Source organism: Micromonospora sp. NPDC051196, assembly GCF_040682415.1.
Classification (GTDB): Bacteria; Actinomycetota; Actinomycetes; order Mycobacteriales; family Micromonosporaceae; genus Micromonospora.
This window is the reverse complement of the sequence record NZ_JBFBAY010000008.1, coordinates 229,353-283,850: the sequence shown is the minus strand read 5'-3', so window position 1 is coordinate 283,850 and position 54,498 is coordinate 229,353. Positions and strand designations below refer to the sequence as shown.

The 54,498-nt window shown below is 71.5% G+C and carries 68 protein-coding genes (1 of these 68 cut by a window edge); 49 read left to right on the top strand and 19 right to left on the bottom strand.

Translation table 11 applies throughout. The features are described from left to right. The 4 genes in view from AB0M35_RS18285 to AB0M35_RS18270 are tightly spaced (at most 40 nt apart) and all read left to right on the top strand, a layout consistent with a single transcriptional unit that may run on beyond the window. Positions 1-98, top strand: the end of a protein-coding gene (locus AB0M35_RS18285) for a DUF742 domain-containing protein (protein ID WP_363746682.1). Its footprint begins 379 nt before the window's first position; the window shows 98 of its 477 coding nt (coding positions 380-477); its start codon lies off the left edge, out of view; the stop codon is at positions 96-98. Further along, the gene (locus tag AB0M35_RS18280; RefSeq protein ID WP_363746680.1) at positions 76-822 is read left to right on the top strand and encodes an ATP/GTP-binding protein; all 747 of its coding nucleotides are present in this window, start codon (positions 76-78) and stop codon (positions 820-822) included. Before AB0M35_RS18285 ends, AB0M35_RS18280 begins: the two co-directional genes overlap by 23 nt. Positions 823-862: 40 nt before the next feature. Then, positions 863-1,369, top strand: a complete 507-nt coding sequence (locus AB0M35_RS18275) for a hypothetical protein (protein WP_363746678.1) — start codon at positions 863-865, stop codon at positions 1,367-1,369. Between the two features lie 37 nt (positions 1,370-1,406). Next, complete coding sequence (locus AB0M35_RS18270) at positions 1,407-3,686, top strand: AAA family ATPase (RefSeq protein ID WP_363746676.1); 2,280 nt, start codon at positions 1,407-1,409, stop codon at positions 3,684-3,686. Positions 3,687-3,697: 11 nt separating this feature from the next. On the opposite strand, the gene AB0M35_RS18265 is transcribed toward AB0M35_RS18270, so the two are convergent. The 6 genes from AB0M35_RS18265 to AB0M35_RS18240 all read right to left on the bottom strand — a co-directional run bounded on the left by AB0M35_RS18265 (position 3,698) and on the right by AB0M35_RS18240 (position 8,957). After that, complete coding sequence (locus AB0M35_RS18265; protein WP_363746674.1) at positions 3,698-4,207, bottom strand: GNAT family N-acetyltransferase; 510 nt, start codon at positions 4,205-4,207, stop codon at positions 3,698-3,700. Between the two features lie 102 nt (positions 4,208-4,309). Beyond that, positions 4,310-5,239, bottom strand: coding sequence for a hypothetical protein (locus AB0M35_RS18260; RefSeq protein WP_363746672.1), 930 nt, complete (start codon positions 5,237-5,239; stop codon positions 4,310-4,312). Between the two features lie 120 nt (positions 5,240-5,359). Next, entirely contained in the window at positions 5,360-5,746 is a 387-nt protein-coding gene (locus AB0M35_RS18255) for a DUF3263 domain-containing protein (RefSeq protein WP_363746670.1), read from the bottom strand. 250 nt (positions 5,747-5,996) lie between these two features. Then, positions 5,997-7,010, bottom strand: a complete 1,014-nt coding sequence (locus AB0M35_RS18250) for an ABC transporter permease subunit (RefSeq protein ID WP_363746668.1) — start codon at positions 7,008-7,010, stop codon at positions 5,997-5,999. Further along, on the bottom strand, positions 7,007-8,017 hold the full coding sequence (locus AB0M35_RS18245; RefSeq protein ID WP_363746666.1) for an ATP-binding cassette domain-containing protein: 1,011 nt from the start codon (positions 8,015-8,017) through the stop codon (positions 7,007-7,009). Before AB0M35_RS18245 ends, AB0M35_RS18250 begins: the two co-directional genes overlap by 4 nt. Before the next feature lie 154 nt (positions 8,018-8,171). Continuing rightward, positions 8,172-8,957 carry a DeoR/GlpR family DNA-binding transcription regulator gene (locus AB0M35_RS18240; RefSeq protein ID WP_363746664.1) on the bottom strand — a complete coding sequence of 262 codons (786 nt, stop codon included), beginning with the start codon at positions 8,955-8,957 and terminating at the stop codon, positions 8,172-8,174. 190 nt (positions 8,958-9,147) lie between these two features. Between AB0M35_RS18240 and AB0M35_RS18235 the strand changes: the two genes are divergently transcribed. Genes AB0M35_RS18235 through nagA form a run of 3 tightly spaced genes read left to right on the top strand, consistent with a single transcriptional unit; the run spans position 9,148 to position 12,193 of the window. Next, positions 9,148-10,077 (top strand): sugar isomerase, encoded by a 930-nt coding sequence (locus AB0M35_RS18235; protein WP_363746662.1) that lies wholly within the window; start codon positions 9,148-9,150, stop codon positions 10,075-10,077. Then, the gene (locus tag AB0M35_RS18230) at positions 10,074-11,087 is read left to right on the top strand and encodes an ROK family protein (RefSeq protein WP_363746661.1); all 1,014 of its coding nucleotides are present in this window, start codon (positions 10,074-10,076) and stop codon (positions 11,085-11,087) included. The genes AB0M35_RS18235 and AB0M35_RS18230 overlap by 4 nt, the downstream gene beginning before the upstream one ends. Continuing rightward, positions 11,084-12,193: an N-acetylglucosamine-6-phosphate deacetylase gene (gene nagA / locus AB0M35_RS18225; RefSeq protein WP_363746659.1), complete on the top strand. Its 1,110-nt coding sequence runs from the start codon at positions 11,084-11,086 to the stop codon at positions 12,191-12,193. Before AB0M35_RS18230 ends, nagA begins: the two co-directional genes overlap by 4 nt. 7 nt (positions 12,194-12,200) lie before the next feature. On the opposite strand, the gene AB0M35_RS18220 is transcribed toward nagA, so the two are convergent. Beyond that, complete coding sequence (locus AB0M35_RS18220) at positions 12,201-13,412, bottom strand: DUF4032 domain-containing protein (RefSeq protein ID WP_363746657.1); 1,212 nt, start codon at positions 13,410-13,412, stop codon at positions 12,201-12,203. Between the two features lie 113 nt (positions 13,413-13,525). Between AB0M35_RS18220 and AB0M35_RS18215 the strand changes: the two genes are divergently transcribed. Together AB0M35_RS18215 and AB0M35_RS18210 are read left to right on the top strand one after the other, a co-directional pair. Next, complete coding sequence (locus tag AB0M35_RS18215) at positions 13,526-14,293, top strand: phosphatase PAP2 family protein (RefSeq protein WP_363746655.1); 768 nt, start codon at positions 13,526-13,528, stop codon at positions 14,291-14,293. Between the two features lie 9 nt (positions 14,294-14,302). Further along, positions 14,303-15,535 (top strand): APC family permease, encoded by a 1,233-nt coding sequence (locus AB0M35_RS18210; RefSeq protein WP_363746653.1) that lies wholly within the window; start codon positions 14,303-14,305, stop codon positions 15,533-15,535. A gap of 123 nt (positions 15,536-15,658) precedes the next feature. Here the strand turns inward: AB0M35_RS18210 and AB0M35_RS18205 are convergent, their stop codons facing one another. After that, the gene (locus AB0M35_RS18205) at positions 15,659-17,461 is read right to left on the bottom strand and encodes an NAD-binding protein (RefSeq protein WP_363746651.1); all 1,803 of its coding nucleotides are present in this window, start codon (positions 17,459-17,461) and stop codon (positions 15,659-15,661) included. A 94-nt stretch (positions 17,462-17,555) separates the two neighbouring features. Between AB0M35_RS18205 and AB0M35_RS18200 the strand changes: the two genes are divergently transcribed. The 3 genes from AB0M35_RS18200 (at position 17,556) to AB0M35_RS18190 (ending at position 20,404) form a co-directional block, all read left to right on the top strand. Continuing rightward, on the top strand, positions 17,556-18,038 hold the full coding sequence (locus tag AB0M35_RS18200; RefSeq protein ID WP_363746649.1) for an MSMEG_6728 family protein: 483 nt from the start codon (positions 17,556-17,558) through the stop codon (positions 18,036-18,038). Positions 18,039-18,151: 113 nt separating this feature from the next. After that, positions 18,152-19,678, top strand: coding sequence for an FAD-dependent oxidoreductase (locus AB0M35_RS18195; RefSeq protein ID WP_363746647.1), 1,527 nt, complete (start codon positions 18,152-18,154; stop codon positions 19,676-19,678). Positions 19,679-19,960: 282 nt separating this feature from the next. Beyond that, on the top strand, positions 19,961-20,404 hold the full coding sequence (locus AB0M35_RS18190) for an HNH endonuclease (RefSeq protein WP_363746645.1): 444 nt from the start codon (positions 19,961-19,963) through the stop codon (positions 20,402-20,404). A 72-nt stretch (positions 20,405-20,476) separates the two neighbouring features. Here the strand turns inward: AB0M35_RS18190 and AB0M35_RS18185 are convergent, their stop codons facing one another. Next, the gene (locus tag AB0M35_RS18185) at positions 20,477-21,244 is read right to left on the bottom strand and encodes an enoyl-CoA hydratase/isomerase family protein (RefSeq protein ID WP_363746643.1); all 768 of its coding nucleotides are present in this window, start codon (positions 21,242-21,244) and stop codon (positions 20,477-20,479) included. 282 nt (positions 21,245-21,526) lie between these two features. Beyond that, complete coding sequence (locus tag AB0M35_RS18180; RefSeq protein WP_363746641.1) at positions 21,527-22,024, bottom strand: helix-turn-helix domain-containing protein; 498 nt, start codon at positions 22,022-22,024, stop codon at positions 21,527-21,529. Between the two features lie 166 nt (positions 22,025-22,190). On the opposite strand from AB0M35_RS18180, the gene AB0M35_RS18175 reads away from it, so the two are divergent. From AB0M35_RS18175 to AB0M35_RS18020, 32 genes are all read left to right on the top strand, one after another. Further along, a complete protein-coding gene (locus tag AB0M35_RS18175; RefSeq protein WP_363746639.1) occupies positions 22,191-22,448 on the top strand; it encodes a helix-turn-helix transcriptional regulator in 258 nt (85 codons plus the stop codon). Continuing rightward, positions 22,448-22,738 (top strand): hypothetical protein, encoded by a 291-nt coding sequence (locus tag AB0M35_RS18170; RefSeq protein ID WP_363746637.1) that lies wholly within the window; start codon positions 22,448-22,450, stop codon positions 22,736-22,738. Before AB0M35_RS18175 ends, AB0M35_RS18170 begins: the two co-directional genes overlap by 1 nt. A 79-nt stretch (positions 22,739-22,817) precedes the next feature. Then, positions 22,818-23,159, top strand: coding sequence for a hypothetical protein (locus AB0M35_RS18165; RefSeq protein WP_363746635.1), 342 nt, complete (start codon positions 22,818-22,820; stop codon positions 23,157-23,159). After that, positions 23,156-23,764 (top strand): GGDEF domain-containing protein, encoded by a 609-nt coding sequence (locus AB0M35_RS18160; protein WP_363746633.1) that lies wholly within the window; start codon positions 23,156-23,158, stop codon positions 23,762-23,764. Before AB0M35_RS18165 ends, AB0M35_RS18160 begins: the two co-directional genes overlap by 4 nt. Continuing rightward, positions 23,761-24,246 (top strand): hypothetical protein, encoded by a 486-nt coding sequence (locus AB0M35_RS18155; RefSeq protein ID WP_363746632.1) that lies wholly within the window; start codon positions 23,761-23,763, stop codon positions 24,244-24,246. The genes AB0M35_RS18160 and AB0M35_RS18155 overlap by 4 nt, the downstream gene beginning before the upstream one ends. Continuing rightward, positions 24,243-24,563: a hypothetical protein gene (locus tag AB0M35_RS18150; RefSeq protein WP_363746630.1), complete on the top strand. Its 321-nt coding sequence runs from the start codon at positions 24,243-24,245 to the stop codon at positions 24,561-24,563. The genes AB0M35_RS18155 and AB0M35_RS18150 overlap by 4 nt, the downstream gene beginning before the upstream one ends. Positions 24,564-24,721: 158 nt before the next feature. Continuing rightward, positions 24,722-25,045, top strand: a complete 324-nt coding sequence (locus tag AB0M35_RS18145) for a hypothetical protein (protein ID WP_363746628.1) — start codon at positions 24,722-24,724, stop codon at positions 25,043-25,045. Beyond that, complete coding sequence (locus tag AB0M35_RS18140; protein ID WP_363746626.1) at positions 25,038-25,250, top strand: hypothetical protein; 213 nt, start codon at positions 25,038-25,040, stop codon at positions 25,248-25,250. Before AB0M35_RS18145 ends, AB0M35_RS18140 begins: the two co-directional genes overlap by 8 nt. Next, positions 25,247-25,465: a hypothetical protein gene (locus tag AB0M35_RS18135; protein WP_363746624.1), complete on the top strand. Its 219-nt coding sequence runs from the start codon at positions 25,247-25,249 to the stop codon at positions 25,463-25,465. Before AB0M35_RS18140 ends, AB0M35_RS18135 begins: the two co-directional genes overlap by 4 nt. Continuing rightward, entirely contained in the window at positions 25,458-25,637 is a 180-nt protein-coding gene (locus AB0M35_RS18130) for a hypothetical protein (RefSeq protein WP_363746622.1), read from the top strand. Before AB0M35_RS18135 ends, AB0M35_RS18130 begins: the two co-directional genes overlap by 8 nt. A gap of 128 nt (positions 25,638-25,765) precedes the next feature. After that, positions 25,766-26,923: a hypothetical protein gene (locus tag AB0M35_RS18125; RefSeq protein WP_363746620.1), complete on the top strand. Its 1,158-nt coding sequence runs from the start codon at positions 25,766-25,768 to the stop codon at positions 26,921-26,923. A gap of 272 nt (positions 26,924-27,195) precedes the next feature. Beyond that, positions 27,196-27,717: a hypothetical protein gene (locus AB0M35_RS18120; protein WP_363746618.1), complete on the top strand. Its 522-nt coding sequence runs from the start codon at positions 27,196-27,198 to the stop codon at positions 27,715-27,717. Between the two features lie 105 nt (positions 27,718-27,822). After that, entirely contained in the window at positions 27,823-28,887 is a 1,065-nt protein-coding gene (locus tag AB0M35_RS18115) for a hypothetical protein (RefSeq protein WP_363746616.1), read from the top strand. Beyond that, entirely contained in the window at positions 28,874-29,683 is an 810-nt protein-coding gene (locus tag AB0M35_RS18110; protein ID WP_363746614.1) for a hypothetical protein, read from the top strand. Before AB0M35_RS18115 ends, AB0M35_RS18110 begins: the two co-directional genes overlap by 14 nt. A gap of 557 nt (positions 29,684-30,240) precedes the next feature. After that, positions 30,241-30,744, top strand: coding sequence for a hypothetical protein (locus AB0M35_RS18105; RefSeq protein ID WP_363746612.1), 504 nt, complete (start codon positions 30,241-30,243; stop codon positions 30,742-30,744). Next, positions 30,725-32,353, top strand: coding sequence for a hypothetical protein (locus tag AB0M35_RS18100; RefSeq protein WP_363746610.1), 1,629 nt, complete (start codon positions 30,725-30,727; stop codon positions 32,351-32,353). The genes AB0M35_RS18105 and AB0M35_RS18100 overlap by 20 nt, the downstream gene beginning before the upstream one ends. Before the next feature lie 10 nt (positions 32,354-32,363). Further along, positions 32,364-32,555, top strand: a complete 192-nt coding sequence (locus AB0M35_RS18095; protein ID WP_363746608.1) for a hypothetical protein — start codon at positions 32,364-32,366, stop codon at positions 32,553-32,555. Beyond that, positions 32,552-33,721 (top strand): phage portal protein, encoded by a 1,170-nt coding sequence (locus AB0M35_RS18090; RefSeq protein WP_363746607.1) that lies wholly within the window; start codon positions 32,552-32,554, stop codon positions 33,719-33,721. Before AB0M35_RS18095 ends, AB0M35_RS18090 begins: the two co-directional genes overlap by 4 nt. Next, a complete protein-coding gene (locus tag AB0M35_RS18085; RefSeq protein WP_363746605.1) occupies positions 33,718-34,398 on the top strand; it encodes an HK97 family phage prohead protease in 681 nt (226 codons plus the stop codon). The genes AB0M35_RS18090 and AB0M35_RS18085 overlap by 4 nt, the downstream gene beginning before the upstream one ends. 249 nt (positions 34,399-34,647) lie before the next feature. After that, complete coding sequence (locus AB0M35_RS18080; protein WP_363746603.1) at positions 34,648-36,036, top strand: hypothetical protein; 1,389 nt, start codon at positions 34,648-34,650, stop codon at positions 36,034-36,036. 87 nt (positions 36,037-36,123) lie between these two features. Continuing rightward, positions 36,124-36,366, top strand: a complete 243-nt coding sequence (locus AB0M35_RS18075) for a hypothetical protein (protein ID WP_363746601.1) — start codon at positions 36,124-36,126, stop codon at positions 36,364-36,366. A gap of 37 nt (positions 36,367-36,403) precedes the next feature. Continuing rightward, positions 36,404-36,988: a phage gp6-like head-tail connector protein gene (locus AB0M35_RS18070; protein WP_363746600.1), complete on the top strand. Its 585-nt coding sequence runs from the start codon at positions 36,404-36,406 to the stop codon at positions 36,986-36,988. Continuing rightward, a complete protein-coding gene (locus AB0M35_RS18065) occupies positions 36,988-37,344 on the top strand; it encodes a hypothetical protein (RefSeq protein WP_363746598.1) in 357 nt (118 codons plus the stop codon). The genes AB0M35_RS18070 and AB0M35_RS18065 overlap by 1 nt, the downstream gene beginning before the upstream one ends. After that, positions 37,345-37,761: a hypothetical protein gene (locus tag AB0M35_RS18060; protein WP_363746597.1), complete on the top strand. Its 417-nt coding sequence runs from the start codon at positions 37,345-37,347 to the stop codon at positions 37,759-37,761. It abuts the gene before it with no gap. Next, positions 37,761-38,105: a hypothetical protein gene (locus tag AB0M35_RS18055; protein WP_363746596.1), complete on the top strand. Its 345-nt coding sequence runs from the start codon at positions 37,761-37,763 to the stop codon at positions 38,103-38,105. The genes AB0M35_RS18060 and AB0M35_RS18055 overlap by 1 nt, the downstream gene beginning before the upstream one ends. 9 nt (positions 38,106-38,114) lie before the next feature. After that, positions 38,115-38,402 carry a hypothetical protein gene (locus tag AB0M35_RS18050; protein ID WP_363746594.1) on the top strand — a complete coding sequence of 96 codons (288 nt, stop codon included), beginning with the start codon at positions 38,115-38,117 and terminating at the stop codon, positions 38,400-38,402. 191 nt (positions 38,403-38,593) lie between these two features. Further along, a complete protein-coding gene (locus AB0M35_RS18045) occupies positions 38,594-39,007 on the top strand; it encodes a hypothetical protein (protein WP_363746592.1) in 414 nt (137 codons plus the stop codon). Next, positions 39,007-41,931, top strand: a complete 2,925-nt coding sequence (locus tag AB0M35_RS18040) for a hypothetical protein (RefSeq protein ID WP_363746590.1) — start codon at positions 39,007-39,009, stop codon at positions 41,929-41,931. The genes AB0M35_RS18045 and AB0M35_RS18040 overlap by 1 nt, the downstream gene beginning before the upstream one ends. A 2-nt stretch (positions 41,932-41,933) precedes the next feature. Further along, on the top strand, positions 41,934-43,949 hold the full coding sequence (locus AB0M35_RS18035; protein WP_363746588.1) for a poly-gamma-glutamate hydrolase family protein: 2,016 nt from the start codon (positions 41,934-41,936) through the stop codon (positions 43,947-43,949). Next, positions 43,946-45,067 (top strand): DUF5047 domain-containing protein, encoded by a 1,122-nt coding sequence (locus tag AB0M35_RS18030; RefSeq protein ID WP_363746586.1) that lies wholly within the window; start codon positions 43,946-43,948, stop codon positions 45,065-45,067. The genes AB0M35_RS18035 and AB0M35_RS18030 overlap by 4 nt, the downstream gene beginning before the upstream one ends. Further along, positions 45,067-45,789: a hypothetical protein gene (locus AB0M35_RS18025; RefSeq protein ID WP_363746584.1), complete on the top strand. Its 723-nt coding sequence runs from the start codon at positions 45,067-45,069 to the stop codon at positions 45,787-45,789. The genes AB0M35_RS18030 and AB0M35_RS18025 overlap by 1 nt, the downstream gene beginning before the upstream one ends. A gap of 10 nt (positions 45,790-45,799) precedes the next feature. Beyond that, a complete protein-coding gene (locus tag AB0M35_RS18020) occupies positions 45,800-46,585 on the top strand; it encodes a hypothetical protein (RefSeq protein WP_363746583.1) in 786 nt (261 codons plus the stop codon). Here the strand turns inward: AB0M35_RS18020 and AB0M35_RS18015 are convergent. Next, positions 46,576-47,142 (bottom strand): hypothetical protein, encoded by a 567-nt coding sequence (locus AB0M35_RS18015; RefSeq protein WP_363746581.1) that lies wholly within the window; start codon positions 47,140-47,142, stop codon positions 46,576-46,578. The genes AB0M35_RS18020 and AB0M35_RS18015 overlap by 10 nt on opposite strands. A 72-nt stretch (positions 47,143-47,214) precedes the next feature. Here AB0M35_RS18015 and AB0M35_RS18010 point away from each other — a divergent pair, with 72 nt between their 5' ends. From AB0M35_RS18010 to AB0M35_RS17995, 4 genes are read left to right on the top strand one after another with little or no spacing between them, the layout of a single operon-like run. Beyond that, positions 47,215-47,907: a peptidoglycan-binding domain-containing protein gene (locus AB0M35_RS18010; protein WP_363746579.1), complete on the top strand. Its 693-nt coding sequence runs from the start codon at positions 47,215-47,217 to the stop codon at positions 47,905-47,907. Then, positions 47,904-48,287: a hypothetical protein gene (locus tag AB0M35_RS18005; RefSeq protein WP_363746577.1), complete on the top strand. Its 384-nt coding sequence runs from the start codon at positions 47,904-47,906 to the stop codon at positions 48,285-48,287. Before AB0M35_RS18010 ends, AB0M35_RS18005 begins: the two co-directional genes overlap by 4 nt. A 9-nt stretch (positions 48,288-48,296) precedes the next feature. After that, entirely contained in the window at positions 48,297-48,611 is a 315-nt protein-coding gene (locus AB0M35_RS18000; RefSeq protein ID WP_363746575.1) for a hypothetical protein, read from the top strand. Positions 48,612-48,623: 12 nt separating this feature from the next. Next, on the top strand, positions 48,624-48,863 hold the full coding sequence (locus AB0M35_RS17995) for a hypothetical protein (RefSeq protein ID WP_363746573.1): 240 nt from the start codon (positions 48,624-48,626) through the stop codon (positions 48,861-48,863). 98 nt (positions 48,864-48,961) lie between these two features. On the opposite strand, the gene AB0M35_RS17990 is transcribed toward AB0M35_RS17995, so the two are convergent. The 7 genes from AB0M35_RS17990 to AB0M35_RS17960 all read right to left on the bottom strand — a co-directional run bounded on the left by AB0M35_RS17990 (position 48,962) and on the right by AB0M35_RS17960 (position 53,584). Continuing rightward, on the bottom strand, positions 48,962-49,477 hold the full coding sequence (locus AB0M35_RS17990; protein ID WP_363746571.1) for a hypothetical protein: 516 nt from the start codon (positions 49,475-49,477) through the stop codon (positions 48,962-48,964). 574 nt (positions 49,478-50,051) lie between these two features. After that, positions 50,052-50,624: a hypothetical protein gene (locus AB0M35_RS17985; RefSeq protein WP_363746569.1), complete on the bottom strand. Its 573-nt coding sequence runs from the start codon at positions 50,622-50,624 to the stop codon at positions 50,052-50,054. A 138-nt stretch (positions 50,625-50,762) separates the two neighbouring features. Beyond that, the gene (locus AB0M35_RS17980; protein ID WP_363746567.1) at positions 50,763-51,257 is read right to left on the bottom strand and encodes a hypothetical protein; all 495 of its coding nucleotides are present in this window, start codon (positions 51,255-51,257) and stop codon (positions 50,763-50,765) included. Next, positions 51,257-51,766, bottom strand: coding sequence for a hypothetical protein (locus AB0M35_RS17975; RefSeq protein WP_363746565.1), 510 nt, complete (start codon positions 51,764-51,766; stop codon positions 51,257-51,259). Before AB0M35_RS17975 ends, AB0M35_RS17980 begins: the two co-directional genes overlap by 1 nt. A gap of 11 nt (positions 51,767-51,777) precedes the next feature. Further along, entirely contained in the window at positions 51,778-52,014 is a 237-nt protein-coding gene (locus AB0M35_RS17970; protein WP_363746563.1) for a hypothetical protein, read from the bottom strand. Continuing rightward, a complete protein-coding gene (locus AB0M35_RS17965; protein ID WP_363746562.1) occupies positions 52,011-52,361 on the bottom strand; it encodes a hypothetical protein in 351 nt (116 codons plus the stop codon). The genes AB0M35_RS17970 and AB0M35_RS17965 overlap by 4 nt, the downstream gene beginning before the upstream one ends. Before the next feature lie 71 nt (positions 52,362-52,432). Next, complete coding sequence (locus AB0M35_RS17960; RefSeq protein ID WP_363746560.1) at positions 52,433-53,584, bottom strand: helix-turn-helix domain-containing protein; 1,152 nt, start codon at positions 53,582-53,584, stop codon at positions 52,433-52,435. Between the two features lie 57 nt (positions 53,585-53,641). Between AB0M35_RS17960 and AB0M35_RS17955 the strand changes: the two genes are divergently transcribed. After that, a complete protein-coding gene (locus AB0M35_RS17955) occupies positions 53,642-53,938 on the top strand; it encodes a helix-turn-helix domain-containing protein (RefSeq protein WP_363746558.1) in 297 nt (98 codons plus the stop codon). A gap of 58 nt (positions 53,939-53,996) precedes the next feature. Here AB0M35_RS17955 and AB0M35_RS17950 read toward each other — a convergent pair whose 3' ends face one another. Then, positions 53,997-54,188, bottom strand: a complete 192-nt coding sequence (locus AB0M35_RS17950; protein ID WP_363746556.1) for a hypothetical protein — start codon at positions 54,186-54,188, stop codon at positions 53,997-53,999. Between the last annotated feature and the right edge of the window lie 310 nt (positions 54,189-54,498).

Here is a 54,498-nt window from a genome sequence, read left to right as displayed (position 1 = left end):
CCGCCGGCCATCTGGACGTGCACGTCACCGACACCGACGACGCCCTCGACCCCGACGTCATCCTGCGAGTGATTGATGGACTCCGTGCAATCTCCTGACTGGCCGGTCGCCCCGCAGGGCGCGCTCGCCGCCAACAGCGCCACGGCCCGCTACGGCGGTTCGGCACCCGTCCCGCCGTCGGTGGGACGGGCCACACCGCCACCACCCCGGCCGGCAGCGTCGCCGTACCATTCGCCGACGACCGGCACGCCGCCGCGTACCGCGCCGCCGATCCCGGTCAAGATCCTGATCGCGGGTGGTTTCGGGGTCGGCAAGACCACCACGGTGGCGTCGATATCGGAGATCGATCCGTTGACCACCGAGGCGGAGATGACGATCGCCGGGATCGGGGTCGACGATCCCGGGCAACGCTTCGACAAGACCACCACCACCGTGGCGATGGACTTCGGCTGCGTCACCATCGACCGCAGCCTCAAGCTGTACCTGTTCGGCACGCCCGGTCAGGCCCGCTTCGGCTTCATGTGGGACGACCTGGCGCGCGGCGCACTCGGCGCGCTGGTGGTGGTCGACAGCGCCCGGCTGGACGACTGCTATCCGGCGATCGACTTCTTCGAGCGCGCCGCACTGCCCTTCGTGGTCGGGGTGAACGCCTTCGACGGCCGACTGGCACACGACCTCGGTGCTATTCGTTGGGCCCTGGCGATCGGCGAACATGTACCTCTGGTGCAGTTCGACGCCCGGGATCGACTCTCGGTGCGGGACGCCCTGCTGGTCGTCCTGGACCGGGCGCTGGACCGGGCCACCCGGGACAAACGGGCCTGAGCCGACCGGCTCGGAGCCCCTCGTGGAAGGGGTGAGGCGGATGAGAGGCGGGCTGGACGAGACCCTGGCCCGGATGCGTCGGCGCGAGGAGGCGCTGCGCCGCCGGTCCACGGAACCTGCCGACCGGGCCGACGACGAATCCGGGTCCGCAGCGCTGGACGCGGCCCAGTCGTCGGGTGCCGGCGGACGAAACGCGGGGCCCGGCTGGGACACGCCCCGGGAGCCGGCCGGAACGCCGCCCCGACACGTCCTGCACGACGTCGCCGAGGCGCTGCGGGCCGCCGTCGAGGCCCATCCGGGCACGGCGGTCACCGCCCGCGTCGATCACGACGGGCAGGCGTACGCCCTGCGGGTGGCCTGGACCGGCCAGGAGGTGACGGTGACCGGGCAGCCCGTGGCGCCACCACCGGCCTGGCCGATGTCGGCGAACACCGTCGCCGGCTGGCCCGCCGGCCAGGAGAGTCTGACCGGCGACCCGGCGGCCCGGCTGGCCGAGCTGATCCGCCGCGACCCGTCCCTGCTCAACAGTGAGGATCCACCGGCCTGACCGAACGCGGGATGATCGGGCCGTTTAGGGTCGGGCGATGGGCGAACCCGAGTTGACCCTGACCGCGAGCCTGCGGCCAGCCGCGCTGGATGCCCGGCGCGGCATCGTCCGGTTGCACCCCGAGGTGCTCACCGCGCTGGCCCTGCGGCCCGGCGACCCGGTTCAGCTGAACGGCCGGCGGGTGACCGCCGGCATCGTCGCCCCGGCCGAACCGACCGCCAGCGCCACCCTGCTGTACGCCGACGACCTGATGTTGGGCAACCTCGGCGTGCGCGACGGTGGGCAGGTACGGGTGAGCGCCACCCCGGTCACCGCAGCGGCCCGGGTGCTGCTCGCCGGGCCGGCGGAGGTCGTCGCGGTGATCTCCCCGGAGATGCTGCGGTTGGCACTGTTGGGCAAGGTGGTCACCACCGGAGACGACGTGTCGCTGCTGCCCCAGGACGTCCTGCCCGACGCCTCGACGCGCAGCCTGGTCGAGGCGGCCCGGCGCAGCCTCTCCACCCGGGTCGGCTACGCCTGGACCAGCACGCTGCTGCGGGTCGTCGCCACCGAACCCGAGGTGGGCGCCCTGGTCACCATGGACACCACGGTCGGTTGGGAGCACGGGGCCGCCACCCACGGCGTCGCCGGCCCGATCGCCGGCCGCGCCGCCTCCCTGGCCGGCACCGGTCCTGGCGGCGGCATCGCAGCAGGCCACACCGGCACCGACCGGTTGACCACCACCACCGGCGCCGGCAGGGCGGCCGAGGCCGAGCACGTCCCGTCGGTGGACGAGCTGCCCGGCCTGCGCTCCCAGGCGGAGGAGTTGACGCAACTGCTCGACCTCGGCTTCCACCACCGCGAGGTGCTGAGCCGGTTGGGGACCGCGGTGGCGCTCGGGGTGTTCGTCAGCGGTCCGGCCGGCTCGGGTAAGTCGGCGCTGGTCCACGCGGTCGCCGCCCAGGTCGGTGCCCGGGTGCATCCGCTCTGGGCGCCAGAGATCGCGGCGCTGAGCAACTCCTCGGCTGCGGCACGGCTACGGGCGATCACCGCCGAGGTGGTCGCCGACGGGCCGGCGGTACTGCTGGTCACCGACGTGGAGGCGCTCGCCCCGGCGGAGACACCGGGCCCGGTGGCGACCGTGTTCCGCCAGTGCCTCGCCCAGGTCGTCCGGGCCGGCGCGGCCGTGGTCTGCACCACCAGCCGGCCGGAGGCCGTGGATCCGGCGCTACGCGCCCCGGACCTGCTCTCGGTGCGGATCGACGTACCCCTGCCCGACGCCGCCCTGCGCCGGGAACAGTTGACCGTGCTGACCCGCCCGGTCCCGCTCGCCGACGACGTACGGCTGGACGAGGTGGCGGGACGTACTCCCGGTTTCGTCGCCGCCGACCTGGCCGCGCTGGTCCGCGAGGCCGGGGTCCGCGCGGCGCTGCGTCAGAAGTCGGCGGAGAACCCGACGGTACGGATGGCCGACTTCAGCGCCGCGCTGGAGGTGGTCCGGCCGACCAGCATGGCCGCGTCGACCCTGGAACTGGCCCGGGTCACCCTCGACGATGTCGGTGACCTTATCGAGGTCAAGCAGCAGTTGACCGAGTCGGTGCTCTGGCCGCTGACCTACCCGGACACGTTCGCCCGGCTCGGCGTGCAGCCACCCCGTGGGGTCCTGCTCTACGGGCCGCCGGGCTGCGGCAAGACCTACCTGGTTACCGCGCTGGCCGGCTCCGGCCGGGCGAACGTGCTCTCGGTCAAGGGCGCGGAACTGCTGTCGAAGTGGGTCGGCGAGAGCGAACGGGCCGTACGCGAACTCTTCCGCCGGGCCCGGGAGGCCGCACCGACGCTGGTCTTCCTCGACGAGGTGGACGCCCTCGCCCCGGTACGCGGCCAGGCAACCGACGGCGGCACCACCGACCGGGTGGTCGCCGCGCTGCTCACCGAACTGGACGGGGTGGAGGCGCTGCGCAACGTCGTGGTGGTCGGCGCGACCAACCGACCCGACCTGGTCGACCCGGCGTTGCTGCGCCCGGGGCGGCTGGAACGGCTGGTCTACGTGCCGCCACCGGACGCCGAGGCGCGCTCGGAGATCCTCCGCGCCGCCGCGCGCAACGTGCCGCTCGCCGAGGACGTCGACCTTGGCGCGCTCGGCGCGGAGTTGGACGCCTTCTCGGCTGCCGACTGTGCCGCGCTGGTCCGCGAGGCGGCACTGGCCGCGATGCGCGAGTCGCTGGCCGCCGCCACGGTCACCGCCGCGCACGTCGAGACCGCCCGCAGCCGGGTACGTCCCTCCCTGGACCCGGCCCAGGTGGCGTGGCTGGCCGCGTACGCCGAACAGCGCGGCTGAACGGCTGAGCCCTAGAGGGCCGGCGGCGTCGCGTCGAGGTGGATCTCGGCGTGCACCCGGTCGTCGTTCTCGCGCAGCTTCGCGCCGCACTTCTCCAGCACCGACAGCGCCCCACGATTCTCCGGTGACGTGTCGGCGACCACGATCCGCATGCCGGCCGCGGCGGCCAGGTTCAGCAACTCGCGCAATGCCGCCGCGCCGATGCCCTGACCCCGGGCGGACCGGCCGAGCCACATGCCCACCTCGACGGCGTCGGGCTCGTCCCGCCGGGTCATCCGGATCATCCCGACCACCTCACCGCTGGCCAGGATCGCGTACATGGCGGTGCGGGTGGCCGCGTCGAGACCACCGAAGTTGGCCCGGTGGTACTCCCGGAACGCCTCCCGCCGGGCGTGCGACCACCCGGCCGGCGCCGCCACCGGGGGCATCACGTCGGCCGGCTCCGCCTCGGCAACCGCTACGGAGAGCAACGGCTCGATGTTCTGCTCGTCCACCGGCTCCAACCGGACCGCACCCGTCACCTGCCGGAGTCTTCCGCTCTCGACAGCGGAAGTCCACCCGGTTGGCGACGAGGTGAACCTCTGGTGCGAAGGGATGGGCCGGTTGGCCGAAGCGATACTGCCTCACGCTCCGCTGTCGTACGGCCGGTTGAACTCACACAGAACGGCGGAGGCGTCGTCGGCCCGTTTGTGCCGGCGCAACCGGTCGGGATGGTCCTGCTCGGCGGCCCGCACCCGGGCGATCAGCCCGGCCGGCCCCTCGGCGGCCACCACGTCGAGCAGGCCACCCCAGTCGAACAGCCCGAACTCCTCCACGGCGACGGACGCCCCGTCACTGAGCAGCACCGCACGGCGCAGCGCCGACGGCCCGCGCAACGGCAGGCTGCCGACCACCGCGTGGTACGCCGCATCCGGGTCGGCCGCCGCGACCCAGTAACCCTGCGTACGGTTCATCCGCTCCCGCTGCACCGACACGGCGTGCCGCAACCGGGTGGCCCGGTCGGTCGACTCGGGTAGTACGGCGGCGGTGCCGCGCAGGCCGGCCGCTGCGGCGGCCAGGCGGTCGTCGACGATCACATCGACCCGGTCGCCACTGTCGAGCACCAGCGGGCTGTCGCAGAGCACCAGGTAGTCCACCTGATCCCCACCGTCACGCAGCAGGCAGACCGTGCTGGCCGGGGTACCCGGATGATCGAGATCGCACTGGTCACCGTGGTCGGCCCGGACCGCCAGGATCGCCGCCGCCAGGTTGCTCACCAGCGTCGCCGCCGGCCGGGCCGCCTCGGCCAGGCCGAGCCGGGCCGCCAGGTGCCGGACATACCACTGCGGCCCGTGTACGCAGCCGGTGTCGAAGCCCTCCGGCACGGTCGCCCCGTCCAGCACCCCGACCAGCGGCCCGAACTGGAACACCACGTCCTCGTTGACCGCGCGGTCGGGTGCCGGAACGGACGCGGAGCGTACCCGCATGGTCGGTGCCGACCCGACGGCCATGCCCCGCCGACGCTCGTCGGCGGTCGCCTCGGGCGGCCCGGTGCCGCTTCCCGGGTGCGTCACCTGCACACCGCTCCGCCTCGGTCCGGCGGGGTCGCCTCGGGTCATCACCGCCACCTCCGCGCCCCGGCTACCCGCCCGGCGCCCCGACATGCCCCCGGCTCGGCTCCGCAATCGGTGGGTTCAGCGGCGGCGGTTGCGGGCCCGGGAAGCGCGTAGTCGCCGTAGCCGACCGACCAGCACCGGGTCGGCGGCAAGGGCCGCCGGATTGTCCAGCAGCGCGTTCAGCAACTGGTAGTAGCGGGTGGCGGAGAGCCCGAAGCGATCCCGGATCGCCTGCTCCTTGGCACCGGCGTGCCGCCACCACTGCCGCTCGAACGCGAGAATCTCCCGCTCACGCTCCGTAAGGGCACCGGCCGGCTCGGCTGCGACTGCATCGGGGGCGGTCGGCGCGGACTCGTCTTCGGGCGCCGATCGCGGCGGCGGCACCGCCACGGGATCCGGGCCGGCGCTGGTCGGCACCCGGGCGTCGGGGCTCTGCGCTGTCGGGGTGGCGTCGGCGGGCGGCATGGGGCTCCTCACGGGGGCGGCCGGCACGGGCGACGCCAACCGGGTTTCCCAGCCTAACCACAGGTCACAGCCGACGCACCAGGAGCGCGGCGCCAACGGCAGCCACTCGCCGTACCGGCCCGCGCCGACGGACGGCGGCGCTGGCGGGGCGGACGGCGGCACCGACGCCGGCGGTCGGCGGGAAGCGGCACCGCCCGTGGGCGCGATCCGGGGAGAGATCGCGCCCACGGGTCCCCTCAGGTGATGTCCGTCAGGTGATGTCCCGCCGACGCAGCGTCCAGAGCGCCGCGCCGAGGAACAGTGCCACCGCGACCGTGAACAGGATCGACGAGTGCTGCCAGGTGATGTCCAGGGTGGCCGGGTTGCACTCACCGGTGTAGGAGGCGTTGCAGGACCGCCAGTCCTCAAGCGTCAGCGTCTTGGTCATCCAGGCGTACACGTACGTGGGCAACAGCCATGCCTCGCCGAACCGGACCTGGGCCAGGTCCAGCAGGATGGCGAGCCCGGCCTGGCCGACCACCATGACCGCGACCGCCCCGCCCAGTGCCATCGCGGTGTGCCGGCCGAGCGAGGCCAGGGCGAAGCCCACGGTTGCCGCGACCAGCACCAACACGACTCCGCGCAGCCCGGTGAGCAGGAACGACTGCCAGACACCGGAGGTCATCCCGTCCGTTGTCCCGCGCCAGCTGGCGATCAGCCAGAGAATGCCGAACCACGCCACGGAGGCGGACAGCGCCACGGCGAGCATCCCGGTGAGCAACGCTCCCAGCTTCGTCAACAGGACGCTCAGCCGCTTCGGTCGCCACAGCAGCAGGTTCATCATCCCGCCGGTGTTCCACTCGGCACCGATGAAGGAGGCACCCACCACGAAGCCGACCATGGCCAGGATGCCCGCGAGAGTGACGAGCATGTCCGGGACGTTGGCCTTGAAGACGAAGGTCGACGGGAGGTACCACTCGTCCTGGATGTCCTCCCGTGCCGGTGGGGCGATCGCCGCGCAGTCGGCCGGGTAATAATCGACGTCCTCGCCCGCCGCCTTGGCCCGCTCGCAGTTGACGCGCTCCTGCTCGGCCCACCGCACCTGCTCGGCATGGCTGCTGTCGGCGGCTCGCCTGGCCTCGGCCCACTGTTCGGTGCCGATCTTCTCGTTGGTGACGAGCAGACCCACCACCACGAGGGCCAGGATCAGCAGGCCACCCGCGGTCATCCAGCGGGTGAAGCGCCGCTTGGTCAGCCGGCGCAGTTCGGTACGGAAGAGACTCACGCGCCCCAACCTCCCCCGGTGGGCGCGGACGGTGCCGCCCCATCGACTCGTACGGACTGGTCGACCTGCCGGTGCTGGCCGGGTACCGGCGCGGTGTTGGTCAGTTCGAGGAAGACGCTCTCCAGGTCGACCGTGACCGGGGCGAGTTCGCTGACGTAGAGGCCCTGTTCGGCCAGGAGCCGGGTGATCGTGGCCGGCTTGTCCACCCCGGCGACCATCAAATGGTCCGGGTTCGCGGTCACCCGGTAACCGTTGCCGTGCAGCGCGTTGGCGGCGACCGGCAGGTCGGTGACGGCTTCCAGCCGGACCCGGACCCCGCCCGAGGAGTGCTGCGCCAGCACCTCGTCGACCGGGCCGAAGGCGACCCGACGGCCCAGCGAGATGATGGTGACCGAGTCGCAGATCAGCTGGATCTCACCGAGGATGTGGCTGGAGAGCACCACGGTCATCCCCGACTCGGCGAGGTTGCGCACCAGCGTACGCATCTCCCGGATGCCGCCCGGGTCGAGGCCGTTGGCCGGCTCGTCCAGGATCAGCAGCTTCGGGTTCTTCAGCAGGGCCGAGGCGACGGCGAGGCGCTGCTTCATGCCGAGCGAGTATGTCTTGACCCGCTCGCCGGCCCGGTCGCGCAGGCCGACCAGTTCCAACACCTCGTCGACCCGCTGCGCCGGCACCTCGCCGGCACTGGCCAGCAGGGAGAGCGTGTCGCGGGCGCTGAAGTGCGGGAAGAACTGCGGGCTCTCCACGATCGCACCGACCTGACGGGCGATCTGGGGCAGCGCCGCCGGCACCTCTTGGCCGAGGATCGACATCCGGCCACCGTCGGACCGGATGAGACCAAGCAGCGTACGCAGCGTGGTGGTCTTCCCCGACCCGTTGGGGCCGAGGAAGCCGTGCACCTGGCCCGCCTCGACCCGCATGTCGAAGCCGTCCAGGGCGTTGCGGGTGCCGCGTCGTCGACTCCGGTACGTCTTTCGTAGACCTTCGATTTCCAGGACAGCTGGCAAGCTGCACCTCCCCCGTCTGGTAGTTGGGCGACGACGACACCATACGCGGTATGCAGCCGAAGGCAATACCCGGTATGCAGCGCCACGCCGAAGCCCTGTTAAAAGGGGGCCCGTGCTCTACCGGAGGCGTTAACCGGGGGCCCTTCCTTACACCTCAGGCGCAGATGACGTGGACGCCGGCGGCGCGGAAGGCGTCGACCACCTCGGGCGTGGCGCCCGAGTCGGTGACCAGCGTCTCGACCCGGTCGACCGGGCAGATCCGGGCGAAGGCGTGACCGCCCAACTTGGACGAATCGGCGATGATCACCACTCGCTTGGCCCGGGCGACCATCAGGTTGTTCATCGCCGCCTCACCCTCGTGATGGGCGGCGGCACCGAGCTGCGGGTCGATGGCGTCCACGCCGAGCAGTGCCACGTCCAGCGTCACCTCACGCAGCAGCGCCCCACCCAGCGGCCCCACCAGCTCGAACGACTTGGGTCGCACCACCCCGCCGGCGACCACGACCTTCATCCGGGAACGGACCAGCAACTCGTTGGCAATGTTGAGGGCGTTGGTGACCACGGTCAGTTGGGCACCCTCCGCACTGGTGTTGAGGTCCGGCCGGACGGCCAGCGCCCGGGCCACCTCGGTGCTGGTGGTGCCACCGTTGAGACCGACCACCGTGCCCGGCGCGACCAGCGCTGCGGCGGCGGCGCCTATGCGCTGCTTCTCGGCGGAGTGCTTGGCCGTCTTGTAGCGCAGCGGCAGGTCGTAGGAGACCCCGTTGGCGACCGCGCCACCCCGAGTACGGGTGATCATCTGCTGCTGGGCGAGCTGATCGAAGTCCCGCCGGATGGTCGCCTGGGAGACGTCCAGGCGGTCAGCGGCCTCCTCGACGGTGACCCGACCGGAGTCGGTCAGCATTTCGAGCAGGGCGTTCCATCTCGCGTAACGGTCCACCCCGGGACCTCCGTGTCTGCACGAACGGTGATTGGTTGCGTGCACACTAGTGCTCGAAACTACGATGAGGCAAAACCTCAAGTTGCTCGATCAATCCTGCGGTTGCTATTTCCATCGAGTTTCGCGCAGAATAACGCGCGAAAGACGGGTCAAACGAGCCGTATTGCGCAGCCCGCTGCGAGGAGTTCTCATGGCGTACGTCAACGCGGAGATCGCAAGCCAGCCGGACTGCTGGCGCCAGGCAGCCGACCTCGCCCCCACGGTCCTCGATCGGCTACCCCACAGCGGGGAACGGGTCGCCGTCGTCGGCTGCGGCACGTCGTGGTTCATGGCGATGGCGTACGCGGCCCGCCGCGAGGCCACCGGCCACGGCGAGACGGACGCCTTCCAGGCCAGCGAGTTCCCGACCGGCCGCCGCTACGACCGGCTGCTGGCGATCACCCGCTCCGGCACCACCACGGAGGTGCTCGACCTGCTCGCCACGCTGCGCGGGCGGATCCCGACCACCGTGCTGGTCGGTGACCCCACCTCTCCGGCGATGACCCTCGCCGACACCGCCGTCACCCTGCCGTTCGCCGACGAACGGTCGGTGGTGCAGACCCGCTTCGCCACCACCGCACTGGCGCTGCTGCGTGCGCAACTCGGCGACAACATCGACGCCCTGGTCGCCGACGCGGAGGTCGCCGTCCGCGCCCCGCTGCCGATCGACCCCAGCCTGATCGAGCAGGTCACCTTCCTGGGCCGTGGTTGGACGATCGGGCTGGCCCAGGAAGCGGCGCTGAAGTGCCGTGAGGCGGCCACCTTCTGGGCCGAGGCGTACCCGGCGATGGACTACCGGCACGGACCGATCTCGGTAGCCGCCCCCGGCCGGCTGGTCTGGGCGTTCGGTGAACTGCCCGACGGGCTGCCCGAGGACGTCGCCGCCACCGGTGCAGCCTTCGCGCACAGCCGCACCCACGGGGTCCGTACCGTGCTGGGCCGCTGGGCCGCCGGACGCAACCCGGTGGACCCGATGGCCGACCTGATCCTGGCGCAGCGCTTCGCCGTCGCACTGGCGACAAGTCGCGGGCTCGACCCCGACGCGCCCCGGCACCTGAGCCGGTCCGTGGTGCTCGCGTGAGCGTGCGCGACGGCAATGTCGTCGTCGCGCTGGACGTGGGCGGCACCGGGATGAAGTGCGCGCTGATCCGTCCGGACGGCGTCGTCGTGCACGCCGAACGGCACCCCACCGAGGCCGGACGCGGGGCCGAGGCCGTGGTCGACACGATCCTGACCGTGGCCGACGGACTGGCCGGCAAGGCGCGAGCGGCGCAACTCACCCCGACCGCGCTCGGCATCGTGGTGCCGGGCATCGTCGACGAGACCCGGGGCGTCGCCGTCTGGTCGGCGAACGTCGGTTTCCGGGACGTACCGCTGCGGGAACTGGCGGCCGACCGGCTCGGCCTGCCCACGGCGCTCGGCCACGACGTACGCGCCGGCGGTCTCGCCGAGGCGCGTCTCGGCGCCGGCCGCGACGCCGGGCACGTGCTGTTCGTGGCGATCGGCACCGGCATCGCCGCCGCCCACGTGGTCTCCGGAGCGGCGGCCACCGGCGCGCACGGCGCCGCCGGGGAACTCGGCCACATCCTGGTCCGCCCGGGCGGCCCGCCCTGTGGCTGCGGCCGGTCGGGCTGCCTGGAGGCGATCGCCTCCGCCTCGGCCGTCGCCCGCCGCTACACCGAACTCGCTGCCACCGAGCCGGCCGGGACCGCAACGGCCGAGGTCACCGGCACCACATCGGACGACGGGTCCGGCACCGGGCCGACGCCAGGACCGACCATGGTCACCGCCGCTGCGGTGGCCGCCCGGGCGGCGGCAGGTGAGGAGTTGGCCACCCGGGTCTGGCGGGAGGTCGTCGAAGCGCTGGCCGATGGCCTCGCGACCGGACAGGCGCTGTTCGACGTGGAGACGATCGTGCTGGGCGGCGGCCTCGCCCAGGCCGGTGCCGGGTTGTTCGATCCGCTGCGTACCGCGCTGCGCGATCGCCTGACCTTTCACCGGGAACCACGACTCGTCCCGGCCGCTCTCGGCGACGAGGCCGGTTGCCTCGGTGCCGCCCTGCTCGCCCTCGACCAGTTGGAGAACTCATGACCGTACGGGTGAACGGCAAGGTGGTGACCCCGAACGGGGTGATCCGACAGGGCTGCGTCGAGGTCCGAGGCGACCGGATCAGCGCGGTCGCCGAGTACCCGTCGGTGCGCGACGGGCACTGGATCGTCCCGGGCTTCGTGGACATCCACACCCACGGCGGGGGCGGCCACACCTTCACCACCGGCGACGTGGACTCCGCCCGCGCCGCCGCCGCGTTCCACCTGGGCCACGGCACGACCAGCCTGCTGGCCAGCCTGGTCAGCGCGCCTTTCGAGCTGATGCACTCGGCCACCACGGCCTTCGCACCGCTGGTCCGCCAGGGGGTGCTGGCCGGCATCCACTTCGAGGGGCCGTACCTGTCCGCCGCCCGCTGCGGCGCGCAGAACCCGGAGTTCCTCCGCGACCCGTCCATCGACGAGCTGACCGAGTTGGTCAAGCTGGGCGACGGGGCGGTGCGGATGGTCACCATCGCGCCGGAGCGGGCCGGGGCACTGGCGGCCATCGAACTGCTCACCGGGCACGGCGTGGTGGCTGCGGTCGGCCACACCGACGCGACGTACGAGCAGACCCGCGCCGCCATCGCGGCGGGCGCGAGCGTCGGCACGCACGTGTTCAACGGCATGCGTCCGGTGCACCACCGGGAGCCGGGGCCGGTCGTGGCGCTGCTGAGCGCGCCGAACGTCATCTGTGAGCTGGTCGCCGACGGTGTGCACCTGCATGAAGGGACCCTCACCTTCGCCACCTCGACCGCCGGGCCGGAACGCTGCGCGCTGATCACCGACGCGATGGCCGCCGCCGGTATGCCCGACGGCGAGTACGAACTCGGTGGCCAGGCGGTGACCGTCACCGACGGGGTGGCCCGGCTGGCCGGCGACGGCGCGATCGCCGGCAGCACCCTCACCATGGACGCGGCCCTGCGGCACGCGGTGGCCGCCGGTATCCCGGTGCCCGACGCGGTACGCATGGTCTCCACCACCCCGGCGCTCGCCATCGGCCTCGGCGACGAGGTCGGCGCGCTCCAGCCCGGTCTGCGCGCCGACCTGGTGGTGCTCGACGAGGACCTGAAGGTCGTCCGGGTGATGCGTGGCGGTGCCTGGGTGGAGTGACCCCGCATCAGCGCGGCGCCGGGATCTCCACGCCGAGGACCGCCTGCTCGTCGGGGCGGTGGACCAGTTCATCGGTCAGGAACGACTGCACCGCGTGGCGCATCCCGACGTCCCGGCCGGCCTGCTCGGAGAGCAGCCACTTGTGCTCGATGATCTGGGCGAACAACTCCTGCGGCTCCAACTTGCGCCGTAGGTGTGCGGGAACCGCCCGGACCACCGGCTCGAACACCTCGGTCAGCCAGCGGTGGGCGGCCTGCTGCTCGTCGGTCAGGTCGCTCTCCGCGCGGTACGCGTCGAGGTCGTTGAGCAGCTTGCGGGCCTGGTTCTCCTCGGCGTCCAGGCCGGTGAGCCGGAGCAGTCGCCGGTGGTGGTAGCCGGCATCGACCACCTTCGGCCGGATCAGGTAACGCCCGTTGCCGATCGTCGACATGGCCACCTCGGCCACGTCGAAGCCCATCTCGTTGAGTCGCCGGATGCGCCCCTCGATGTCGTGTCGGGCCTCCCGCTCGACCTGCTGCTCGTAGGTGATCTCGTGCCACAGCCGCTCGTAGCGCTGCACGACCTCCTCGCAGACCACCTCCGGGTCGATCGAATCGTGCAGCAGGCCGGCTGCCTGCAGGTCGAGGGCCTCGCCGAAGATGTTCACCCGGGCGATCTCCAGGTCCTCACCACGTTGACCGTTGGAGAGCCCGTTGCGCAGCGCCCCGGTCTCGGCGTCGACCAGGTACGCGGCGAAGGCGCCCGCATCCCGGCGGAACAGCGTGTTCGACAGTGAGCAGTCGCCCCAGAAGAAGCCGGTGAGGTGCATCCGGACCAGCAGCGCGGCCAGCGCGTCCAGCAGCCGGCCCATGGTCTCCGGTCGCAGGGTGTGCGAGAACAGCGCCCGGTACGGCAGGGAGAACTGGAGGTGGCGGGTGATCAGCACCGGGTCGAGTGGCTCACCGGAGTCGGACTCCCGGTCGGCGACGATCGCCACCGCCTGCACCGACGGGAAGTCGATCCGCTCCAGGGCACGCAGCAGGTCGTACTCCCGCTCGGCCACCCGCTCGCCGGTCTCCTTGACCGCGTAGACGTACCCGCCGAGGCGTACGAAGCGCACCACGTGCCGGGAGATGCCCTGCGGCAACGCGACCAGATGTTCGGCCGGCCACTGTTCCAGCGGTGTCGACCAGGGCAGGTCGAGCAGCGCCGGGTCCACGAGGGCCGAAGTGATCCGCACGACGTCAAGTCTGACGGCTTCGCCGCCGGAACGCTTCCCCGCGTGGCTGGGCCCACAGTCGCCGCCCGCACCGCCTGAACCCGGCCACCGCGCCGGGCCGGTAGCGTGATCGGGTGCGAGAAACCCCGACGGTACGCGCAAAGGCGCGCTTGGCGCCGGTCCGTCCGGCCGGCTGGTGGTTCGACGCACTGCTGCTCATCGGGTTCGTGGCGCTGACCGGCGCGCTCGCCGCCGGCTGGTTCTTCGGGATCGACCGGGCGGTCGCCGACTGGGCCGACGCGCACCGCCCGACCGCCGCCTGGTGGATCGCGGTCATCCTCAACTACCTCGGTCAGGGGACCCCGCTGACCCTGATCGCGGCCGGTCTTGCGGTGCTGCTGGCGATCCGGTTGCGCTCGGTGCGCCCGCTGCTCGTCCCGGTCGCCGCCTTCGTGCTGACCTATCTGACCATCGGCCCGTTGAAGGTGTGGACCGCCCGGCCGGCGCCGAGCGCCAGCGTCAAGGAACCGTTCCTGCCACCCGAGCAGACCCTCCCGCTGTTCCAGGACGATTTGCCGGTCCGGTTCGCCCAGTCGTACCCGTCGGGGCACGTGGCCAACGCGATCGTCTGGTACGGCGTCATCGCGCTGCTGCTCGCGCCCCTGCTGGCGAATCTCGGCCGGACCCTGCCGCGTCGGGTGGTGCTCGCGGTCCGGATCGTCCCGCCGACCGTGGTGCTGTGCACCACCACCTACCTGGGCTGGCACTGGCTGAGCGACTCGGTGGCCGGGCTGCTGCTGGGGCTGCTGCTGGACCGGATCCTGCACCGGGTGCCCTGGGACGAGCTGCCGCTGCCGGCCCGGTTTCGGCGTTGGGACCGGTCGTTCATCAAGCCTGTCTAGGCTGCGGCCGTGGATCAGCTGGCGCGCCGGTTGGGCGTACCCGATGCCGTGGTCATCGGTCTGGGGTCGATGCTCGGCGCGGGCGTCTTCGTGGTCTTCGCACCGGCTACGGCAGCGGCCGGTGGCGTCGGCCTCCTGGTGGCGCTGGCCCTGGCCGGCTTCATCGCCTTCTGCAACGCGACAAGCTCGGCGCGGCTCGCGGCCCGCTACCCCGAGTCCGGCGGCACCTACGTGTACGGCCGGGAACGGCTCGGCCCGCTCGCCGGCTTCGTCGCCGGCTGGGGTTTCGTGGTCGGCAAGACGGCCAGCTGCGCGGCGATGGCGCTGACCATCGGCGCGTACCTCTGGCCGGGGCAGGCCCGACTCGTCGCCGTCGCTGCCGTCCTCGCGGTGACCGGCGTGAACCTGCGCGGCATCGCCAAGACCGCCACCGCCACCCGCATCCTGGTGCTGGTCGTGCTGGCGGTGCTGGCCCTGGTCGCGGTGGCCGGCGCGACCGGCGTCTCGGTCGACCGGATCGACGCGCCCGGCGGCTCCGCCCGGGGCATCCTCACCGCCGCCGGCCTGCTCTTCTTCGCCTTCGCCGGGTACGCCCGCATCGCCACTCTCGGCGAGGAGGTACGCGAACCCGAACGCACCATCCCCCGCGCGGTGCCGCTCGCGCTCGGTCTGGTGCTGGTCATCTACCTGGTGCTGGCCGTGATCGCGCTCGGCGTGCTCGGCCCGGCGCGGCTCGCCGCCTCCGCCGCACCGCTGGCCGACGTGGTGACCGCCGCCGGGCTGCCCGACCTGGCCTGGGTGGTCCGCGCCGGAGCTACCGTCGCGGTGACCGGGGTGCTGCTGTCCCTGGTGGCCGGGGTGGGCCGCACCACCCTGGCGATGGCCCGCCGCGGTGACCTGCCCGCCACGCTGGCCGCCGTGCACCCCGTGCACCGGGTGCCGCACCGCGCCGAGTTGGCCGTCGCCGCCGTGGTGATCCTGGTGGTGGCGCTGGCCGACGTGCGGAGCGCGATCGGCTTCTCCAGCGTCACCGTGCTCGTCTACTACGCGATCACCAACGCGGCGGCGTTGACCCTGGGCCGGGAACCGACCCGCAGGTTGCCGGTGCAGACCCTCGCCGGTGCGGGGCTGGTCGGCTGCATCCTGCTCGCAGTCAACCTGCCGCTGCCGACCGTGCTCGCCGGCTTCGGTGTCCTCACCCTCGGCGCCGCCTGGTACGCCCTGCGCCCCGCCCGCCCCTGAATCAGCCCGGCCCGCAGACCATCCGTGACCGTGATCACGCTCGATCCGGGATCGAGTGGTCTCGTTGTGGATACAAAGCCACTCGATCCCTGATCGAGCACGATCTTGCGGAGACGTCGGTCGTCACGCTGACTCGTCGGGCTCTCTCGGCAGCGGCGGTGTCCCGGCCGGTGGCGTGATCTCCTCGGGTGGGGCGGCCTCGCGCAGGAGGGCGTTCAGCCCGGCGCGCCGGGCCACCACGGTCAGCCGGTCCCCGGCCACGATCACCAGCCGGTGATCCGGTGACCAGTCGTAGCGCTGGCCGGGCCGGGCGTGCGCGAGCAGCCGTACGCTGCCGGTCTTGCCGACGGCGGCGAGCGGACGGCCGTCGAGGGCCGAACCGGCGGCCACCGCAACCTCGGTGACCAGCAGGGCGTGCCGGCCGACCGGGATGGTGGCGATCACCGCCCGGTCCAGCAGCGCAGCAGCGAACGACGGGGCGGCCAGGTAGGAGACGCTGCGCGAGGTGCCGATACCGAAGGCGCGCTGGACCCGTTCGGCGAAGTCACCGTCGAACAGCCGCAGCACCACGCTGAGTTGGTCGTTGATGGTCCGGCCGTTGAGCGCGGCCCGCAGGTTGGCCCCGTCGTCGGTGGAGACCACCACCAGCGCCTGGCAGGTGGCCACCGAGGCGGCACGCAGTGTCTCCTCCTCGGCCGCGTCCCCCACCACCAGCGGTACGCCCAGCCGGCGGGCCAGCCCGGCGCCGCGCGCGTCCCGGTTCTTGTCGATCGCCACCACCTCGACGCCGAAGTCGTTGAGCTGGGCCATCACCCGGGTGCCGATGTTGCCCAGGCCCACCACCACGACGTGCCCGGACCGCTCGGGCAGGATCCGCCCGGTGTGCAGGGCCAGCCGGGCGTTGACCACGCCGTCGACGACCACCGCCGTGATCAACGGGATCAGGGCCAGCCCGGCGAGGTTGAGGATCACCTGCACGACCTGCTCGGCAGCGCCCTTGGCGGTGTCCGGGTCCTGCCCGGTGAGCGTGGTGACCAGGGTCAGGTAGAACGCGTCAGCCAGGCTGACGTGCGCCGCGTTGGCGTACAACCCGCCGAGCAGTCCCACCACCGCGAGCAACAGGATGACCGTGATGCCGATCTTGCGGGTGGCGAAGCTGCGGATCGCTCGGAGCACCATGGTCACCGGTCGGCGGCGTCGGCGCGCCCGAGCCAGCCGGCGGGCGGCCAACTCGGTGCCGACCGGCCGGCCGGCGGCCTCGGCGAGCACCACGTCGGCGACCCGGTCGTCGGCGGGCAACACCAGTTCCTGCTGTGGATCACGGGTGTCGGCCACCCCGCAGACGACCTCGTTGGCGCGGACGTCCTCCCGGCGGGCCAGGTACAGGGTGCGCCCGCCGTGCCGGAAGTGGGTGGGCGCGACCTCGCCGAGCGCGGCGGCCACGAAGGCCGGGGCGGCTATCGAGGCGTCCGAGAGCACCGCCGAGTCGGGGAAGATCTGCCGTACGCCGTTGGCCAGGCCGGTGTTGAACATCCGCACCACCAGGCGTAACCCGGGTTCGACCTCCTGTGCGCAGAGCGCGGCGTGCATGTTGCCCACGTCGTCCTGGTGCAGCAGGGCCAGCCCGGCCGCCCCGGCCAGGTTGGCCCGGCGGAAGGTGTGCTCGTCCAGCCGGTCGGCCCGGATCACCTCGACGCCGGGCAGGTCACGGCCGTCCGGTGCGGGTGAGCGCTGCCGGGTCGGCACGATCAGGGTGATGCGCAACCGCCCGGCCTGCGGCTCGCTGCCCCGCAACGCGCGGACCACCCAGTAGACGAGGGGATCCTGACCACAGATCACATAGTGGGCTCGGGCCTCCCCGTTGACCCGCAACCGGCGGCTGGCCCGCAGGGCCCGATCGAGCAGCGGCTCCGCCATGCCCGGCATGGTAGTAAGCCGGTCGCAATCCGCGCAGCCCCGCGTTGATCATGCTGGTTGACTGGTCGGCATGGGCCGGGCCGTGGCGGGTAGGCCAGCGGGTATGCAGACGTTCCTGCCGTATCCGGACTTCCTGGCCACTGCCCGGGCGCTGGACCAGCGGCGGCTGGGCAAGCAGCGGGTCGAGGCGATCCAGGTGCTGCGCGGGCTGACCAGGCCCGACTACGGCTGGCGCAACCACCCGGCGGTGAAGATGTGGGCCGGGTACGAGGAGGCCCTGACCCGCTACGGGCTGGACGTCTGCACGGTCTGGTGCGCCGCCGGCCGGGCCGACACCTGCGCCGCCACGTTGGCCGCCGACCTGGCCGCCGCCTGCGGCATCGAGCAGATCCGCGCACAGCAGGAGTTGGCGGTGGCCGGGGAACTGCCGCCCTGGCTGGGCCGTACGGATCTGCACCTGAGCCACCGTTCGTCGCTGATCCGCAAGGACCCCGACCACTATCGCCCGATCTTCGGCGACGACATCCCGGCCGACCTCGAATATGTCTGGCCGGCGTCCGACCGTCCCCGTCGCTGCCTGCCCTGAAACCGAAGGAAGGGCCCCTTGTTAACGCCTGACGAGGTATAGGGGCCCCTTGTTAACACCCCCGACTGTTCCCTACGCGTCGGGCAGACTGTGGGGGACCAGGGGGTGGCGGGGTGGCACTGTCGCAGATGGTGGGTCGGCTTATCGGCGTACGCCCGCACGAGGTGGAGCCGGGCGGCGGTGGTGCGAACCCGGTACCGCAGCCGGTGACCGCGCTCGTCGTCGGCGGTGGGATCGCCGGCATGTCGGCTGCGGTCGTGCTCGCCGAGCGGGGCGTCGAGGTGACCGTGCTGGAGGCCGCGTCGACGCTGGGCGGTCGGCTGGGTGCCTGGCCACAGACGCTGGCCGACGGCAGTCGCCAGGTCAACGAGCATGGCTTCCACGCGTTCTTCCGGCAGTACTACAACTGGCGCAACATCCTGCGTCGGATCGACCCGGCGTTGCGGTTCCTGCGGCCCGTACCGAGCTATCCGGTGCTCAGTGCACGATGGCCGACCGAGGAGTTCGGCCGGCTGCCACCCGCCCCACCGGCGAACCTGCTCACCCTGTTGGCCCGTAGTCCCAGCCTGCGGCTGCGGGACCTGCGCGGGATGGACCGGGACGCCGCGCTGCCGTTGCTGGCCTATCACCCGGTACGCACCTACGCCGAGTTCGACGAGCACACCGCCAACGAGCTGCTCACCTCGTTGCGCCTGCCGGACCGCGCTCGCGCGATGCTGTTCGAGGTCTTCTCGCACTCGTTCTTCAACCACGAGGCGCAGATGTCGGCCGCCGAGATGATCGCCCAGTTCCACTTCTACCTGCTCGGCAACCCGGAGGGGCTGGCCTTCGACTGCCCCGAGGACGACTACGCCGCGACGATCTGGGAGCCACTGACCCGACACGTCGAGCGCCACGGCGGCCAGGTGGTGACCGGCGTCGCGGCGACCGGGCTGCACCGGGAGGACACCGGGTGGCGGGTGACGACCGCCGAGCGGGCGTACCAGGCCGGGCATGTCGTGCTCGCCGTCGACCCGCCCGCGCTCGCCGCGCTGGTCGCGGCCTCCCCCGGGTTGGCCGACGCCGCGCCGCAACTGGTGGCGACGATGCCCGCGTACGGCAGGCCCGGTCCGCCGTACGCGGTGGCACGCTACTGGTGCGACGGGGACGTCGCCGCTGATCGGGCGATCTTCAGCGGCGTCACCCGGCAGAGCACCCTGGATTCGGTGACGCTGTACCACCGGCTGGAGCACGGCAGCCGGCGCTGGGCCGAGGCGACCGGCGGCTCGGTGCTCGAACTGCACGCGTACGCCTGCGAACCGGACGTGCCCGCGACGGAGCTGGCCGAACGGATGCGGGCCGAGCTGATCACCCTCTGGCCGGAGGTGGGTCGGCTGAGGGTGCGGGAGCTGCATGCCCGGGTGGAGGCGAAGGCGCCCGCCTTCGCGCCGGGCAGTCATGCCCGCCGGCCCGGGGTACGCACCGACGCGGCCGGGCTCTACCTGGCCGGCGACGGCATCCACACCGACTTTCCCAGCGCCCTGATGGAACGGGCCTCGGCGACCGGCATCCTCGCGGCCAACCACATTCTGCGGGCGGCGGGGGCGGCCACCGAACCGCTGTGGTCGGTCCGCCCGCGGGGCCTGCTCGCCCGGCGCTGACCCCACCCGGCCGCATCGAAATGCGTTGCCGCCGCACTCGGGCCACACCTACCGTGATCGCGCAAGGTCAACCGCCGCTTCTGGAGTACGCCATGTCGATGCCGCACTGCACCGCCGTGCCGTCGTGGCTGCTCGGCGGCGGTTGCCGAGTGGAACGTCCCCGAGGTGGCCGGCCCGGCTGACGCGGTACCCGTACCCGTCGAGCCGCCCACCCGCCTCTGGGACCGGGCGGCTCGTCGCTGTCCGCCCCGCACGCCCGTCACCGTTCGGAGGGAGAAGCCGGTGTACGCCGTCCTCGTTGTCAACGCCGACCTCGGCCCGCTGCACCGGGTCACCGTCCAGCACGCGATCCGGATGCTCTGCCGCCGGGTCGCCGAGATCCACGAGGCCGTGCCGGATCAGGTCATCGGCGTCTTCCCGGTGCCCCGGGTGGTCCGACTGCTCCGGTACGTGGTGACCCGCTGGCGGTTCACATCCGGCCCGGCCTGGTCCCGCGCCGGGGTGCTGAGCCGCGACGGCCGGTGCTGCGCGTACTGCGACGGCCCGGCGAGCACCATCGACCACATCCTGCCCCGCTCGCGCGGTGGCCGGAACACCTGGAAGAACACGACGGCCGCCTGCTACGCCTGCAACCAGCGCAAGGGCGACCGTACGCCGGCCGAGGCGGGCATGCCGCTGCGGCGCGTACCGGTCGTGCCGAGCTGGGCGGCGCTGGCCGGACGGTGACGGACCGGGCCGGCGGGAACGGGGGGCGGCGTCGAAGACTCGGCGCGGCACCCGCCGGCCCCCCGGACGGGGTCAGCGGCCGGAGGGCGGGGTCCAGGCGAAGCGGGGCGGTCGTCGCTCGTGGAAGGCGGTGATGCCCTCGCGGGCCTCGCCGCTGACCCGCACCTGCCCGTACCACCAGCCCACCCGGATATCGTCCGCCCACCCGTCGACGATCTCCTTCGCGGCTACCACGCTGAGTTGCGAGCGCTCCACGATCGTGGCGGTGAGCCGGTCGATCCGGGCGGCCAGGTCGTCTCCGGGCAGCACCTCGTCGACCAGGCCGATCCGCAGCGCCCGCTCGGCGTCGATCAGTTCGCTGGTGAACAGCAGGTGCTTGGCCGCCGCCGGGCCGACCAGCCGCGCCAATCGGCGGGTGGTGGGCGCCGGGTAGACCAGGCCGAGCCGGGCTGGCGGTACGCCGAACCTCGCATCGTCGGCGGCGATCCGCAGGTCACAGGCGACCGCGAGTTGACAGCCACCGCCGACGCAGGCTCCCCGGACGGCGGCCACGGTGGGCTTGGCGAAGGCGGCGAGTCGCTCCTCGGCGGCGACAGCGATGCTGGCGTCGCCGGTGGACAGTTGCTCGTTCAGGTCAGCGAGGTCGGCACCGGCGCAGAACGTACCGTCCGCGCCGGTGAGCACCAGCGCGCGTACCGCCGGATCCGCCTCCAGGTGGTCCAGCAGCACGGGCAGTTGCCGCCACATGGCCAGCGTCATGGCGTTTCGCCGGCCCGGATTGCGGATGACCACCGTGGCCACCGCACCCGACACCTCGACGGCCAGTTCCGCGTCCGCCACTGCCCACCGCCCCTCTGGCCCCGTCTCGGTCCTGCCGCAGGGCGTTTCCCCAGGTACGGCGACGATAGCGGGGCCGCTGGGACGCCCGTCAGGGAGCGACCGGCGCGGCCGGCCACCGAGGTGTCAGCTCGGTGTGCCGTGCGCGTGGTACGGATGGAGCCCCCGGCCGGGATCGAACCGGCGACATCCCGCTTACAAGCAGGGAGCGCCTGAGCATCGTACGGTTCGGGGGGTTGAGCGCTAATCCCGTGTGCACAAAGTCGATAAGCGGGTGGTCGCTGACTATGCGCTGCGAGCCTGTGGTGCCGGCGGGCGGCGGGCGTCTAGCTCCCGGAGCGCGCGTACCGCGGTGACCTTGTCGGCGTCCGGAAGGTCCATCTGCAGGATCGCGTCGAGAGGGTTCCCTCCCGACCGGACGGCCCGAATCAGGATCACCTTGGTTGTGTCCGGAAGGTCGAGGCTGAGCACCAGGTCGACGTCGTCTGCTGTGCCTGGGCGCTGCGAGGCAGTGCCGGTTTCGGTCAGCGCGGCATCGTCGCCGAGGATGTAGCGCTCCAGGGATCCGGGCGCCCAGCCCATCTGCCGGTCGACCTTCTCCAAACTCCACGGCTTGACGCGCCCGCCCACCTCGACGCTCCGCCAGGTCACAGGACTCATTCCCGCAGCCTCGGCGGCCGCATCGATCGTCAGGTTTGCGGCACGCCTCGCTCGGCGTACAGCAGCTCCCGCCTCGCGGCGGCGGGCCGACTCGCCTACCGGATCGCCATCTTTACCGGACACGGCAACAGCATGACAGGAACAGCAGGGAACACCTAGCCCCCTGGCCTGAAGGTTGTTTTAAGTCACGGATGTGAATCAACAGGTGACAGCAGTTGGCTGTATGCAACTTGCCGTTCCTCTATGTTCCTGTTGCTAGATGTTCCTAGGCGTGCCTACACTGCTGCACATGACGACGACCCGTAGACGACCGACTACGGCGGTCCCCATCAACGGGCCCGAGATCCGCCGAGTCCGCATGGCCCGCGGCATCGAGGTCGCCGACCTCGCCTCGCGCATCCAGGTGTCCCGCGCGTACCTGACCAAGCTCGAACTCGGGCACTCGCCGAGGGCCAGCGTGTCCGTGCACGCGGCGCTGGTCCGAGTCCTCCAGCCCGAGAGCCACGACGCCTTCCGCGCCGACCGCACCCCGGCTGAGACCCACTGATGGGCCGCGAGAGCCAGGGCTTCGCCGCCCTGTCCCCGTCACAACGGAGCCTCGCCGGCTCAATCGGCGTCCTGCACCGCTGGGCGCGGACGACCAGCGAGGACCGAGCGGCCGCACTGCGGCCCGCCAACGAGGGGCGCCGCCGGAGCCTGGAGCAGCAGGCCGACCCGGAAGGGGTCCTGTCGCCCGACGAACTTGCGGCCGCAGTGGACCGGCTCCAGCGGGCCCATATGCGCAAGGCCTCGCTGGCCAGCGCGAAGGCCCGAGCCGCCCGAAAGCGCGCGGCGTAACGAGCGAGCCCCCGACCGCGGACACGGTCGAGGGCTCACGAGAACCGGATCTTGACCCGCCATAGATCAGGAGACCCAGATGACACAGAGCGTACCGAAGACCCAGACCCCGGCGGACCGGGCTCACCTCCTGCGGGTGATCGCCCGCCTGGTCGCCGAAGCCCTTCCGGCACCGATGGTGATCGAGATCGACCCGGCTGCCGGCTACGCCAACCTGCGGTTCGACGACGGCGCCGTTGCGGCGGTCGGGGCGTGGGCCGACATGCTCGGCGTCGAGGTGGTCCAACACGACCTTGACATCGAGGCGCTTCGCGGCCCGGGTGGCAAGGGCTCGCACTGGGTGGGCAACGGCGACGCAGGCACCGAGTGGCACGGCTGGAAGCTGCACATCTGGTGCATGGCCGCCGGGAGCGCGCGGTGACCGCGGCGCGGCTGGTGCGGCGAACGGATGTCGCGACGCTGCGGGCCCAGCTGGCCTCACTGCGGCAGCAGAACCGGCAGCTGATGGCGCTGTTGCAGGAGGCGGAGCAGCAGGCCCGCCGTGACCCGCTCACCGGCCTGCTCAACCGAGCCGGGATCGACGACGCATTCGGATTCGCCCAGAGCAGCTGGGAGCTGGCTCTTCTCGACCTGGACGGTTTCAAGCAGGTCAACGACGAGTTCGGGCACGCCGCCGGCGACACGCTCCTCACCGCTGTAGCCGCCAGCCTGCGTGACTACCCGATCGCGGCACGGCTGGGTGGCGACGAGTTCGTGGTGGCGGGCCGGCTGCCGGGCGGACCGCCCCGCTACTGGCCGGTGCAGTTGCCCGGCGGCGAGGTCATCTGCATCTACGCCACGGTCGGCGTGACCCGGGTCGTCATCGGCGACCTGGCCGCCACGCTGCGGCAGGCCGACGCCGCGATGTACCGAGCCAAGAAGGCCGCGCCCGGCTCGCTGCTCACCCACGACCCGGACCTCGACGACCAGCCCATCCGCCCGCGGCCGCGCGTCCGGCTCCGTGACCAGCGAGAGGCACACCGATGAGCACCTACGACCGCACCCCGCCCGGCACGACCGTCCGCCTGGTGATCCCCGAGGCCATGATCGTCGCCCACGGCGACCTGCAGATGCGGGTCACCCTGCCGGACCACCCGGGCGACATCGTGACCCTGCCCCTGGTCGACGAGCGCTTCCGGCCGGTGGTCGAGATCCACCCGCACCTGCCCACGCTGCACCCCGGGCAGACGTGGCGCGGCGCCGGCGGCACCCTGCTGCACGCCGTTCAGGAGCGGCGCGACGCCGCCGACGCCGGCGAGACGCTGCTGGTGTCCGTCGTCGACGGCATGCACTACACCCGCGACCTGGCGATCGACACGTTCGGCCCGCTGACCCTGCTCGGCGAGTTGGCCCCGCACGACGAGACGTGGCTCCCGCCCGCTCCCGTCGCCCCGGTGTCGCCGGCCGCTCCGGCCATCGGCGACACCGCCATCCTGCCCCGCGTACCCGCCGAGGAGGCCCACCGATGACGACTACTGCCGATCACCCCGACTGGTGTGAGCCGGCCCTCTGCGACGCCGAGGTGCCCACGCTCCCGGCCGCCGGCGGCGTACACCGCGGCAACCCGGAGCGCCTGGTCCTGGTCCTGCCGATGGGCGACGCCATCTCGGTTACCGCCCAGCTGCAGCTCCCCGGCCACCGCGCCGTCGACGACGCCGACCGCGACGCATACCTGGCCGTCCAGGTCGCCGGCGGCCCGCTCACCCCGCTGCCGATGGACCAGGCCCGACTCGTCGTCGAGCGCCTGGCCCCGCTGCTCGGCCTGACCGTCTCGGCCCGTGTCTAAGACGGTCCGCCGCCCCGGCCGGCCCGCCGTCCTGCCGCACCCCTACGTGCAGCAGGACGGCGCGCCGGCTGGCGGCCGCTGTACGCCCGGAGTCCGCCATCGAGGAGGCGGCCCGCGAGCTGGAGGCCCGGATCCTCGGCGAAAGGGAGGAATAGGTCGTGGACGACCTAACGCCTGACCCAGCGACCGTGGCCCGGCTCGACCAGGACCGCGCTGCCCTGGCCGTGCTCGCCGCAGCAGCCGCCGAACACGCCGAGGCCGAGGCATGCCCCCACCGTGGAGTCTGCCCCGGGCAGCAGGCGACGGACGCCATCGCAGCGCTGCCGGCCGACGACCGGGCCCGGTTGCTCGGCATCACGATCGCCGCGCTCGCCCAACTCGGGTACGCCGCCCCGCCGCGCTACCGGCTCACCCGAGCCGGCTACGCCGCCCTCAACACCGAGCCGCCGACCGGCTGGCCGTTCGGCGGCCGCCGTGCCTAGCCCCAAACCACGCGCTCACACCACCCTCGGCCTGGAGGTCTGGGCAGTCGGCACCTACGAGGAAATCACCGCACTGCGCGCCCAACTCGGCACCGCCGGCCGGCTCGTCGAGGTCGGCGACCCGCACGTCCTTGCTGGTGCCGACATGGGCCGATACCGCCAGTACATCCGCACCCAGATCCCCACCAGCGAGGGACCCCGATGACCGGCCGATCCGATCAACCGCTGGTCCTCTGCCTGGACTGCGACACCCCGTGCGTCACGCCGATCTCCCGGGCCCGCCGCGTCGGTGCCGGTTGCTGGCGCAAGCGTCGCGCCGCCGCCCGCCGCCTCGCCACTGCGGCGGCCGCCGCAACTTTCCCCGTCGACGTTCAGGACGGGCCGACCTTGCTCGATCAGCTGGAGGTGACCCATGTCTAACGCGCGTCTCGCTCAGGCCCTGCTCACCGAGCGGTACGGCGACCCCTCGGCGGCCGCCGCCGAGCGAACCGCTCCGCCGCCGCTACCGCCGCCCGGCAGCCCGGACAACAGCCCGCAGCGGCACCGCGAGGTGCTGCTGGAGGCCCTGCATCCCCGACCACGGGCTGCGTGACCCCGCACCCGCACAAGAAACGGCGCGGCACCTGGTCAGAGGTACCGCGCCGGCCTGCTCAACCTCGAAAGGCCAAGCGTGATGAACCTCCACCGTACCCCGGCCTCCCGACAGACGGGAGCGCGGGCATGACGACCACCAGGAAGGCCGGCGATGTCGAACTCAAGCGCGGCCGCGAGTCCCCGCAGTGGACCGACGTTCACGACTGGGTGGCGCTGTCCGGGGTCAGCCCGGGAGCCCTCGCCCTGTACGTCGTCCTGCGAATGCACGTCAACCGGCAGCGCGGTGACGACGAGGTGACTACGTCCACGCTCACGCTGGCCGTGCTGATGGGCCTCTCGCGCGGCGACAAGGTCAAGGGGTACCTCGACGAGCTGGTGGCGGTCGGCGCCGTCGACATCGACCGGGGCGGGCTGCACCGCCGCAACACCTACACCGTCCACCAGCTCCCGCCCGAGGGCTACACCGGCAAGGTCACCCTCAAGGCCTGGTACGACGAGCACCGTGCGCTGCTGGCGCTCAAGCGGGCCGACGAGAAGGCCAAGCGCGACGCCCGTCGCACCCGGGCCAAGGAGAAGAAAGAGCAGGTCAGCGCTGTCGCCCCCGAATCGGGGGAACAGGCCGACGAGCCTGTCACCCCCGATCGGGGGGAACCGGTTCACCCGGATCGGGGGGAACCTGTCACCCCCAATTCGGGGCGGGAACCTAATGATGTTGAACCTGATGATGTTGAACCTCCTTCTCCTCCCTCTCCCTCCTCTGCCGCCAGCAAGGAGGAGAAGGAGGAGGATCCGAACGAGACGAAACACCCCGCCTCGACGCCTGACGGCGATCTCGCCGCCGAGCTGACCGCCGCGCGGCCGGACTGGTCGCCGCGCGTACTGCGCGAGGTCCTGGCCGACGAGGCCATCACCGAACGCCAGCCGGAGGTCGTCGCCCGAGCGTTCCGCCTGGCGGCCGCCGACGCGAAGACGACGACACCGCGCCGACTGCTGCACGACTCCTGTCCGCACTGGCAGCGCGCCGTCCACCAGCTCGGCCTCCTGCCCACCGGCACCACCGCGTCAGCCGTCCGTCCCGGGTGGGTGCCGAGTCCCCGCGCGAGGGGCGTCGACGACGGCCGCGACGCCCAGCTGCTCGCCGCGCCCAGCGCCGGCCGTACCGCCGAGATCGCTGCCGCCCGGGCGGCAGCGGCCGCAGCCTCTGTCCGCTTCCGCACCGGCGGCCGCGAGCGCCCCGACTCCGCCACCGCGCTCGCGGCCGCCGCAGCCGAGGTGACCCGGTGACCGGGCCGCGTCGGCGCGGCCGGCCCGCCTGGGAGGCCCGACCTGGCCGCCCGACAGGCCCGCACCCCGCAGGAAGCCACCGAACGGGCCCGCCGCGGCCGCGCCCTCGTCGACGCCGCACTCGCCGGCGAGGCACCGCCCGAGACCGAGCACACCGAACCGTCACCACCCGCCGGCTACGAGTACGTGGCCTGTGCCGGCTGCTACCGGCCCGTCTGGGGCCTACCTGGATTCCGCTGCCCCGCCTGCCGACCCGCCACTGGAGGAAACCCATGACCACCCCTACCGCCGACCCGGCCACCACCGCGACCGAGCTGGACGACAACGCAGCCGAGGTCATCCGCTACGGCCAGGCCCTCGACAAGGTCACCGTCGAGCGCGACCGGGCCACCGCGCTGTGCACGGTGCTCCAGACCTCGCTTGGCCGCGCATGGGCGCGCGTCGACAAGCTGAACAGGGTGGTCACCGAGGCAGACGCACGCGCCGAGCGCTACCGCCACCAGCTCGACCTCGCCAACACCGAACGGGCCCGGCTCGCCGAGGAGGTGGCCGTGCTGCGCGCCGCCGTCACCGAGCTGGTCGACGAACCGGTTGTCGCCCTGGTCTGCCGATCGTGCGGTTGCCACGACCTGCTCGCCTGCCAGGACGGCTGTGTCTGGGCCACGGACGAGGAGCAGCGGGCGGCCGGCATCACCCCGACGGGCGGTCCGCTGTGCACGGCCTGTCTGGGCCGGCAAGCCGAGGTCCTGGCCGAGCAGCAGCGGCCGTGGTGGAGGCGGTGGCTCGGCGTGTAGCCCCTGCTCAGACCAGCGCAACAGGGCGCGGCCACCCCGACCGGGGCGGCCGCGCCACCTCGTATCGGGGGAACCATAGATGTTGATCTCTAAGTGGAGTCGCTGATGCCCTACTGGTTGGAAAGCGACACCTACGCGGACGACCCGGTCTGGGACGTCCTCGCCGGCGGCCGCGGCGACCGCGTCGACGCGCTGCAGGCCGCCTACACCCGCCTCAAGTCCGCCGCCAGCCACCAGCTGACCGACGGCTACCTCACCGAGGGCACCGCGCTGCGGTACTGCCGAGGCCGCCGCCAGATCCTCGACCTACTCTGCACCTCGGTCCTCGACCAGGCCCCCCGGCTGCACCGGCCCGGAGACGAGTGCGCCTGCCTCGGTGACACACCCTGGATCGAGGGCTACTCGTACAGAATTCACGCCTTTCTCCGCCGCAACCCCAGCAAGGCCGAGTACCTGCGCAACCGGGCCCAGCGCGCCGACCTGCGCGACCCGCGGCTCAAGGCGATGGTCTACGACCGCGACGGCGGCTGCTGCCGCTACTGCCGCTCCGGACCGCTGTCCCCAAAGGCCGGCCGGGCCCGCGACCGCCGCAAGGTCCTGGCCTACGACCACGTCGACCCGGACCAACCCGCCGGCGCCGACGGAGCCAACCTCGTCACCGTCTGCGGCCGCTGCAACGAGCACAAGGGCCACCGCACCCCCTACGAGGCCGACATGGCGCTCCTGCCGCCCCCCACGGCCGACGAGCGGGCCGCCTGGACGGCCCGAGGGCTGCTGCTGCAGGACCCCTCCGATCACCGCCAGATCACCGACGAACCACCGACGAACCACCGACATGACGGTGATCCGAGCGCTGAACCGACCACTGATCAACCAGCCGATCCCCACGCCGATCAGATCGACACCACCGGGGCAGACGTGTACCCCGACAACGGCGATCACCAGCAGGAACAGCAGGTCGCGTCATCCGGTAAGGGGCCCGGGACGGGTCGGGGCGGGCATCGCGCTGATCGGCCCGGTCCGACCCAGCCGAGCCGGCCCCCCGACACCCCGGACATCTACCACCGACGGTCCCGGGCCCCCGCCCCCGCCGACCCGTACATCTGGCCCCCGGGCGCAGTCCCGGCTACTCCCGCCCCTCCTCTGGAGGATCACCATGGCGCACCCTGACCCGCACACCGCCGCCCGCCGCGCCGTGACGCCGTCCCGCCGCAGGCTGCTGCTCGTCGCCGACATCCGCGCGTACGCTGCCCAGCTCGCGGACTCCTACCGCGCGACCGAGACCGTCTACACCAAGACCCGGGGCGGCCGGATCAAGCTCGTCGGTGTGCACACCGAGACGTACGACGGGCTCCTGGCGCAGCTCGCCGAGGTGGCGGTGCATGGCATCACGTCGTCGATCGACAATCCGGGCGCCCGGCCCGTGCCGCAGTCCAAGCCACCGGGCCACTGGGAGGCAATCGGCCGCGGCGCCGCGATCGCCGCCGAGGCGGCACGGTGGTGTGGGGACCTTGCCCTGCCGGTGCGCGACACCACCCAGGGCAACATCCGCCAGCTGGCCGGCGCCGCAGGCGAACCGCGGATCGTCGACGACGACCAGGCCGCCGCGCTGTGCCGATCGCTGCGCCACTGGCGAGCCCAGGCCCAGGCCCTGATCGGCTGGACCAGCGATGCCTACCGGCCACGCGCCACCTGCCCGATCCTGACCTGCGGCCAGCCCGGCACACTGCGCGTCAACCTGGCCCGCAAATCGGCGTTCTGCGTCGAGTGCCTGTCGGTCTGGGACGACGTCGACGGCAGCATCACGGTCCTCGCCGAGTGGATCGCCGCTCAGACCGACGCCCGGGCCGTCACGACCGAGCGGATCCGGTCTGGGCACTCCGGCCACGGTGGAGCCTGGCTAGATCATCCGAACGGGCAGAACCGGCCCGGCGGGTTTGCAGGAATGTCCGAATCCGGTGCATGATCGCGGTGCAGGAGTCTGCCCTGCACCGCGATCTACCCTGCCAGTCACCCGGGATCGGCTCCGGGACCGAGCGCCCCGCGCCACCAGTGCGGGGCGCTCGTGTATCTGGGGAGGCTGGGTGAGCCAGCACAGCGAGGACTCCAGGGCCTACCGCAAGCGTCGAGCCCAGTTCCTGGAAGACCATCCGGTGTGCTGGATCTGTGGCCATGGTGGTGCCAACCAGGTGGACCACAAGATCCCAAGGTCGAAGCGACGCGGCCGGATGGAAGTGTGGAACTGGCGGCCGTCGCACGGCCCGCCTGGGTGCCCGACCTGTCGACGCAACTGCAACCAGCAGCGTGGTACGGGCGAGGCACCTGCCCCCACCCTCTGGGTCACCTCACCTGACTGGTGAGAGTCGATGAGTGATCCCGCAACGCGTGCCGCGTCTGCACAGGTCACAGCGTTGCAGTGGTGGTTTTTTAGCACACGAGGCGCGGTCGACCCCGCGCCCGAGGTGGCATTTTTCTCCCCCCGGGTCGCCACCGGGGGCCGGATCTGAGCAGGTGGAGCAGCCGGTGAGCGAGTCGATCACTGCCGCGATCAGCGCCGAAATCACGGCCGCGCGAGCGGCGCAGGGCAGCACCCGGGAGGACGTCGCCGGCGCCGCCCGGGCCGCCGGCGCACCGTCGACGTTCACCGCGTCGGCGCTGCGGAACATCGAGGGCGCCCGGCGGTGCGCGACGGCGGAGGAGTTGGTGTGGCTGGCCGCCGCGCTCGACGTGCCGGTGCGGCAGCTGCTCGGCGCGCACCGCGACCTCTTCGGGCACGAGGCGTACCGGCCGCCGGCGTGCGGCGAGGTCCAGGACGCGACCCGGCAGGCCGTGGAGGACCTCGGCGAGCTGACCGGCCGCCAGCTCGCCCTGGCAAAGCTGGCGTACGCGCTGGCGGCCGAGATCGACGGCGGCGGCGAGAAGCGGCAGCCGGCGGCGGTGGCCAAGGCGCTGGCCGACACCCTGGACCGGTTGTGGGAGCTCAAGCCGGTCGAGACCGAGCAGGACGATGACCTCGGCGCTGAGTAGCCGCCGACGGATCGAACCGGTCCGGCTGCGGCCGGGTATGACGCCGGAGGAGATCTACGCGGCATACGGGCTGACGTGCCCGCCCCGTGTCGGCACTCTCAGGAATCCGGATCGCAAGACGTACGGGGTCGGGGTCGCGCGGATCGCCGCGCAGCTGGGTCAGCCGCTGATGCCGTGGCAGCGGTACGCCGCTGACACCGCTCTCGAGGTCGACCCCGACACCGGGCACCTGGTGTACCGGGACGTGACGCTGGTGGTGCCGCGTCAGTCGGGCAAGACCACGCTGATCCTGTCGGTGAAGGCCCATCGGGCGCTCAAGATGGGCAGCGAGGCGGTCCGGTACCGGCCCTCCCAGGGCAGCCGGCAGTTCATCCTCTACGCGGCGCAGAAGCTGCTCGCCGCGCGACGGAAGTTCGTCGAGGAGCACCTGCCGCTGCTGGAGTCCTCGCCGCTCAAGGACCGGTTCCGTAAGCGGCTGGCCAACGGCTCAGAGTCGATCATCTGGGACACCGGGGCGCTCGACGGGATCACGGCCAACACCGAGACCTCCGGCCACGGCCCGTCGCTCGACCTGGGCGTGGAGGACGAGTTCTGGTCGGCTGAGGACCACCGCCTGGAGCAGGCGTACAGCCCGGCGATGACCACGCGGTGGTCACCGCAGCACTGGCGGGTATCGACGCAGGGCACGCCGAGGTCGACGTACATGAAGGCCAAGGTGGAGCTCGGCCGCGAGGTCGTCGAGTCCGGGCAGCCGACGCAGATCTGCTACCTGGAGTGGTCCGACCTGGACGGGCCCCGCGAGGACCCGGCGACGTGGCTGAGGTCGATGCCGGCGCTGTGCCCGACCGAGGGTGAGTGCGAGTGCTCCCCCGAGTGGCGGCACACGGTGACCCTGACGGTGATCGCCGGCGAGCTGGAGAAGTTCGCGAGCAAGCTCGAAGAGTTCGACCGCGCGTACCTCAACCGGCCGGCTGGCGAGACCTTGCCGCCGGATCCGAACGTGCCGCCGGTGGCCCGGTGGAACGAGCTGGTGGACATCCACCAGGCGCCCGGTGACGTCGTCGCCTTCGGGGCCGAATGTGACTGGCAGGGCACGCAGGCGGCGATCGTCGCGGCCTGGCCCGGCACCGGCGAGGTGAAGTACCACCTGCGGGTCGTCGAGTACGGGCCGGGCATCGACTGGGTTCCCGGGCGGGCCCGGGAGTTGGACACGAAGTGGAAGCCGGTCGCCTGGGGCGTCGACGTCGGCGGAGGTCCAACGAAGCAGCTGGAGCAGCCGCTGCTCGACGTCGGATTCGTCGTCTCGGGCAGCGGCGATCCGGAGCGCGGCGAGATCACCTCGCCGATGGTCCGCGACATCGCCGCGTACACCGGGGTGCTGCTCAACGGCGTACGCGACGGCACGGTGCGGCACGAGGGCCAGGCGGCGCTCACCGAGGCGTACAAGGTGGCCCGGACGAAGTCGTCCGGGGACAGCTGGCTGCTGGACAGGAAAGCCAGCGGCAACGTCGTGACGCTCAACGCGGCGATCAAGGCGATCCATGCCCTGGAGACCCGCAAGCACCTCGCGGTCGACGACGACTACGACGTGGCCGATTCGTTCGGGTGAGGAGGAGCCGATGTACAAGGTCGTGACCACCGCGCTGGACGTGCTCGGTCTGCTGCTCGTGGCGGCCGGTATCGGCGCGGCGGTGGCCATGGTCGCCGGCGCCGGTGGCGGCCTGGTGGCCGCCGGCATCGTGGTGCTGGCTGGTCGGTGGCTGGCCGACCGGCAGGCGCGGCCCGAGCAGGCCCGGGGTGAGCAGCTGTGAGCCTGTTCCGCCGAGCGGCTCGGGCCGCGAACCTGACCAGTCCGCAGGACCTGCTGGGCGACCGGACCCGGGCCCGGACCTCCCCGGCGGTGACGAACGAGTCGGCGCTGCGGCACTCGGCGGTCTGGGCGTGCCTGACGCTGCGCGCGGATCTGGTGTCGACCATGCCGGTGGACGTCTACCGTCGCGTGCAGGGCGTGCAGGTGGAGGTACCGAAACCTCCGGTGCTGGTGACCCCGGGTGGTGAGCAGGTCGGCATTCAGGAGTGGCTGTGGGCTAGCCAGTTCGATCTGGACCGGGCGGGCAACGCCTTCGGTGTGGTGCTGGAACGCAACGGGCACAACCTGCCGGCTCTCATCGAGCTGGTGTCGCTGTCCGACGTGACGGTCCGGGCGACCGGGTCGCGGATCACTGAGGTCCGGATCGGGAAGGACGTCTACGCCGGAGACCGGCTGGCGGACATCTGGCACGAGCGGCAGTACACCGTGGCTGGTATGCCCCTGGGCCTGTCGCCGGTTGCGTACGCCGCGTGGAGCCTGCAGGAAACGCTCAGCGCGCAGCAGTTCGCGCTCGACTGGTTCGGCGGCTCGGCCATCCCGATGGCGGAGCTCAAGAACACGTCGAAGAAGATCGACAAGCGGGAAGCACAGATCGCGAAGGACTTCTACCGGGCAGCGGTCACCAACGGTGACCTGTTCGTGCACGGCTCCGACTGGGAGTACAAGCCGATCCAGACCGTGGCCGCCAGTTCGGAGTTCCTGCGCACCCGGGAGTTCGGGCTGACCGACGTCGCCCGGTTCTTCGGTGCGCCGGCCGACTTGATCGACGCGGCGGTGTCCACCGGCGCGATCACCTACGCCAGCATCACCCAGCGGAACCTGCAGTTCCTGACCCTCAAGCTCGGGCCGGCGGTGACCCGGCGGGAGACCGCGCTGTCGCGGCTGGTGCCCGGTGCCCGGTTCGTGAAGCTGAACAGGGACGCGTTGCTGGCCATGGACCCGGAGACCCGGGCCCGAACGATCAAACTTCGGCTGGACTCCCGGCAGCTGACGCCCGACGAGGGGCGCGGCCTGGACAACCTGCCGCCACTGACCGACGCCGACCTGGCGCAGTTCGACAAGGTATTCGGCGCTCCCCGCACGCAGCCGACGGAGGCGAAGTCATGACCACGATCACCCGGGATGTCGCCGCAGCGGCGGCGGAGCGTCGCCAGAACGTCCGTCAGCGTGCCGACCGGCCGTCGCAGCGGCGCTCGGCTGAGCCGGCCGGCTCCCGGGCGTCGGTGCGGGCGGCGCTCGCCGGAGTGCAGTTGCGCGACGCCGCCGGCGACGGCTCGGTACTCGAGTTCACCGGGCATGCGTCGGTGACCGAACGCGGGTACGAGATGTGGGACTGGTACGGCCCGTACACCGAGGTGATCTCGGCCGACGCGTTCAGCGAGACCTTGGCGCGGGCGGACCTGGACGTGCCGCTGGTGCTCGGCCACGACCAGCTACGCCGTATCGCCCGCACCACCACCGGCACCCTGGACCTGTCGATCGACGACACCGGCCTGCTGGTCGTGGCTCGCCTGGACCCGGCCGACGTCGACGTGGCGTACATCGCGCCGAAGCTCCGCAGCGGCCTGGTCGACGAGATGTCGTTCGCGTTCCGGATTGAGTCCGGCGTGTGGTCCCCGGACTGGACGCAGTACCGCATCGAGCGCGTCGACATGCACCGCGGCGACACCGCGATCGTCGGCTACGGCGCGAACCCGGCCACCGACGCCGGCCTGCGTCAGCAGGCACGGTCCGACAGCTCGCGCGCCCGGGCGCTGCTGGAGCTCGCACTCGCCGGCGACTGACCGCCAGCACCACATGCCTGTGCCCGCCACACGTCGAGGCTCTCCCAGACGCCGGGACGGCTGGTGCCTCCTCGCGACTGCAGCCCGTGCAAGTCGGGCCGGGTACACCAAACCACCACCCGCACCGCCCCGGTGCCGGGTGTATATCGCCTGATCTGCCTCGCACGAGACCACCCGGCGCCATGGCCTCGGGTGGCCGTCTGACCTGGACGGGCGTCCACCGATCACTCACCGAACAGGAGGCCGAGCATGACGCTCGCCGAGATGATCGCCAGGGCGCAGGAGACGCTGCGCCAGGCGATCGCCGCACGCCGGACCGCGCAGGACGCGCTGATGGCGCTGCGCATCGACCCGAACCTGACCGAGGAGGCCGTCACCGAGCGTCGGACCGCTCGGGACGAGGCCGACGCCGCGGTGACCCGCGCCCAGGCCGACCTGGCCGAGTTGGAGGAAGAGCAGCGGCGGGAGAACGAAGTCGCGGAGCTGGCCGCCCGCACCGAGCCGACGGGTAACCGGGCGCCGGCGTACGACCGGGTGGCCCGGGTCGGCGCCGAGGAGCGCACCTACCGCCAGGACCAGGACCCGCGCGGCGCGACCTTCGAGCGTGACGTCGCCGCGGCGTTCTTCGGCGACTACGAGGCTCGTGACCGGCTGTCCCGGCACATGCAGGAGGAGCGCACCGAGCGTGGCGACCAGCTGCGGGCGGTCGGCACGGGTGCGTTTGCGGGCCTGATCGTGCCGCAGTACCTCACCGACCTGTACGCGCCGGCGGTGGCCGCGAACCGGCCGTTCGCCGACGCGATCCGTCAGCACCAACTGCCGGCGCAGGGCATGCAGGTCAACATCTCCCGCATCACCACCGCCACCAGCGTGGCGTTGCAGGCGTCGGAGAACAGCGACGTCTCCGAGACCAACATCGACGACACGCTGATGTCGATCCCGGTGCAGACGGCGGCCGGCCGGCAGACCATGTCCCGGCAGTCGATCGAGCGCGGTGCGGGCACCGAGTCGATCGTGCTGGACGACCTGTTCCGCCGGTACGCGACGAACCTGGACAGCACGCTGATCAACCAGAGCACCACCGGCCTGTCGGCGGTCGCGACGTCGGTCACCTACACCGACTCGACGCCCACCACGGCTGAGCTGTACCCGAAGGTGATCGAAGGGCTCGCCGGCGTCGAGGCGGCGCTGCTGGATCAGGCGTCCGGAGACAACATCGCGGTGATGCACTCGCGGCGCTGGTACTGGATGCAGAACGCCATGGGCACCTCGTACCCGATGATCACGCAGCCGGGCGTGGTCGCGCAGACCCTCGGCGCGAACTACGCCACCCGCTACGGCAGTGGTGTGCGCGGCATCCTGCCCAACGGTACGCCGGTCATCGTCGACAACAACATCGCGACGACCCTCGGCACCAACGACAACGAGGACGAGATCTACCTCGGCGACCGCAACGAGCACCACCTGTGGGAGGACCCGAGCGCGCCGATGTTCATCCGCGCGGAGCAGCCCAAGGTCGAGTCTCTGGGCGTGGTCCTGGTCGTGTACGGCTACTTCGCCTACACCCACGCCCGCTACGCCCACGCCCGGAAGATCTCCGGCACCGGCCTGGCCGCCCCGACGTTCGCCGGCGCCTGACCGAACCGCGGTGGTGCCCGGTTCGCCGGCCGGGCACCACGCACCACCACCCCTATCCGAGTCCCATCGAGCGGAAGGCATCCCGCGATGAGCGAGCAGAAGAGCACCGTCAACGACCCGAATCCGGCCGGCACCGCCGCCGCCCTGGTCCACGAGCGCGCCGGCCTGGCCCGCCGGGCCGCAGCCGCCACCGACGACGCGAAGAAGAAGCTGCTGACCGACCGGGTCCGCCAGGTCGACGAGCAGCTGAAGGCGCGCGGCTACAACGCCAAGGGCGATCCGGTCAACGTGCCGAAGGAGCGTCAGGCGCCGCCGCAGCAGACGGCCTGACCGGCCGTAGTTCGCACGCAGACGGGAGGTGCCGCCGGTGCTGTATGCCACCCCAGAGGAACTGAACGCGATGCGCGGCAACCGTCCGCAAGTCGCCCAGGACGTGCTGCTGCGGGCGCTACGGACGTCCTGCCGGGCGATTGACCGCAAGACCGGGCGGCGGCCGGGCGGCTTCGGTCTCGCCAATGCGCCGTCGGCGCGGGTGTACGAGGTGCAGGGTCGGGTCACCCCAGACGGTCGCCTGCTCGTCGACGACATCGGCAGCACCGACGGCCTGATCGTCGAGGTCGAGACTGGCACCGACACGTGGAGCGTGCTCGCCGACGTGCGGCATGGCCCGGACAACACGCTGGCGCTCGACCAGCCGATCACCTACCTGGTCCTGGCACACCGTCATCGGTGGCCGTGGCGGCGAATCCAGGTCACGGCCCGGTGGGGCTGGCCGGCGGTGCCGGAGGAGATCGGCATGGCCGCGTTGCTGCTCGCGAACCGGCTGTACCTGCGTAAGGACAGCCCGGAGGGCCTGGTGCAGACACAGGAGTTCGGCGGGGTCCGGCTCTCGAGGTGGGATCCGGATGTCGAGGCGCTGCTGGCCCCGTACGTGCTGCCTGGGATCGCGTGATGGACGCGATTGAGGGTGTGGGGCTGCTGCGCGACGCGTTGTCGGAGGTCCCCGGCCTTAGCGCGCAGACCAGCGCGGATGTGGATCCGCCCGCCGTGGTGGTCGGGCCGCCGGCTCTGGAGTGGGAGGACTACAGCTCGGCGCCGTCGACGGGCCGCTATCCGGTGTGGCTGGTGGTGACCGGCGGCGATGGCGCGACCGAGCAGCTGCTCGGTCTGGTGCCGGTGGTGGCTGCGGCGATCGACAGCGTCGACAACGCGGTGCTGTTGCGCGCCGATCCGGGTGTCTACCCGTCCAGCGCCGGTAGTGATCTGCCGGCGTACCAGTTCCAAGTCGAGATCGCCCTGGGAGGGTAGATGTCCGTCCATCAGCGCAAGATCAAGCAAATCGTTCTCTCGATCGGCTCGGAGACGTTCCAGTGCCAGGTGCGGAGCTGGAAGATGAACAACAACACCGAGGACGGCGAGAAGATCCACACGCAGTGCCCCGAGGGGGAGGTGCGCGAGGAGGCCGACCCGGACTGGTCGCTGGACCTGACCGCGCTGGCCGACTGGCGTGAGAACGGGTTCAGCGACTGGCTGACGATGCACGACGGTGAGGTGGTCGACTTCTCGGTCGATCACCACCCCGACATCCCGGCCGAGCACGTCCGGTGGGAAGGCAAGCTGAACATCAAGGCGCCGAGCGTGGGCGGCGAGGCGCGGGAGACCGAGCAGACCGAGATCACGCTCCAGTGCGTCGGAAAGCCGGTCTACAGCCGGGTGACGGCCTGATGGCCCGCGAGGTGGTGGACACCCAGCGGGTGGTGCGTGCGGGGCTGGAGCCGGAGCTGACCGCGCCGCCGGCGGACGGGGACGTCGTCGACGCCGGTGCGGTCGCGCTGTGGGTGGTCAACGAGGCGGAGTCGGCTGTCACGGTGACGGTGGACGCCACCGCCGCCCAGGACGGCCTGAACGTCGCCGATCTGGTGGTGTCGGTGCCGGCCGGTGAGCAGCGGCTGATCGGGCCGCTGCCGGCCCGCACGTTCGGGCAGCCGATGGGTGAGCCGACCGCGGGCAAAGTCCATGTCAACTACAGCGCGGTCACCGACGTGACCCGCGCTGTGATCGGTCTGTAAGGGAGCACAGTGTTCGACTTCAAGCTGTCGATCGACGGGCAGGACGCCCAGGTCGAGCTGACCGCGACGTCGCGCGACGTCCTGATGTGGGAGAAGACCACGAAGGGCGCCAGCTTCGCGAAGCTGGAGGCCGATCTGAAGATCGGTGACCTCTACGGGGTGGCGTACCGGGCGGCGGTCCGCAAGGGCGTCTTCGCTGGCACGCTGGATGACTTCCAGCTCAAGGTCGACATGGAGTTCGAGGACACCAAGCCGGGCTCGGACGGTGACAAGGACCCTACCCAGCCGGCTCGCTGAGCCGGGCGGTAGTCGCGCTGGCCCTGCACTCCGGCATCCCGCCGGCGGCGTGGCTGGCCGAGGATCCGAGGGTCCTGGAGACCGCCCTGCATCTGCTCGCTGAGCAGAACCGCCATGACCGGCCGCACCGCGGCGACGGGCCGCAGATGAGCGGCTGACCGAAGGGGTGGGTCGGGGTGGATCGGGTCACGGTGCGCGTGGATGGCGTGTGGGGGGTGCTGCGGGCACTCTCCCGGGTGCCGTCCGAGGCTGACCGCCAGTTGCAGGCGACGGGGTATCGGTTGGCGGCGGCGTTGTCCGGCCGGGTGGCGGGGGCCGCCCGGTCGGACTCGCGGCAGTCGGCGTTGATGGCGGGCACGGTGCGGGCGGTCGGCGGTGAGATCGTCGCCGGCGGCTCGGCCCGGGTCGGCCGGCGCGGCACACCCGCCTACAAGATCCTGTTCGGCTCGGAGTACGGGGCCAGGGTGTTGCCGCAGTTCCGGCCGCACCGGGGCAGCGGCAGCTACTGGATGTGGGCGGAGATCCTGCGCAGCAAGGCGGAAATCGACCGTGAGTCGGCCGACGGTGCCGAGCGGGTCGTCCGGGCGATCGACCGGGGGGTGTGATGGCACGCACGATCACGATCCGGTTCGGCGGTGACTCGTCCGGGGTGACCCGGGCGGCGGCGCAGACCCGGGCAGCGGTGTCCAGTGTGCAGTCGCAGGTCGGTCAGATCACCCGCAGCGTCGGCAAGGTCGTCGCCCTGGGCGCGGCGTTCGGCGGTGCGGCCGCGTACGCGATCGCGTTCGGTGCGGCGGCGGCCCGGGCCGGTGGTGCCGTCGCCGCTCTGCCGGCGTTCCTGGCGGCGGCGATCGGCGGCCTGCTGGCCTTCCGGGCGATCACAGCTGGGCTCGGTGACGCCTGGAAGGCCACCGGGCAACAGATCGGTGGTGGAGGCGGCACAGCCGTCCGCACCGGCAGGCAGGTGGAGGCCGCGCACCGGCAGGTCCGGGCAGCCACTCGCGCGCTCGCTGATGCGCACCGCGACGCGCAACGGGCGCAGGAGGCCGTCACACGGGCCCGCCGTGATGAGATCGACCGGCTCGACGACCTGTCACGGGCCACCCGTGGTGCCGCCATGGAGGCCGAGGAATCGGCGATCCGGCGGGAGGACGCCGAGCGGGAGCTGGCCGACGCGCAGCAGATGGTGGCCCGGGCCGAGGAACAGCTGCAGCGGGCCCGGGAGACCGGCGACGCCCGGCTGATCATCCGCGCCGAAGAGGAACTCAACGACGCCCGGCAGCGGGCACCCGAGCTGATCCGCCGCGCTGATCTGGCACTGCGGCAGGCCATCCTCAGCGCCGAGAACGCCACCGACTCCTACGAGGACCTGGCGCAGGAGCAGGCCGAGGCCGCCCGCAAGGGAGTCGAGGGCAGCGACGCGGTGCAGGCTGCCCTGGATCGGCAGGCCGAGGCGCAGCGGGCGGTCACGGAAGCGGCAGAGCGGCTAGCCGATGCGCAGGACGCGGTCCGGCAGGCCAGCCAGGGCGCCGCCGGCGGTGGCGGGATCGGTGGGGCGACGGACGCTCTGGACAAGCTGGCTCCGTCCGCGCGCCGGGTGATCGTGACGCTGCGGGATTTGGTGCCGGCGTGGTCGGCTGCGGCCCGCGCCGCGCAGGACCGGGCCTGGCGGGGTGTCGACCGGGATCTGCGGCAGCTGTCCGGCAACTACCTGCCGCTGGCGACCCGGTGGCTGGGCCGGATGGCGGGCGGCTGGAACACCACGGTGCGGTCGGTTGCCGCGTACGCGAACAGCCGGCGGGGGATCGCGGACGTGTCGGCGGTGCTCGACGGTACCGCTGGCCTGACCGAGCGGCTCAGCCGGTCGATCCGGCCCTTCCTCAGCGGGTTCATGCAGTTCGCCGCTGTCGGATCCGGATTCTTGCCTGGGTTCGGTGGCTGGGTCGAGCGGATCGCGACGAAGTTTGAGGCGTGGGCGGTCTCGGCCCGCGAGTCGGGCCGGATGCAGCAGTGGATCAGCGACGGCACCGCGGCGCTGCGCACCCTGTGGCAGATCACCACCAACGTCGTCGGCAGCGTCCGGGCCATCTTCCGGGCCGGTGACGACGGCGGCAACTTCCTCGAAAGCGTCGAGCGCGGCACCGCGGCGATGCGGGCGTGGCTCGACTCCGCCCAGGGTCAAGAGACCGTCGGGAACGTGCTGGAGCGGCTGCGGGACATCCTCGGCAGCGTCGCTGAGGTGCTGCCCACCGTCGCCAGCGAGGGCTCCACCTTCCGTGACACCTTCGACGTGGCCGGCGTGGTGGTCGGGTTCCTCGCCGACAACCTCGACACGGTGACGGCAGCCTTGCCGTTCCTCGCGGCTGGGTTGATCGCGGCGAAGGCCGCCCAGCTGGGTGCCAACGTCGCAGCTGTCGCGTCGATCCCGATCCAGATCGCCCAGACCGCCGCACAGTTCCGGCTGGGCGCGGCGGTGCGCGCCAACTCCGCCCTGCTACGGGGGCAGGCAGCAGCGCAGCTCGCCACCGACGCGGCACAGAAACGATCCACCATCTCCACCATCGCATCGCGGGTAGCGACGGTGGCCTCCACCGTTGCGGCGAAAGCGATGGCGGCAGCGCAATGGCTGCTGAATGCGGCCATGTCGGCGAACCCGCTCGGGTTGGTGATCATCGCGATCATCGCGCTGGTCGCCGCGATCGTCATCGCGTACAAGAAGTCCGAGACGTTCCGCAAAATCGTGGACGCGGCGATGCGTGCGGTCGGTGTGGCTGCGCAGTGGTTGTGGGACAAGGCTTTCAAGCCCGTCTTCGAGCACATGAAACGCGGCTGGACGTTGGTGGCCAACGCGGTCACCTGGTGGTGGAAGAACATCGTCACGCCGGCGTTCCGCGCGGTCGTGGCGGTCGCGGTGTGGCTCAAGGACAGGATCGTCCAGAGTTTCAACAACTGGCGCGCACTGTTCCGGCGGGTGGCCGGCTGGGTCGGCGATCTGCGCCGCTCGGTGGTCGATCGGTTCAACAATCTGCTGGCCTGGGTGAAGGAGCTACCCGGGCGGCTGCGGTCCCGGCTCGCCGCGATCAAGTCGATCCTTCCCGCCCCGTTCAAGGCGGCGTTCAACTCGATCGCCTCGTTCTGGAACCGGTCCGTGGGCCGGTTGAGCTGGACCGCGCCCAGCTGGATCCCCGGTGTCGGCGGCAAGAGCATCAGCGTGCCGCAGCTGCCGATGCTGGCCCGGGGCGGCATCGTGCGGGCGTCCCGGGGCGGCACCCTCGCGGTGATCGGTGAGGGTGGCCAGGACGAGGCCGTGGCCCCGCTGTCGCGGCTCGCGTCGATGATCGAGGCCGCTGTGCGCACCGGTGGCGGCGCGGCGCCGGCCGCGTCGACGAGCGTCCACGCGGAGGTGCGGGTGTTCCTCGGCACCCGTGAGATCACGGATGTGGTGCGGGTCGAGGTGGCCGAGCAGACCCGGGAGCAGAACCGGCAGGTGCGGCGGCGGGTGACCGCTGGAGCGGGGAGGGCGCGCTAGATATGGCCGACCTGTACGCCAACTTCGCGGAGTTGTCCGCGGCTGAGGTTGAGGGGGTGGACTATTCGCGTACGTCGGTACGGCCGGCGGGTGCGACCTGGGCGTCCATCGCGATCCACGGTGGTGGTATCGAGGCCGGGTCGGGTGAGGTGGCGCGGGCTGTCGCCGGCGACGACGGCCGGATGGCGTACTACGAGTTTGCGGGGTTGAAGCCGGCCGACAACTTCGACACGCTGCACATCACGTCGACGAACTTCGACGAGCCTCAGGCACTGTCGCTGGTGTCGGGCGCGGATCGGATCCTGTCGTGGCACGGGTACGCCGGCACCACCGGAGTGGCCGAGACAGCGATCGGCGGTCTGGACGGCCGGCTGCGGGACCTGGTCGCCGCGGCGTTGACCGCCGCCGGATACGCCGTGGTGTCGGCGCCGTCCGAGATCGCGGGCACGAACGTACAGAACATCTGCAACCGGGGCCGGAGCGGGGCCGGAGTGCAACTGGAGATGAGCCGCGCGCTACGGGAGAGCTTCTTCCCCGGCGGTGACACCAGCCGGGCGATGCGGGAGTCCGGCCAGCGGACAGCCGCGTTCTGGGCGTACGTGGCAGCCGTCCAGTCGGTGCTGGTGCTGCCGCTCTCCTACGACCCGCAGCTGTCCCGCGTCCGGATGGCGGGTGTCGCCCCTGGGCTGGGCGACACCTTCACCGGCCGCACCGTGGTCGACGACTGGGGCCAGGCCGAGTCGGGTCAGGTGTGGCTGCGCTCTGGCGCGGCCAACGCCTTCCAGGTGACCGGCGGCGTGGGTCAGCACGTCCTGGGTGCGACGAACACCTCTCGCTGGTCCCTGGCGGCCACCTCGCTGCTGGATGTAGATGTGGCGGCGTCGGTGTCCACCGGCGTGCTGGCGACCGGTGGTGGCCACTTCCTCGCGCTGGTCGCTCGGTCTACCGATGACGGGGCGACCTGCTACCTGGCCCGGGTTGAGTTCTCCGCCACCGCAACGGTGATCCTGACGCTGCGGCGGCGGGTGTCCGGCACGGAGACGCTGATCTCCCAGCACACCACCAGCCTGACTCACGTGGCCAACACGCCAGTCAGGGTCCGGCTACAGGTGATCGGGTCGACGCTGCGCGCCAAAGCGTGGCTGGCCTCTGCGCCGGAGCCCGCCACCTGGCAGTTGACCGCTACCGACACCAACGTGACCGCGGCCGGTCGGGTCGGTGTGCGGTCGATCTTGTCTGCGGCGAACACGAACAGCCTGCCGGTGACGGCCAGCTGGGACGACATCGCCACTCAGGGCCAGGCTGTGGTCGAGCGGTCCACGTCCGGGATCCGCTGGTCGCCGGTGCGGGGTGGTCTGGGTCTGGATGGCACCGCCGGCGAGGACCTGCGCCTGGACGACTACGAGTTCGTCGACGCGGTACCGACCCGGTATCGGGTGCGGGTGGTCGAGCCGGAGACGGGCGCCACGTTGTGGGCGGAGTCGGAGCAGATCACGCCGGAGCTGGGCGGTGTGTGGCTCAAGAGCGTCGCCCGTCCGTTCCTCAACCGCGAGGTGATCGTCAAGGATTTCAGCGCCGTTGAGCGGGCCGCCCGCCACGGGGTGTTCGCCGTGGTGGGCAGGTCGGCGCCGGTGGTGGTGTCGGACCTGCGCGGCTCCCGGCAGTGGACAGTGGAGCTGCTCACCGAGACGCCGGCGGCCGCCGACGATCTGGACCTGGTCCTGGCTGCCGGGGACACCATGCTGATCCACACTCCGGCCGACTGTGACGTGCCGGGCGGCTACGTGGCGATCGATACCGTCAACATCAGCCGCCCGTCGAGGCGGTCCCGGCGGCGGGTGTTCGCGCTGCCGTGTACCGAGGTTGCGGCGCCGGGCCCCGACGTCGTAGGGGCGACGTTGACCTGTCAGACGGTGCTGAACACGTACGCGACGTGCGCGGACCTCCTCGCGGCCCATGCGACGTGCGCGGACCTGCTGGAGCTGATCGGCGACCCGGTCGACGTGGTGGTGCCATGAGACCCGTCTCGGCGGAGTTCCTCCGTACCGTCTGTGGCTCGCATCGCATGGTGATGGAAGCGCGGGTGGTCGCCCCAGGGCAGACCGGTGTCGCCCCGGACGGGCTGCTACTCGACGTCCAGGACGGCGATGTGCAGCTTGACGGCACCGCCGATGTGCGTTCCACGCTGGACATGACCGTGGTAGGAGCCGGCCTCTGGCCCACCCGGCCGTCCGATCCGCTGGCGCCGTACGGAAACGAGATCCACATCAGGAGAGGGATCCGGTACAGCGCGGGCCGCACCGAGTGGGTCAGCCTGGGGTACCACCGGATCGACACGCCAGCCCAGGATCAGGTGCCGGACGGGCCGATCCGGATCAGCGGCCAGGATCGGATGGCTGGTATCAAGGACTCGCGGCTGGTTGCGGCCCGCCAGTATCGGGTCGGGTCCACCGTCGGCGCCGTCGTCGAGCACCTGGTGCGCGAGGTCTATCCCAGTGCCGTGATCGAGTGGGATGACGACACGTCCGGCACCGTGCTACGTCGGTCGCTGATGGTCGAGCAGGACCGGTACGAGTTCCTGCACGAGCTGGTGACGGCGCACGCCAAGATCTGGTATTGGGATCACCGGGGGCATTTGGTGATCAAGAGTCCGCCGCCGTCGACGGCCCCGGTGGTCACGGTCGCCCACGGCCCGGGCGGGGTGCTGGTGCGTCTGGCCAGGGAGCTGAGCCGCGAGGGCGTCTACAACGGCATCGTGGTAACCGGGGAGGGCGCCGACACGGTGATCCCGGCCCGTGCCGTGGCGGTTGACAACGACCCGTCGTCGCCCACCTGGTGGTACGGGCCGTTCGGGCCCGTCCCTGACTTCTACGCCTCGCCGTTCATCGTCGATGACGGGCAGGCTCGTGCGGCGGCCTCAGCGATGTTGGCGGCGCGGCTCGGCACGCCCTACAACGTCGACTTCTCGATGGTGCCGAATCCGGCGTTGGAGCCGTGGGACCCGGTGCGGGTCACATTTCCGGGGCGGTCCGAGGTGCACGTGATCGAGCGCCTGACCGTCCCGCTGACTGCCAGCGGCGAGATGACCGCGACCAGCCGCGAGCAGACACTCATCAACATAGGGGTGATCGGATAATGCGCACCGATGATGTGGCGTCTCTGCTGGTGTTGCCTCCAGCCGATGGGATTGGGTTCCGTCAGGGTGTCGTAGTGGAGTGGGACCGGCAGACTGCCCAGAATCGGGTTCAGGTCGGCGGGTCGCTGATGCAGGATTTACCGATCCTCAACACGAATGAGGCGCTTTCGTTGGCGCCCGGGTCCGTCGTCGGGATTCTGACCTGCGGTTCGACTTGGTTTATTCTCGGCCGGATTACCATTCCGGGCAGTGTCGAGGCGGCGTCTGCTCTGTCGGCGGTTTTTGCGCAGATCCGTGTGGCCACCAACAACGAGGCCGGCACGCGCAACGACGCGACATACGGCGACCTGTCAGGCACGTCGGTGGGGCCTGAGGTGACCGTCACGATCAGCCCTGCCGGCCGTGCGCTGGTGTTCTGGACTGCCGACTACGGGCAGTCTTCCGACTGGAGGCCGATCGCGACCGGCGGTGTGTCAGTGGCGGTGTCGGGGGCCACGACGCGGGCCGCTGACGCCGCCTGGTCGCTCGGGAGTTTCTTGCAGCATCCTGTCGCCCCGAACCCCGGAGCCGCATTGATGGCTGGCGGGCATCAGGGCGCAATGATGTATTTGTTTGAGGACCTGACACCGGGATCGAATACATTCACGCTCAAATACCGGACCCGGTCCACGCCCGGCAACGTCGAATTTCAGTCCCGTCAAATCGCAGTGTTGGCCATGTAAAGGGGACCCAGTGAGCGGCGTTACCTCCAAATACCAATTCCCGTATCTGACCAGCGGGGATGAGCCCGATCTGCCCCTGGCCACTCAAGGGCTCGCCGAGGCGGTCGAGACCGTGATCGACGGCCTTGACGACGGAGCCCGGTACCTGCAGACGATCGTCTACAGCTCCACGGGCAGCCACACGTTCTCGAAGGCGTCGTATCCGCTGGCGCGGTACGCCCGGATCGAGTGTCAGGGCTCCGGCGGGGCCGGCGGTGGCACTGCGGCCACGTCGTCGGGGCAGACCGCCGCTGGCTCCGGTGGCGCCGGTGGGGACTGGTCGACGGCGTGGGTGGCGATGTCGTCGCTGGCGGCGTCAGTGACGGTGACCGTGCCGGCCGGCGCCACCGGCGCGGTCGGCAATGACGGCAACAACGGATCGTCGGCCAGCTTCGGTGGCCACTGCGTGGCCCCCGGTGGGGGCGGAGGGGTGGCGCTCGGCGCGGGGACCACCCCGGCCGGAGCCAACGGCGGGACCGCCTCGGGTACGACCCCGACGGGCGACTGGTACGCCAAGGGCCAGGGCGGCGGGCCCGCGTTCCGGGGCGGGGCAACCGGCGCGCTCTCCGGCCAGGGCGGCTCGTCGCACCGGGGCGGCGGCGGCCGCGGCAACGGAGTGACCACCGGCAACAACGGCGGCGTCGCGGGCGGCCTGTACGGCGGCGGCGGATCCGGCGCGGTCGCCGGCCCGTCCACGGCTGCGCAGTCCGGCGCCGGCGGCGCCCAGGGCATAGTCCTGGTGCACCTCTACGCCTGAGGGGTCGGCCAGACGTTCAGGTCGCATCCGTCGATCTTGTAGACGACTGGCCGCATGATCGGGGCCGGGCCTGAGCCAGCAGGGCAATCCTCCACATGCTCATGGCCGAGCAGGTGTCCGATCTCGTGCAGCACGATCCAGGTCCGCTGATCGTCGAGGGTGCCGCCGGCCGCGGCGAGCCGCGGACCGAGAGTGGTCCAGGCCTCGTCGGTGACGACGGCCAGACGATGCCCGCCGTGGGCGTAGCCGATCAGGCCCGGCATGGGCTGGGTACGCCAGGTGCCTGGGTGGACGATCCGCACGGTCAGATGGTCCAGATCCGTACGCCAACCGCGAGGGTCATTGACGATGCGGTGCACCTCGCGTGCGACCTCGGCCTGGTCGACGGCCAGTCCGTCGGCGACCTCCACGGCGGGTGGAGCGTAGGTCGGCGCCGAGGGCACGACGAAGACCGCCGCCCCCGCTGTGGTGGCGGGCGCGGCGGTCCAGGCGATGCCAGCGGCGGCCCACAATGCGGCCACGACGGCGACCAGTGCGATGAATAGCCGCCGATTCATGATCAAACCTTTCGATGTGGAGTCTGGCCGACTGTAAACGGCCCGCGCACGTAGCCGAGATAGGAGCCGCTCATGGCGTCATGGCGACTGGCTCGCAGCCTTGAGGTGCTGCGTGATGAGATCCGGGCCCTGCATCCGGGCACCACGGTGTGGACGATCGGCGACCAGGCGCATGCCGCAGGCGCCAGCGACCACAACCCCAACGCCCAGGGTGTCGTCTGCGCGGTCGACGTGCTCGGTGACAAGGGGCTGCGCCTGGCCGACTTCGCCGCGCAGTTGGTCGCCGCACCGAGGCACCCGGCGCTCAAGTACGTCATCTTCAACCGCCGGATCTGGAGCGTGGCCCGCGCGAGCGAGGGCTGGCGTACCTACACCGGCAGCAATCCGCACTCCACGCATGTGCACGTCAGCGTGGGCACCGGCCCGGACGGTAAGAGCGCCGGGCCGTACGACAACACCAGTCCGTGGGGGCTGGCGGGAGGGGGGCTCACAGTGGAAGCGATCAAGGGCTTGCAGCGAGCCGCGAAGGCCGCCGGGTTCGACCCGGGGCCGATCGACGGGGTCTGGGGCTCCAAGACGGAGGCAGCCGTCACCGCGGTGATGAAGGCGAGCGGCGCCCGGGGTCCGGCCGGGCCTGCTGGCCCGTCCGGTCCGGCGGGTCCGCGTGGCCCGCAGGGTGAGCCCGGTCCGGCTGGCCCGCCCGGGCGTACGCCGACCCGCATCGCGATCTCCGGCGAGGTCATCGCTACCTCCGAGCAGTCGTGACCGTGGGGCCGCAGCCGCGCCGATGGTCACGGGTCGCCGGCTACACCATGATGGCGTCCGCCGGCATCGGTGCCGCCGCGTACCCCACCCCCAGCGTCCAGGCGGCCACGGGGCCGCTCGTCTACCTCTGGGCCACATTCCTCGCCGTGGGCGGCGCTCTGGCGGCGTTCGGTGCCGCGACCGACCGTTGGATCGGTGAGCTGCTCGGACTCCCCCTGCTGTCGGCCTCGTTCGGCGCGTACGCCGTAGTGCTCGCCTCGACGGTGTCGATGGCGTCCGTGGTGGCTGCGCTCGCGCTCGGCGGATTCGGGCTGCTCCTGTGGGGTCGCTGGCGAGACGTGGCGGTAGTGCGCCTGGAGGCGACCCGTCAGGCCGAGTGAGGGGGGCCCGTGTCCACGTCTGAGGTGATCACCGCTGCGATTGCTGCACTGCTCGGCGGCGGCGGGCTGGCGTTCCTCCAGGCGCTGTTCTCCGGCGTCGGGTCGCTGCGGCAGGGGGCCCGGGCGCACGAGCGGGAGTCGGTGCGGGATCTGGCCAGGGCCCGCGACAAGGCCGACGATCGCGCCGAGTCCGCCGAGAGCGACCGGGACTACTGGCGGCAGGTGGCGGGTGGCTACGCCTACCAGCTGCGTCTTGCCGGTGTGGAGCCGATCCCACCGGACCCGGTCCCGCCGTCCGCGCGGGACCGCACTGCGAGAGTCTGAGGAGGCTCACCCATGCAGAGCAACTACAGCCCCAACCCCGACAGCACCGAGCCGGTCATGTCGGCTGCCGCGATCACCGCGGCGGTGACCGCCATGATCGCGCTGCTGGTGGCGTTCGGTCTGGAGCTCAGCGCCGATCAGCAGGCCGCGATCCTGGGTGTGGTCGCGGTGGTGGGGCCGCTGGTGGCGGGGTGGTGGGCGCGGCGTACCGCGTACGCCCCGGCGACGGTGGCGCGGCTGCTGCGCCGGTAGGATCGCCGATGCGGCACCGCCGGTGACGTCCCGGTAGGTACCGATGAACGTGCAAGGCCCCCGCTGGCTTCGGCCAGCGGGGGCGTTGCTGTGTTCAGCTAGGCGGTGGCTCCAGGCCCCCCGCTGGCAAGCACGACACCGGGGAACGCCGCGACGCGGAACGGGAGCCTGGTGATCTCTTCCCCTCCGATGGTGATCACGAAGGAGTAGGCGCTGGGCGACTCGAAGCGAACGCGGTCGAGGTTGATCGCGATCGGGAGGCTCTGAGCGTCACCGGCCTGGAGGTCCGGCGGCCGGCCCAGCGTGAACTGCGCCTGGATGCCCTCAGGAGCCCGCGCCGCAGTGCCGTCCGGAGCCGTCACCGTCGAGCCTAGGGGGATGCGCTTGCCGTCTTCGTCCTCAAGGCGGAGCTCGAGGACGTGTCCCTTGTTCGTCTCGGTGTAGGGGACGCTGATGACGCCAGCGACGGCGATCCTCGGCTGGATGAACGGGAAGATGTTGGTCGTCAGCAGGTTCCAGCCGCCACCGTGGATGTAGAGCTTGCCCTCGGGTGAGGAAGCGGTGTCACAGATCATCGCGTTGATCGTGAAGCCGCGAGGGGGATAGGTAGCCATCGTTGTCCTTCATCTAGACCGCCTGCCTGGCGGTGTCGTATACGCTGACCATGATGCACGTATGACATACCGTCGCGCAAGTTCGCTATTCTGTTTACGTCATGGCGCGTGCTGTACTACAAGCAAGGTGAGCCGGCGGGAATCCCCGCCGGGGCCCCTCCACCCCACCGCGAACCAGAGGGAGCGATCCATGCCCAGGGACCCACGCGACGCCGTGATCTCAGTCCGCATCTCCGAGGACGACCAAGCCCGACTCCGAGAGGTGGCCGCCGAACGAGGCACCTCCGTGTCGGCCCTTGTCCGTTCAGTGGTCTTGCGGGAGGTCTCGGTGGTACCGGCCGACGCGCCCACCTCGACCGCCTCCTCAGCCTCCGCAGCGCCGCGGACGGACCACGGGATCTACTGGACCGAGCAACCCGGTGCAGTGGTCCGGGGAGGAACCATCACCCTCTGAGATAGGCGACGGACCGGCCATCTGGCCGACGTCGGCCGGACAGTTCCGAGCAGCCAATGACAACGCCCCACACCTTGGCCGATTCGGCCGAGGTGTGGGGCCGTTTTATCGCCCAACCCCCTACATGACCTCGACTTCCGTGACCACAGCAGTCACCTTGTCCGACGACCGTCGCGTCGAGCCGAACTCTCGCTCGGCGATCCGATATGAGCCGTCGCCCTCCAGCTCGAATGTGCCGATCATCGGGTCTTCCAACCCTTTGAACTTGTAACTGAGTTCGTAGGTGGCGTCCGGATCCAGACCGGAGCCCGAGTACGTCAGGTCCGAGATCCGGAATTCCACGTTGCAGCCCGCCGAGCCGAAACACTGCTTGTCCAGCATCTTCACCTTGAGCTTGAAGTCGGACGGTTTGGGCGTCGGATACGAGGGTGCGGCGGCGCTCGTGGCGGGAGCAGCTGCGGCACTCGACCTCGGCGTGGGCGCGGCCGACTGCGCGACCTTCTTGTCTTCGTCAGCGGCGTCGCCGGCGGCGGCCAGAACGGCGGCGCAGCCACCGAAGCAGAGCAGCACGACCAGCGCGACAGCGCCGATGATCCAGGGCAGCTTGCTCTTCTTTTTGGCTGGCGGCATCGGAGGGCCGAGCGGGGGCGCAGGCTGAGGCGAAGGCTCGGGTAAAGCGGGCGGATTGGTCATGGGGCGCACGGTAGGTTCCTCCATCAATGTCGGTCTGTCGGGTCGGTGACTCACGGGGAGGGCTGGCCCCTTCGTTGGAGCCAGCCCCGGCTGTTTAGGGGGATAGGGGACGCTGCCCGGTCAGGGAAGCCGGCCGCGTCAGCTCGCGGCGGCGATCCGCTCGGCGCGCACGTCCCGGATCCGTCTCTTCGCGGTGGCCTCAGAAACCTCGAACTCGTCCATCACCTGCCGGACGATCTCCGCGTACGGGCAGCCACGGTCGAGCATCCGGCCGATCGCGTCCTCGATCGTTTCCGGTTCCTCGTCGACGAGGTCCAGGTGGACAGCCTCGTCTCGGTCCGGCGGTGGCCCGGCTGCGCGTACCCGCCGACCGTCCCGCTCGACGATTCGCCCCCACCACCCTGTGGTGTCACGGCTGGTGTCATCGGTGTCAGACACCACCGTGACCTGCGGGTTGACACCAAAATCGGTGTCACCCTCCCCGGTGGGGGAGGGGAGGCCCCGCCGCTCCCGGTAGTTGTAGTGGATGGTCGCGCCCGCGATGTAGATGGCGATGGCGATGCCCAGGGCGATCGGGCCGCCCCAGCCGCGGGTCGGTTCCTCGGCTGCGGCCAGCAAGGTCGTGGTCAGCATCAGGCAGCTCCGAACAGCAGTGCGGGTAGCGGGACGATGAGGTTCGTGGTGATGTCGAGCAGCGTGCGGGTGAAATCGCCAACCAGTCCTTGCGGCAGGTCGGACATGAGCCCGAGCGGTATGGCGACCAGCCACATCCGCAGGTTGAGCCGGTAGAGCGGGCTCTGCGGGAATGTCAGGGTGGCGAACCTGCCGAGCTTCTTGCTGCTCTTGACCGGTAGTAGGCAGCCGAGCGCGTAGATCCACAGCAGCGCGATCAGGAACCCGATGACTGCGTTGATGCTCGCGCCGGCAACGTAGGCCCCGTCGGTGGCGTCGAGCAGCGCCTGGATGACGTCTCGCAGTGCGCCGACGGTCGCCTGGTCGAGTGGGCTGCCGTCGAAGCCTTCTCGAATGGCCGGCACCGCGAGCACGAAGGCGATCCGGTCGCGGATGCTGTTGGGGCCGATCGACATGTAGTCGATGATCATGGCCAGGAGCAGCACGATCACGACACCGGTTGGGGACATGGTGTGCTCCATTACGCCCCCGTCCAGTCGAGCACCGTGGTGCCGCTCTTTGCGTCGCGGATCTCCAGGCGAGGGCTATCCATGGGCTCGTTCTCGGCGAGCGCGGCCCGGGTGAGCGCCTGCAGCAGCCGGTCGAGCATCCCGTCGACGCCGGGCCCTTCGAGATCGAGCTGGTAGATGTACCGACGCTTGTGCAGCACCTCGTACTGTCCGTCGAAGATGTGGACGCGATAGAGCCGGGCGCTCAACGGCTCGACTCCAGCTCCAGGTGGGAAGCCGAGGCGTAGATGCCAACCACGGCCAGGAGCACGGCACCGGCGGCGGTCCAGGCCAGTTCGTGCCGCTCGAAGATGATCGCGATGACGCAGCCGCCGATCGCGGCAACGGCCACGCCGGTGAGGGCACCGATGAGCCAGAGCCAGCGCACCGGCGCCGCAACATGGACGACCGGGGCGATCCCGGCGCGCCGCATCTCGCGGACCCGCCGGAGCAGGTCCTCCAGGGTCTCGGTGTGGGCGGTGACGGTGCGGCCGGTGATCGCCTGTAGCGGCGACTCCTCGGGGACGGTGCCGGTCGCGGTGTACGGGGCGTGCATGATGGTGTCCTCCTCTGGGAGATGCGGGCCCCGGCCGGGCTGTGGAAGGTGTGGCCGGGGCCCGCGGCTTGCTAGTTGGTCGACTCGAACGAGTGGCCGTTGACCGTCGACTGCGCCACGGTGCGCAGCTGATTGATGTGTCGGCGCAGCGTCGCCTCGGGGACATCCGCCGCACGGGCCGCGCCACGGATCGACACCCGCCGCGTCAGCACCGCGTCAGCGGCCTGCGCCAGAGCCGTGTCACGGTCGGCAGGCGGGGCGCTCACCGGGCGCCGCATCACCACCTCGCGGGCGCGCCGCTGCGGCGCGTCAACCCGCGTCAGGGAGCGCGTCACTGCAGACTGCGCAGGCTGAGCCGCAGGCGCGACGGGCGCGTCGCCAGGCTGTGTCACCGGCAGGGCCGGGGTGGCGTCACCGGGTGCGTCAACGGCGACCGGCGCGGACTGCGTCGCGAGCGGCGCGGTGAGGTCGAGGTCAGCGAGGCGGGGCGCGTCATCCCACGGCCGGGCCTTGCTGGCGTAGTCGACGATCACACCGATCAGCCAGGCGGTCACCGCCGCGCCGATCGCACCCACCGAGTGGGCCAGCGCTTCGCCGATCGCCGCAGCCGGACCATGCTCGCCGTTCCACCCGCCGAGCAGGTTCAGCAGCACGCTGATGCTCAGCGCGCCCCACTTCGTCACGTCCGCCCGCCAGTCGGTCTGCCCACCGGACATTCGCAGCGCGGACTTGACCAGGATGATCCCGACTGCCACCGCGATCAGCAGCGGCTCGACAGCCCATGCGGTCCACCATCCGGCCGACCCGGTCTCCAGGCCGAGCAGCGTGACCATGCCCCGCTGCACGCCGGGGGTGGAGTAGGCGGCGAACCCGGCGACCAGGGGCAGGCCGAGCAGCAGCGTGTACCGCCGGACTCCAGCGACACGGAGGGCGCGCACTTCGGCGGAGCGCTGGATGTCGGCGCGGATGCGGGCTCGGGTGCCGGATCGGGCGGCCCGCCGGTAGAGGGAGGCAAGTTCGGTGCCTTCGGTTTCGTCGCGGTCGCGCTCGCGACGGGCACGGCGGCGGGAGGTGGCCTGCTCGGTGATGTCGGCGAGGGCGGCCTTGTGCTCTGCACTGAGCCGGCGGCGCTCTCGCTGGTCGGTGCGCTGCACGTCGATGACGGCGCGCTCGGCGGCCAGCCGGGCGGCGAGCTGCTCGGCGTTCTCGGGCGTCGGCTTCATGCCGGCAAGCATGGCACAGGATTGACAGTTTCGGAAGTTCTGACAGACTCAGGACTCATGAGGCGTGCTCACCAGACCAGACCGGCAATCGGACTCCCCGGCGTACGTCTGCCAGACTTGGTGCACTCGACAGGTCTGATAGGGGGTCCGGTGGTAGGCGACGGCATATGGCTCGCACTCGGTGAGGTCCTCGCCAGACTTCGCGCCGCTGGCTTCTCCGAGTCCGAGTCGACGGTCCGGCGGATGATCGATGACGGGACGTTGGAGTCGTACCGGACCGAGCGGGGTGGGCACCGCCGCATCAGGGCGTCATCGGTGGACGAGTTGATCGATCGCCGCAACGCCAGCAAGTAGGCCCCGCACACAATTGCGCCCCACCAGCCCGAGCGGGCGGTGGGGCGCTTCGTCGTCTCTACTGGCTGGCCGGGTCAGCCGCGTCTAGCCGCCGCCGTTCGGCCCGCGCGTGCACCGGCCGCGCCCTGGCCAGTTCGGGGCAGCCATCGGAGCAGCAGCCGTCGCAGTGGCCGTCGCGGTGCCGGGCGACGATGACGGCGGCGGCCTGCTCGACCTCGGCCAGGGCCGGTTCGTCGTACATACTCGTCACGCCAGCCACCCCGCGATCCCGGCCAGCATCACGACCAGGACGATCCCGGCGGCGATCCAGCCGGCCACGAGTTGTCGGCGGTTCATCGTTGTGCCTCGGGTGTCGGCGGCGACGCTACGGGGCGCGGTTCGGCGAGTGCCTCCCACGGTGGTCGCGGACCATCACTCTTGTCTGGCTGGGCGCCCGTGCGGGCCGGGTACGCGGTGGCCGGCCCGGTTTGGTCGAGCAGAGCCTGCTGTCGTTTTGCCGTCCATCGCCACCGCACGGGTGCCGCCTCCCAGGGTCGGTCCCGGCGGCCGGGCCACTCTCG

Coding starts and splice junctions, on each gene's coding strand:
- AB0M35_RS18280 (WP_363746680.1), top strand. CDS start 76: ATGGACTCCGTGCAATCTCCTGACTGGCCGGTCGCCCCGCAGGGCGCG.
- AB0M35_RS18275 (WP_363746678.1), top strand. CDS start 863: ATGAGAGGCGGGCTGGACGAGACCCTGGCCCGGATGCGTCGGCGCGAG.
- AB0M35_RS18270 (WP_363746676.1), top strand. CDS start 1,407: ATGGGCGAACCCGAGTTGACCCTGACCGCGAGCCTGCGGCCAGCCGCG.
- AB0M35_RS18255 (WP_363746670.1), bottom strand. CDS start 5,746: ATGCCGCCCGCCGACGCCACCCCGACAGCGCAGAGCCCCGACGCCCGG.
- AB0M35_RS18235 (WP_363746662.1), top strand. CDS start 9,148: ATGGCGTACGTCAACGCGGAGATCGCAAGCCAGCCGGACTGCTGGCGC.
- nagA (WP_363746659.1), top strand. CDS start 11,084: ATGACCGTACGGGTGAACGGCAAGGTGGTGACCCCGAACGGGGTGATC.
- AB0M35_RS18205 (WP_363746651.1), bottom strand. CDS start 17,461: ATGCCGGGCATGGCGGAGCCGCTGCTCGATCGGGCCCTGCGGGCCAGC.
- AB0M35_RS18200 (WP_363746649.1), top strand. CDS start 17,556: ATGCAGACGTTCCTGCCGTATCCGGACTTCCTGGCCACTGCCCGGGCG.
- AB0M35_RS18175 (WP_363746639.1), top strand. CDS start 22,191: ATGACGACGACCCGTAGACGACCGACTACGGCGGTCCCCATCAACGGG.
- AB0M35_RS18170 (WP_363746637.1), top strand. CDS start 22,448: ATGGGCCGCGAGAGCCAGGGCTTCGCCGCCCTGTCCCCGTCACAACGG.
- AB0M35_RS18165 (WP_363746635.1), top strand. CDS start 22,818: ATGACACAGAGCGTACCGAAGACCCAGACCCCGGCGGACCGGGCTCAC.
- AB0M35_RS18155 (WP_363746632.1), top strand. CDS start 23,761: ATGAGCACCTACGACCGCACCCCGCCCGGCACGACCGTCCGCCTGGTG.
- AB0M35_RS18150 (WP_363746630.1), top strand. CDS start 24,243: ATGACGACTACTGCCGATCACCCCGACTGGTGTGAGCCGGCCCTCTGC.
- AB0M35_RS18135 (WP_363746624.1), top strand. CDS start 25,247: ATGACCGGCCGATCCGATCAACCGCTGGTCCTCTGCCTGGACTGCGAC.
- AB0M35_RS18130 (WP_363746622.1), top strand. CDS start 25,458: ATGTCTAACGCGCGTCTCGCTCAGGCCCTGCTCACCGAGCGGTACGGC.
- AB0M35_RS18125 (WP_363746620.1), top strand. CDS start 25,766: ATGACGACCACCAGGAAGGCCGGCGATGTCGAACTCAAGCGCGGCCGC.
- AB0M35_RS18120 (WP_363746618.1), top strand. CDS start 27,196: ATGACCACCCCTACCGCCGACCCGGCCACCACCGCGACCGAGCTGGAC.
- AB0M35_RS18115 (WP_363746616.1), top strand. CDS start 27,823: ATGCCCTACTGGTTGGAAAGCGACACCTACGCGGACGACCCGGTCTGG.
- AB0M35_RS18110 (WP_363746614.1), top strand. CDS start 28,874: ATGGCGCACCCTGACCCGCACACCGCCGCCCGCCGCGCCGTGACGCCG.
- AB0M35_RS18100 (WP_363746610.1), top strand. CDS start 30,725: ATGACCTCGGCGCTGAGTAGCCGCCGACGGATCGAACCGGTCCGGCTG.
- AB0M35_RS18095 (WP_363746608.1), top strand. CDS start 32,364: ATGTACAAGGTCGTGACCACCGCGCTGGACGTGCTCGGTCTGCTGCTC.
- AB0M35_RS18085 (WP_363746605.1), top strand. CDS start 33,718: ATGACCACGATCACCCGGGATGTCGCCGCAGCGGCGGCGGAGCGTCGC.
- AB0M35_RS18080 (WP_363746603.1), top strand. CDS start 34,648: ATGACGCTCGCCGAGATGATCGCCAGGGCGCAGGAGACGCTGCGCCAG.
- AB0M35_RS18075 (WP_363746601.1), top strand. CDS start 36,124: ATGAGCGAGCAGAAGAGCACCGTCAACGACCCGAATCCGGCCGGCACC.
- AB0M35_RS18065 (WP_363746598.1), top strand. CDS start 36,988: ATGGACGCGATTGAGGGTGTGGGGCTGCTGCGCGACGCGTTGTCGGAG.
- AB0M35_RS18060 (WP_363746597.1), top strand. CDS start 37,345: ATGTCCGTCCATCAGCGCAAGATCAAGCAAATCGTTCTCTCGATCGGC.
- AB0M35_RS18055 (WP_363746596.1), top strand. CDS start 37,761: ATGGCCCGCGAGGTGGTGGACACCCAGCGGGTGGTGCGTGCGGGGCTG.
- AB0M35_RS18040 (WP_363746590.1), top strand. CDS start 39,007: ATGGCACGCACGATCACGATCCGGTTCGGCGGTGACTCGTCCGGGGTG.
- AB0M35_RS18035 (WP_363746588.1), top strand. CDS start 41,934: ATGGCCGACCTGTACGCCAACTTCGCGGAGTTGTCCGCGGCTGAGGTT.
- AB0M35_RS18030 (WP_363746586.1), top strand. CDS start 43,946: ATGAGACCCGTCTCGGCGGAGTTCCTCCGTACCGTCTGTGGCTCGCAT.
- AB0M35_RS18025 (WP_363746584.1), top strand. CDS start 45,067: ATGCGCACCGATGATGTGGCGTCTCTGCTGGTGTTGCCTCCAGCCGAT.
- AB0M35_RS18015 (WP_363746581.1), bottom strand. CDS start 47,142: ATGAATCGGCGGCTATTCATCGCACTGGTCGCCGTCGTGGCCGCATTG.
- AB0M35_RS18010 (WP_363746579.1), top strand. CDS start 47,215: ATGGCGTCATGGCGACTGGCTCGCAGCCTTGAGGTGCTGCGTGATGAG.
- AB0M35_RS17995 (WP_363746573.1), top strand. CDS start 48,624: ATGCAGAGCAACTACAGCCCCAACCCCGACAGCACCGAGCCGGTCATG.
- AB0M35_RS17990 (WP_363746571.1), bottom strand. CDS start 49,477: ATGGCTACCTATCCCCCTCGCGGCTTCACGATCAACGCGATGATCTGT.
- AB0M35_RS17985 (WP_363746569.1), bottom strand. CDS start 50,624: ATGACCAATCCGCCCGCTTTACCCGAGCCTTCGCCTCAGCCTGCGCCC.
- AB0M35_RS17980 (WP_363746567.1), bottom strand. CDS start 51,257: ATGCTGACCACGACCTTGCTGGCCGCAGCCGAGGAACCGACCCGCGGC.
- AB0M35_RS17975 (WP_363746565.1), bottom strand. CDS start 51,766: ATGTCCCCAACCGGTGTCGTGATCGTGCTGCTCCTGGCCATGATCATC.
- AB0M35_RS17965 (WP_363746562.1), bottom strand. CDS start 52,361: ATGCACGCCCCGTACACCGCGACCGGCACCGTCCCCGAGGAGTCGCCG.
- AB0M35_RS17960 (WP_363746560.1), bottom strand. CDS start 53,584: ATGAAGCCGACGCCCGAGAACGCCGAGCAGCTCGCCGCCCGGCTGGCC.
- AB0M35_RS17955 (WP_363746558.1), top strand. CDS start 53,642: ATGAGGCGTGCTCACCAGACCAGACCGGCAATCGGACTCCCCGGCGTA.